Origin of the sequence: Vibrio sp. Vb2131, from assembly GCF_033338535.1 — a bacterium.
Classification (GTDB): domain Bacteria; phylum Pseudomonadota; class Gammaproteobacteria; order Enterobacterales; family Vibrionaceae; genus Vibrio; species Vibrio alginolyticus.
Map to the genome: position 1 here is coordinate 57,672 of NZ_JAWOSW010000014.1, position 57,671 is coordinate 115,342.

Annotated in this window: 55 protein-coding genes and 1 tRNA gene (2 of these 56 cut by a window edge); 29 read left to right on the forward strand and 27 right to left on the reverse strand. The window is 45.1% G+C overall.

What is annotated here, in order from left to right:
- A protein-coding gene (sucD, locus tag R7E38_RS15470) for a succinate--CoA ligase subunit alpha (protein ID WP_005382181.1) crosses the window boundary here: on the forward strand, window positions 1-767 show its 3' portion. Its footprint begins 106 nt before the window's first position; the window shows 767 of its 873 coding nt (coding positions 107-873); its start codon lies beyond the left edge, outside the window; it ends in the stop codon at window positions 765-767.
- 118 nt (window positions 768-885) lie between these two features.
- On the opposite strand, the gene znuB is transcribed toward sucD, so the two are convergent.
- Entirely contained in the window at window positions 886-1,671 is a 786-nt protein-coding gene (gene znuB, locus R7E38_RS15475) for a zinc ABC transporter permease subunit ZnuB (protein ID WP_005382183.1), read from the reverse strand.
- On the reverse strand, window positions 1,664-2,452 hold the full coding sequence (gene znuC / locus R7E38_RS15480; RefSeq protein WP_005382185.1) for a zinc ABC transporter ATP-binding protein ZnuC: 789 nt from the start codon (window positions 2,450-2,452) through the stop codon (window positions 1,664-1,666). Before znuC ends, znuB begins: the two co-directional genes overlap by 8 nt.
- 78 nt (window positions 2,453-2,530) lie before the next feature.
- Here znuC and znuA point away from each other — a divergent pair, with 78 nt between their 5' ends.
- From znuA to R7E38_RS15505, 5 genes are all read left to right on the forward strand, one after another.
- A complete protein-coding gene (gene znuA / locus R7E38_RS15485) occupies window positions 2,531-3,418 on the forward strand; it encodes a zinc ABC transporter substrate-binding protein ZnuA (protein WP_033906913.1) in 888 nt (295 codons plus the stop codon).
- A gap of 202 nt (window positions 3,419-3,620) precedes the next feature.
- Entirely contained in the window at window positions 3,621-6,998 is a 3,378-nt protein-coding gene (locus R7E38_RS15490) for an AraC family transcriptional regulator (protein WP_064353711.1), read from the forward strand.
- 834 nt (window positions 6,999-7,832) lie between these two features.
- A complete protein-coding gene (locus R7E38_RS15495) occupies window positions 7,833-8,060 on the forward strand; it encodes a FeoA family protein (protein WP_005382190.1) in 228 nt (75 codons plus the stop codon).
- Entirely contained in the window at window positions 8,060-10,336 is a 2,277-nt protein-coding gene (gene feoB / locus R7E38_RS15500; protein ID WP_226083839.1) for a Fe(2+) transporter permease subunit FeoB, read from the forward strand. The genes R7E38_RS15495 and feoB overlap by 1 nt, the downstream gene beginning before the upstream one ends.
- Complete coding sequence (locus R7E38_RS15505; RefSeq protein ID WP_053303289.1) at window positions 10,333-10,563, forward strand: FeoC-like transcriptional regulator; 231 nt, start codon at window positions 10,333-10,335, stop codon at window positions 10,561-10,563. Before feoB ends, R7E38_RS15505 begins: the two co-directional genes overlap by 4 nt.
- A 108-nt stretch (window positions 10,564-10,671) precedes the next feature.
- Here the strand turns inward: R7E38_RS15505 and R7E38_RS15510 are convergent, their stop codons facing one another.
- The 3 genes from R7E38_RS15510 to argS form a co-directional block, all read right to left on the reverse strand.
- A complete protein-coding gene (locus tag R7E38_RS15510; RefSeq protein WP_213964194.1) occupies window positions 10,672-11,193 on the reverse strand; it encodes a YqhA family protein in 522 nt (173 codons plus the stop codon).
- Between the two features lie 150 nt (window positions 11,194-11,343).
- Window positions 11,344-11,772 carry an HIT family protein gene (locus R7E38_RS15515; protein ID WP_005382194.1) on the reverse strand — a complete coding sequence of 143 codons (429 nt, stop codon included), beginning with the start codon at window positions 11,770-11,772 and terminating at the stop codon, window positions 11,344-11,346.
- 124 nt (window positions 11,773-11,896) lie between these two features.
- Window positions 11,897-13,630, reverse strand: coding sequence for an arginine--tRNA ligase (gene argS / locus R7E38_RS15520; RefSeq protein WP_054576704.1), 1,734 nt, complete (start codon window positions 13,628-13,630; stop codon window positions 11,897-11,899).
- 220 nt (window positions 13,631-13,850) lie between these two features.
- Here argS and R7E38_RS15525 point away from each other — a divergent pair, with 220 nt between their 5' ends.
- Window positions 13,851-14,450 carry a VOC family protein gene (locus R7E38_RS15525; RefSeq protein WP_226083840.1) on the forward strand — a complete coding sequence of 200 codons (600 nt, stop codon included), beginning with the start codon at window positions 13,851-13,853 and terminating at the stop codon, window positions 14,448-14,450.
- 74 nt (window positions 14,451-14,524) lie between these two features.
- Here the strand turns inward: R7E38_RS15525 and purU are convergent, their stop codons facing one another.
- The gene (gene purU, locus R7E38_RS15530) at window positions 14,525-15,358 is read right to left on the reverse strand and encodes a formyltetrahydrofolate deformylase (RefSeq protein WP_226083841.1); all 834 of its coding nucleotides are present in this window, start codon (window positions 15,356-15,358) and stop codon (window positions 14,525-14,527) included.
- A gap of 218 nt (window positions 15,359-15,576) precedes the next feature.
- On the opposite strand from purU, the gene R7E38_RS15535 reads away from it, so the two are divergent.
- The 7 genes from R7E38_RS15535 to rnd all read left to right on the forward strand — a co-directional run bounded on the left by R7E38_RS15535 (window position 15,577) and on the right by rnd (window position 23,069).
- Entirely contained in the window at window positions 15,577-17,517 is a 1,941-nt protein-coding gene (locus tag R7E38_RS15535) for an ATP-dependent DNA helicase (RefSeq protein WP_005382210.1), read from the forward strand.
- Between the two features lie 29 nt (window positions 17,518-17,546).
- A complete protein-coding gene (tsaB, locus tag R7E38_RS15540) occupies window positions 17,547-18,248 on the forward strand; it encodes a tRNA (adenosine(37)-N6)-threonylcarbamoyltransferase complex dimerization subunit type 1 TsaB (protein ID WP_017819943.1) in 702 nt (233 codons plus the stop codon).
- 60 nt (window positions 18,249-18,308) lie between these two features.
- Complete coding sequence (locus tag R7E38_RS15545) at window positions 18,309-18,614, forward strand: hypothetical protein (RefSeq protein ID WP_017819942.1); 306 nt, start codon at window positions 18,309-18,311, stop codon at window positions 18,612-18,614.
- Window positions 18,615-18,655: 41 nt separating this feature from the next.
- A complete protein-coding gene (locus R7E38_RS15550) occupies window positions 18,656-19,213 on the forward strand; it encodes a Slp family lipoprotein (RefSeq protein WP_005382214.1) in 558 nt (185 codons plus the stop codon).
- A gap of 6 nt (window positions 19,214-19,219) precedes the next feature.
- On the forward strand, window positions 19,220-20,074 hold the full coding sequence (locus R7E38_RS15555) for an alpha/beta fold hydrolase (protein ID WP_005382215.1): 855 nt from the start codon (window positions 19,220-19,222) through the stop codon (window positions 20,072-20,074).
- Between the two features lie 106 nt (window positions 20,075-20,180).
- A complete protein-coding gene (gene fadD, locus R7E38_RS15560) occupies window positions 20,181-21,872 on the forward strand; it encodes a long-chain-fatty-acid--CoA ligase FadD (protein WP_226083842.1) in 1,692 nt (563 codons plus the stop codon).
- 78 nt (window positions 21,873-21,950) lie between these two features.
- Window positions 21,951-23,069, forward strand: coding sequence for a ribonuclease D (gene rnd, locus R7E38_RS15565; RefSeq protein ID WP_085569974.1), 1,119 nt, complete (start codon window positions 21,951-21,953; stop codon window positions 23,067-23,069).
- 77 nt (window positions 23,070-23,146) lie between these two features.
- On the opposite strand, the gene minE is transcribed toward rnd, so the two are convergent.
- Genes minE through minC form a run of 3 tightly spaced genes read right to left on the reverse strand, consistent with a single transcriptional unit; the run spans window position 23,147 to window position 24,905 of the window.
- Window positions 23,147-23,410 carry a cell division topological specificity factor MinE gene (gene minE, locus R7E38_RS15570; protein ID WP_005388332.1) on the reverse strand — a complete coding sequence of 88 codons (264 nt, stop codon included), beginning with the start codon at window positions 23,408-23,410 and terminating at the stop codon, window positions 23,147-23,149.
- 2 nt (window positions 23,411-23,412) lie between these two features.
- Window positions 23,413-24,225 carry a septum site-determining protein MinD gene (gene minD, locus R7E38_RS15575; protein WP_005388331.1) on the reverse strand — a complete coding sequence of 271 codons (813 nt, stop codon included), beginning with the start codon at window positions 24,223-24,225 and terminating at the stop codon, window positions 23,413-23,415.
- A 17-nt stretch (window positions 24,226-24,242) separates the two neighbouring features.
- Window positions 24,243-24,905: a septum site-determining protein MinC gene (gene minC, locus R7E38_RS15580; protein WP_005382304.1), complete on the reverse strand. Its 663-nt coding sequence runs from the start codon at window positions 24,903-24,905 to the stop codon at window positions 24,243-24,245.
- A gap of 197 nt (window positions 24,906-25,102) precedes the next feature.
- Here minC and R7E38_RS15585 point away from each other — a divergent pair, with 197 nt between their 5' ends.
- From R7E38_RS15585 to R7E38_RS15600, 4 genes are all read left to right on the forward strand, one after another.
- Window positions 25,103-25,384, forward strand: a complete 282-nt coding sequence (locus R7E38_RS15585) for a YcgL domain-containing protein (RefSeq protein ID WP_005382303.1) — start codon at window positions 25,103-25,105, stop codon at window positions 25,382-25,384.
- 48 nt (window positions 25,385-25,432) lie between these two features.
- Complete coding sequence (locus tag R7E38_RS15590; protein ID WP_005388330.1) at window positions 25,433-26,404, forward strand: lytic transglycosylase domain-containing protein; 972 nt, start codon at window positions 25,433-25,435, stop codon at window positions 26,402-26,404.
- An 87-nt stretch (window positions 26,405-26,491) separates the two neighbouring features.
- Window positions 26,492-27,436: a LysR family transcriptional regulator gene (locus R7E38_RS15595; RefSeq protein WP_017634801.1), complete on the forward strand. Its 945-nt coding sequence runs from the start codon at window positions 26,492-26,494 to the stop codon at window positions 27,434-27,436.
- Window positions 27,437-27,693: 257 nt separating this feature from the next.
- Complete coding sequence (locus tag R7E38_RS15600) at window positions 27,694-28,893, forward strand: NupC/NupG family nucleoside CNT transporter (RefSeq protein ID WP_005382298.1); 1,200 nt, start codon at window positions 27,694-27,696, stop codon at window positions 28,891-28,893.
- A gap of 68 nt (window positions 28,894-28,961) precedes the next feature.
- On the opposite strand, the gene folD is transcribed toward R7E38_RS15600, so the two are convergent.
- Entirely contained in the window at window positions 28,962-29,822 is an 861-nt protein-coding gene (gene folD / locus R7E38_RS15605) for a bifunctional methylenetetrahydrofolate dehydrogenase/methenyltetrahydrofolate cyclohydrolase FolD (RefSeq protein ID WP_005382297.1), read from the reverse strand.
- Window positions 29,823-30,025: 203 nt separating this feature from the next.
- On the opposite strand from folD, the gene R7E38_RS15610 reads away from it, so the two are divergent.
- Window positions 30,026-30,102: transfer RNA gene (locus tag R7E38_RS15610), tRNA-Arg, on the forward strand.
- A gap of 185 nt (window positions 30,103-30,287) precedes the next feature.
- On the opposite strand, the gene R7E38_RS15615 is transcribed toward R7E38_RS15610, so the two are convergent.
- From R7E38_RS15615 to R7E38_RS15695, 17 genes are read right to left on the reverse strand one after another with little or no spacing between them, the layout of a single operon-like run.
- Window positions 30,288-31,511 carry a beta-ketoacyl-ACP synthase gene (locus tag R7E38_RS15615; protein ID WP_226083858.1) on the reverse strand — a complete coding sequence of 408 codons (1,224 nt, stop codon included), beginning with the start codon at window positions 31,509-31,511 and terminating at the stop codon, window positions 30,288-30,290.
- Window positions 31,508-32,233 (reverse strand): 3-oxoacyl-ACP reductase FabG, encoded by a 726-nt coding sequence (fabG, locus tag R7E38_RS15620; RefSeq protein WP_005388326.1) that lies wholly within the window; start codon window positions 32,231-32,233, stop codon window positions 31,508-31,510. The genes R7E38_RS15615 and fabG overlap by 4 nt, the downstream gene beginning before the upstream one ends.
- Window positions 32,230-32,694, reverse strand: a complete 465-nt coding sequence (locus R7E38_RS15625) for a hotdog family protein (protein ID WP_017634799.1) — start codon at window positions 32,692-32,694, stop codon at window positions 32,230-32,232. Before R7E38_RS15625 ends, fabG begins: the two co-directional genes overlap by 4 nt.
- On the reverse strand, window positions 32,687-33,874 hold the full coding sequence (locus R7E38_RS15630) for a beta-ketoacyl-[acyl-carrier-protein] synthase family protein (protein ID WP_226083859.1): 1,188 nt from the start codon (window positions 33,872-33,874) through the stop codon (window positions 32,687-32,689). The genes R7E38_RS15625 and R7E38_RS15630 overlap by 8 nt, the downstream gene beginning before the upstream one ends.
- A 20-nt stretch (window positions 33,875-33,894) precedes the next feature.
- Window positions 33,895-34,506 carry a DUF3261 domain-containing protein gene (locus tag R7E38_RS15635; protein ID WP_005382290.1) on the reverse strand — a complete coding sequence of 204 codons (612 nt, stop codon included), beginning with the start codon at window positions 34,504-34,506 and terminating at the stop codon, window positions 33,895-33,897.
- A complete protein-coding gene (locus tag R7E38_RS15640; protein WP_226083860.1) occupies window positions 34,503-36,845 on the reverse strand; it encodes an MMPL family transporter in 2,343 nt (780 codons plus the stop codon). The genes R7E38_RS15635 and R7E38_RS15640 overlap by 4 nt, the downstream gene beginning before the upstream one ends.
- A complete protein-coding gene (locus R7E38_RS15645) occupies window positions 36,817-37,437 on the reverse strand; it encodes a LolA family protein (RefSeq protein WP_017634795.1) in 621 nt (206 codons plus the stop codon). Before R7E38_RS15645 ends, R7E38_RS15640 begins: the two co-directional genes overlap by 29 nt.
- The gene (locus R7E38_RS15650) at window positions 37,437-37,883 is read right to left on the reverse strand and encodes an acyl-CoA thioesterase (protein ID WP_213905400.1); all 447 of its coding nucleotides are present in this window, start codon (window positions 37,881-37,883) and stop codon (window positions 37,437-37,439) included. The genes R7E38_RS15645 and R7E38_RS15650 overlap by 1 nt, the downstream gene beginning before the upstream one ends.
- Window positions 37,883-39,436, reverse strand: coding sequence for an HAL/PAL/TAL family ammonia-lyase (gene hutH / locus R7E38_RS15655; RefSeq protein ID WP_169628622.1), 1,554 nt, complete (start codon window positions 39,434-39,436; stop codon window positions 37,883-37,885). Before hutH ends, R7E38_RS15650 begins: the two co-directional genes overlap by 1 nt.
- On the reverse strand, window positions 39,420-41,126 hold the full coding sequence (locus tag R7E38_RS15660; protein WP_161441403.1) for a glycosyltransferase family 2 protein: 1,707 nt from the start codon (window positions 41,124-41,126) through the stop codon (window positions 39,420-39,422). The genes hutH and R7E38_RS15660 overlap by 17 nt, the downstream gene beginning before the upstream one ends.
- Window positions 41,119-41,487, reverse strand: coding sequence for a (3R)-hydroxymyristoyl-ACP dehydratase (locus R7E38_RS15665; protein ID WP_005396010.1), 369 nt, complete (start codon window positions 41,485-41,487; stop codon window positions 41,119-41,121). Before R7E38_RS15665 ends, R7E38_RS15660 begins: the two co-directional genes overlap by 8 nt.
- A 10-nt stretch (window positions 41,488-41,497) precedes the next feature.
- Window positions 41,498-42,898 carry an AMP-binding protein gene (locus R7E38_RS15670; protein ID WP_226083861.1) on the reverse strand — a complete coding sequence of 467 codons (1,401 nt, stop codon included), beginning with the start codon at window positions 42,896-42,898 and terminating at the stop codon, window positions 41,498-41,500.
- 4 nt (window positions 42,899-42,902) lie between these two features.
- The gene (locus tag R7E38_RS15675) at window positions 42,903-43,463 is read right to left on the reverse strand and encodes a hypothetical protein (RefSeq protein ID WP_151514614.1); all 561 of its coding nucleotides are present in this window, start codon (window positions 43,461-43,463) and stop codon (window positions 42,903-42,905) included.
- Complete coding sequence (locus R7E38_RS15680) at window positions 43,463-43,720, reverse strand: acyl carrier protein (RefSeq protein ID WP_005382279.1); 258 nt, start codon at window positions 43,718-43,720, stop codon at window positions 43,463-43,465. Before R7E38_RS15680 ends, R7E38_RS15675 begins: the two co-directional genes overlap by 1 nt.
- Window positions 43,721-43,735: 15 nt before the next feature.
- The gene (locus tag R7E38_RS15685; protein WP_005382278.1) at window positions 43,736-43,996 is read right to left on the reverse strand and encodes a phosphopantetheine-binding protein; all 261 of its coding nucleotides are present in this window, start codon (window positions 43,994-43,996) and stop codon (window positions 43,736-43,738) included.
- A 13-nt stretch (window positions 43,997-44,009) separates the two neighbouring features.
- Complete coding sequence (locus R7E38_RS15690) at window positions 44,010-44,777, reverse strand: lysophospholipid acyltransferase family protein (protein WP_005388305.1); 768 nt, start codon at window positions 44,775-44,777, stop codon at window positions 44,010-44,012.
- Window positions 44,774-45,502, reverse strand: a complete 729-nt coding sequence (locus R7E38_RS15695) for a beta-ketoacyl synthase chain length factor (RefSeq protein WP_017819930.1) — start codon at window positions 45,500-45,502, stop codon at window positions 44,774-44,776. The genes R7E38_RS15690 and R7E38_RS15695 overlap by 4 nt, the downstream gene beginning before the upstream one ends.
- Window positions 45,503-45,578: 76 nt before the next feature.
- Here R7E38_RS15695 and R7E38_RS15700 point away from each other — a divergent pair, with 76 nt between their 5' ends.
- From R7E38_RS15700 to R7E38_RS15745, 10 genes are all read left to right on the forward strand, one after another.
- The gene (locus R7E38_RS15700; RefSeq protein WP_205390764.1) at window positions 45,579-45,977 is read left to right on the forward strand and encodes a hypothetical protein; all 399 of its coding nucleotides are present in this window, start codon (window positions 45,579-45,581) and stop codon (window positions 45,975-45,977) included.
- Between the two features lie 27 nt (window positions 45,978-46,004).
- Window positions 46,005-47,072, forward strand: coding sequence for a class I SAM-dependent methyltransferase (locus tag R7E38_RS15705; protein WP_053307501.1), 1,068 nt, complete (start codon window positions 46,005-46,007; stop codon window positions 47,070-47,072).
- Window positions 47,073-47,079: 7 nt separating this feature from the next.
- Window positions 47,080-48,324, forward strand: coding sequence for an NAD(P)/FAD-dependent oxidoreductase (locus R7E38_RS15710; RefSeq protein WP_206970930.1), 1,245 nt, complete (start codon window positions 47,080-47,082; stop codon window positions 48,322-48,324).
- 210 nt (window positions 48,325-48,534) lie between these two features.
- On the forward strand, window positions 48,535-49,275 hold the full coding sequence (locus R7E38_RS15715) for a transglycosylase SLT domain-containing protein (RefSeq protein WP_085569947.1): 741 nt from the start codon (window positions 48,535-48,537) through the stop codon (window positions 49,273-49,275).
- A gap of 99 nt (window positions 49,276-49,374) precedes the next feature.
- On the forward strand, window positions 49,375-50,583 hold the full coding sequence (locus R7E38_RS15720) for a DEAD/DEAH box helicase (protein WP_005382264.1): 1,209 nt from the start codon (window positions 49,375-49,377) through the stop codon (window positions 50,581-50,583).
- Between the two features lie 250 nt (window positions 50,584-50,833).
- Window positions 50,834-51,496, forward strand: a complete 663-nt coding sequence (locus R7E38_RS15725; protein WP_005388291.1) for a potassium channel family protein — start codon at window positions 50,834-50,836, stop codon at window positions 51,494-51,496.
- Window positions 51,493-52,860, forward strand: a complete 1,368-nt coding sequence (locus R7E38_RS15730; protein WP_025766961.1) for a TrkH family potassium uptake protein — start codon at window positions 51,493-51,495, stop codon at window positions 52,858-52,860. The genes R7E38_RS15725 and R7E38_RS15730 overlap by 4 nt, the downstream gene beginning before the upstream one ends.
- Before the next feature lie 360 nt (window positions 52,861-53,220).
- On the forward strand, window positions 53,221-56,205 hold the full coding sequence (locus R7E38_RS15735) for a M6 family metalloprotease domain-containing protein (protein ID WP_226083863.1): 2,985 nt from the start codon (window positions 53,221-53,223) through the stop codon (window positions 56,203-56,205).
- A 172-nt stretch (window positions 56,206-56,377) separates the two neighbouring features.
- Complete coding sequence (locus R7E38_RS15740; RefSeq protein ID WP_033906890.1) at window positions 56,378-57,190, forward strand: hypothetical protein; 813 nt, start codon at window positions 56,378-56,380, stop codon at window positions 57,188-57,190.
- 176 nt (window positions 57,191-57,366) lie between these two features.
- Window positions 57,367-57,671, forward strand: the start of a protein-coding gene (locus R7E38_RS15745) for a protein adenylyltransferase SelO (protein ID WP_053303268.1). 1,165 nt of this gene lie beyond the right edge of the window; only the first 305 of its 1,470 coding nucleotides appear in the window; the start codon lies at window positions 57,367-57,369; its stop codon lies beyond the right edge, outside the window.

Sequence of the window (57,671 nt, forward strand, 5' to 3'; positions counted from 1 at the left end):
TTGGCGGTGTGTCTCCAGGTAAAGGTGGCCAAACTCACCTAGGTCTTCCTGTATTCAACACAGTTCGTGAAGCAGTAGAAGCGACTGGCGCAACAGCGACAGTCATCTACGTACCAGCACCTTTCTGTAAAGATGCAATCCTAGAAGCGATTGACGCGGGTATCGAGCTAATCGTAACGATTACTGAAGGTATCCCTACTACAGATATGATCGACGTAAAAGTGAAGCTAGAAGAAACTGGCGTTCGCATGATTGGTCCTAACTGTCCGGGCGTTATCACTCCTGATGAGTGTAAGATCGGTATCATGCCTGGTCACATCCACAAGAAAGGCAAAGTAGGTATTGTATCTCGTAGCGGTACTCTAACTTACGAAGCAGTTAAACAAACCACTGACGAAGGTTTCGGCCAGTCTACTTGTGTTGGTATCGGTGGTGACCCAATCCCGGGTTCAAACTTCATTGATATCCTAAAACTGTTCCAAGAAGACCCTGAGACAGAAGCGATCGTTATGATCGGTGAGATCGGTGGTACTGCAGAAGAAGAAGCAGCAGCATACATTAAAGAAAATGTAACGAAGCCAGTGGTTTCTTACATTGCTGGTGTAACTGCGCCTCCTGGTAAGCGTATGGGCCATGCTGGTGCGATTATCTCTGGTGGTAAAGGTACTGCTGAAGACAAGTTCGCTGCACTAGAAGCGGCTGGCGTTAAAACTGTGAAATCTCTAGCAGAGATTGGCCAAGGTCTACGTGAAGTGACGGGTTGGTAATCGACCACACTACTTAATAAGTATTAAAAAGCCTGCGACTTCGCAGGCTTTCTTTTTCCGTTTCCGTGGGTTTATGTTTGTTGTTAGCAAGGTCTTTCGCGTTTAATGCTCAATGCGATTATGCTTTGCTTTTAATCAGCTGGCTCAGCATAAATAAGGATGTTGCGCTGATCACTACAGAAGGGCCGGCCGGTGTATCGAAGTGCCATGATAGGCTAAGCCCCATCAGTACTGCCACTGAGCCAATAATGGATGCGAACAATGCCATTTGCTCTGGTGATGAAGAGACTTTACGTGCTGTTGCGGCTGGGATAATTAGGAGCGAAGTCATGATCAACGCGCCAACGAACTTCATACCTACTGCGATTACTACACCCACCATTAGCATTAACACCAATCTAACTAAGTCTGTATTCACGCCCTCAACAGCGGCAAGTTCTTCACTAACAGTGCTAGAAAGCAGTGGGCGCCAGAAGACGTACAAACACGCACTTACCGCAACAACACCAGCGTAAATAAACATCAGGTCTTGTGGAGAGACGGCAAGTAAGTCCCCAAATAGGTAGCTCATTAAATCGACGCGCACGTTTTCCAAAAAGCTAACCGATACTAAACCGATAGAGAGTGCACTGTGTGCCAAGATACCTAACAACGTGTCTGTAGCCACAAGTTGTTGCTTTTGCAGAGTGACAAGCAAAACGGCCAGAGCTAAACAGCAGACGAGTAGCGCAAGGTAGAGATTTACGTTGAGCAAGAAGCCCAGCGCTAAGCCCATTAACGATGCATGAGCTAGGGTATCTCCGAAGTAAGCCATTTTACGCCAAACGACAAATGACCCAAGTGGACCGGCAATGATCGCGATACCAATACCAGCAAGAATAGAAGGTAGGAGAAACTCAATCATGATGGTGATGTCCGTGTTTATGGTGGGAGCATGATGTCGCATCACCGCTTACTGGCGTTCCGGATAAATCGTGATGATGGTGCTCATGGTCGTGATGATAAAACGCGAGAGACTCTCTCGCTGCATTGCCAAATAGTGCGATGTAAGAAGGGTGCTGAGTAATAGTGGCAGGTGAACCTGAGCAGCAAACATGGTGATGCAGACAAATAACATCGTCCGTTTTCGCCATCACTAAATGTAAGTCATGCGATACCATAAATACGCCACAATCAAAGCGGTGACGAATGCTCTCAATTAAGTCATAGAGATCGATTTGACCTTGGATATCCACCCCCTGAGCTGGTTCGTCTAATACTAATAGCTGAGGACGCTGAAGCAGAGCGCGCGCCAGTAACACTCGTTGGTTTTCACCACCGGATAAGCGATGCATATTACTATTAAGTAAATGTTCAGCGCCAACAAGCCTTAATGCATCAATGCACTCCTGCTTACTGTATTTTCCTGCTAAATTTAGGAAGCGGGTTACATTCAATGGAAGGGAGTCATTGAGCTTCAACTTTTGAGGAACGTAACCAATTTTCAGTTTTCTTTGTCGGTTCAACTTGCCGCTAGTTGGCTTTTGAAGACCTAAGATAACTTTGACTAACGTTGATTTTCCCGCTCCATTGGGACCAATTAGGGTAGTTATTTTGCCCTTTTCTAATTCCATACTAATGTTATCGAGAACTCTGCGGCCATCGAACTCGACGCATAACTGCTCAAGATGGACTAAGGAAGACATGAATGAAACTCATTTGCAAATCAATAATGTTATAATGTAACATTATCTCACTTTCCACGCCATATCCCAAGTAAAACTATGAAAAGAGCATTAATTCTTGCTGCCTCAGCAATGTTAACACTTCCAGCACAGGCAGTAACGGTACTGACGAGTATCAAACCTATTCAGTTGTTAGTAACAGAGCTTACTCAAGGAGTAACTTCACCAGACGTGCTATTGCAGTCTAACACATCACCCCATGACTATGCTTTGCGTCCATCGGATGTTAAAAAGGTCGCTTCGGCTGATTTGGTTATTTGGTACGGACATGATCTTGAACCGTTTCTAGAGAAAGTTGTTTCGGATAGATCGAATACTTTGACTATTAGTCAAATTCCAAATCTAGAATTGCGTGAATTTGATAGTGAGCACAACCATGACCATGATGGGCACGATCATGGCTCACATGATCCGCACTTTTGGCTAGGTGTAAGCCAAGCACAACAAGTGGCCAAGGCTGTTGTGAATCAACTTGTATCACTTGATCCGGAAAATGCAGCTCAATATCAAGCGAACCTCAAAAAGTTTGAACTCGAGCTAAAAGACACTGACCAACAGATAAAGCAGAAGCTGGCACCAGTAAAAAACAAAGGTTACTTTGTATTCCATGATGCTTACGGTTATTTCGAAGATCGTTATGAACTAAATCAAATGGGGCATTTTACTGTGAGCCCAGAACGAAAGCCAGGAGCGAAGACCTTAATTCAAATTCGTCAAAAGCTAAGTGGTGGAGATGTGGCTTGTGTATTTTCTGAACCTCAGTTTACCCCGGCTGTCGTTCAGAGCGTAATGAGAGGCAGTGACGTCGCTAAAGGCGAGCTTGACCCGTTAGGGAGTACAATTGAAGCAAAACCTGGCAGTTACTTTACTTTTCTCAACAATATGGCGAATAGTTTTGAGCAATGCTTGAACAAAAAGTCAGATTAAGTGCTGTCGTAATGTAGGAGTAGTCTTTTTAACGTGATCCAGTAGTAAGAATTACAACCTTTGGTAAGGCGAGCCTTTTCTCAGAAAGTAATTGAGATATCATTACCAATAATTATCAGCTCAAAATAACCGTATCAATCCATGCTTTACAAACGATGAACGGTCACTTTCCGAGCACAAATTGATACAAAAGGTTTTCGTCTTGCTACGCCAATTAGCCCTTGCTCTGTTGGGCTTTGTCTTATCCTACCAAGCATTTGCGCTTCATAATGCAAATGCAATCTTTTACCCTTTGCCAACTCAGGCAAAGGGTACTTTTATCGCGGCTAAAAAGTTGTTCTTGGGTGAAAAGGGCGGTTTGTGGATTCATGACGTACACGGACGAGTCCTGTTTTACGATGGTCAAACTATATTACCTAAATCAGGTAGCTTCCTACAAACGTCGGCTAAGCAGTTGGCTTATCATAAAGGTGCTTTTTGGACCTTTATTGAAAATGAGGTCTATCGAACCTATCCAAATCAGGAACGACGTTTAGTCTTTAGTTTAAATCCAGGCTCACAAATAAGAAAAATAGGGTCTTCAAAGAACTATATTTGGGTGAGTGATGGCGCGCATTTCTATACCTACAATATCGACACTAGCGAATTAAACTCTTTCTCTCTATTGCAGCTCTATCAACATAGTAATAATAGCTACGTTTACATTAATGATGCGGTGCTAGTTGAAACGAAGTGGGCACTAGCAACGACTTCCGGCTTCTATCTTTCTGAAGGTGATAAGTTTGACCATGTCGCTGCCTCAGGTCAAAACTACATTGAGAAAGTCTATTATTCACACACGCGAAGAGAAATTTTGATAGGTACATTGCGTGGCGCTTTAATTTTCAACATTTACCAGCCTGATAAAGAAGTGATTAGAATTGGCGGCTCACATGTTTTGACATTCGCAGAGACAAATCAAGAGTATTGGGTGGGGACAGAGCATGGCCTTTATTTGTACTCATTTTTTTCAGGTGAGGTCACCGAAGTCGCGCCTGCAAGTTTTCTTGAGTTAGAGTTAGACAACACGAAGATTTATTCGTTGTTGAGCGACAATATAGGAGGGATGTGGATTGCGACTAACCAAGGTATTCGTTATTACTCGCTATTTAGTAAAAAATTTGAACGAGTGACCTTTAGTAGTTATGACTCACACACCCTATCAGGACGAATTCGGCAAACTATTGAAGGTCCTGATGGTGCGCTTTGGTTTGCTGATGACCGAAAGATTTATCGTTCAGGAAAGAGTGGGATTAACCAAGTCTTAGAGTTGGAGTCGCAGATCAATGAATTTGCGTTTCAAAACGGCATGCTTTGGCTTGCAACCTCAAAAGGGCTGGAAATATTTGATCTAAATGGTCTCAACAAGATTACATTTCCTTATTTACAGGTTATGGCCGGACATGCCGTAGAGCATGTGACCGTTGATGGTGATGACCGTCTTTGGGTATCAAGCGGATACCATCTTTACAATGTTGATACTGCTGCACAAAGCGTACGAAACTTTGGAAGTGAGTGGCTAGTAAGTCAGTATTTGCCTGCTAAGGTTACGCGCCTATATGATATTGAAGATGCCCTATTAATAGGCACCGATCATGGCGTATACCAATACAGTAATGACAACATCCAGTTTATCCGTTTTTCAGAAAAGTTTGGTGAATCATTAGACATGACCACGGCGGTTGATGGCAGCCAGTGGTTTGCTTCATCTTATGGTGTGTTTAAAACTGATACACGAAGCGATGAAAAACGTGTTGTTGAAATGAGTGAACCCAACGCCAGACCTGCTTGCTTGATCAGAGACAGGCAAGGTGTATGGTTAGCTTCCTCTGTCGGTTTAAGCTATTACCACCTTTCGGGTGAGTTAGTGAAACATTACTCATCGTCATCAGGCTTAATGAACAATGAGTTCCTCCCTGGTATTTGTAGCGTTATACAGCAGACAGAAATTGGTGAGCGAGAGCTTGTTCTGGGGTCGAAGTACGGACTCGTAAAAGCAGAAGCATCCAAGCTGCTTGTATCTAATCCCCCAGAGTCTAAGTTTATTGTTAGCCAAGTTGTGCTTGAAAATGAAGTTCTGCAAGTTGGTAGTGCCGATCTGAATGGGCTCACACTGCCATATGGATCTTCGCTGAGTTTTTTATTCGGTGTGATGCCAAAACCAGACAGTCAAAATTTGTACTATCGATTGAACAACGATGACCCATGGCAAACGTTAGAGGGGGGCCAACTGACACTCGAGCACCTTAGTTCCGGTGAATATCACTTGCAGGTCAGTAATGCGTCTCAAGTTGCCGCTGGAGTCGTTGGTTTAGAATCTCACTTTATCGTCCTTCATCCTTGGTATCTATCGCGATTTGCTATTTTAGGCTTTGTCGTAGCTAGTATTGCGGTCGTTGCAGTACTCGTATTCTGGCGCTCGCGCTACGTTGTACAGGCTAACCGTGATCTAGCAGCTCAAGTGACCCTCAAAACGAATCAGTTAAGACATCAAAGTAGAGTGTTGCTTACGAGCAACCAGCAATTACGTAAACAGATTCAAGTTAGAAACCTACTCGTAGACCATGTAGCTCTATCCATAAAATCAAGCGTCGACTTTATTGTGGCGAAACTACCTATGCCTCTCGATACTGCGACAGAGGATCATTTGGCTAAAACGAATTGGCAGTTAAATGAACTCAAAAGTGTTCCAAGTGATGTAAGTGGTGGGAGTCAGAACTACAACTTGAGTCAGATAACTCAGTCAGTGGTTGATGTATGGCAAGATGACTTTGCAAAAGCGGGTATTTTGGTAGAGCTAGAAGATGAGAGCAAGCAGAGCCGGGTTGCTCTGGAAAGTTTTAATCTTGATGTTATTTTCAATAGCATTTTTGCCAATATCATCAAGCGCTCTTTCCGGGGTCAAACGGTTAGAATTATGCTAGAAAAGGGGCATGATATTGTGTCATTGAGCTTTCTTGATTACGGGACGCAATTACCTAATAAAGTCGCGACTGGGCTTCCATCTAACTTAAATCACTCTGAGTTGAGTATTGACCACCTTGCCCAACTAGTGACAACGAGTGGTGGTTATTTGGCTGTCTTCTCTTCTGATGCTCAAAACAAAGTCGAGATTACATGGCCATCTGCGAAGGAAAGGAGTTATCTGGATGAACCGCAGCAAGAACTCAATCCTGTAACTATTGCAGAAGATCAAGTCACACCAGAGAAAGAGTGGTTGCAAAAAGTCTATCAATTAGTGGCAGAGCATTACCATGATCCTGAATTTGGCACTGCGTCAGCCGCTAAAATGCTGTATATGTCTGAACGCTCTTTGCAGAGGCGTTTTAAATCTGCCTCGTCAAGAACGTTAAAAGACTATGTCACAGAGGTTCGTTTAGAAACGGCGTGTGAACAGTTATTGGCGGGTGAGAAAATCAGTGAAGTCGCCTTTAACTGTGGCTTTAATGATCCATCTTACTTTAGCCAAAAGTTTAAGCTGCATTTTGGTTTGCCCCCTTCCAAGTTTGCTTTGACTCAAGAAAGCCAAGAAATTAACTAGAAAACCTTCATTATACGCTCCCTAGTTAATAGTTAAGATGCTGGGGAGCTGCATACAGTGCTCTATTATTGCTGCAGTTGCTAACGCAGTAAGTTTCATTGTTTCTTCATCACATCTAGCCTACAAATCCATTCTCAACACGTAAGCACGATCACGTTCTATCTGTTAGTCGCGATGTTCATAGCAATAAGCATAAATGGCTTCAAGAGAATGATTTACTGATAGTTGCAACAAATAAATGACAGTTGTATTGCTGTATCAAAAGAGCGTGGTTCATTTGGGGGAGTGATGGCATGCGACATTCGTGAAAACGAAAACTGTGTTGAAAAGATGAATAAGGTAAAGAAGTTTTGAAAGAGGTGAAAAAAAATATCGTGGTATAGCCGGGGGGACTATACCACGGGTGTCAAGGACACCTTCGCTTGCTGCCGGAGTGACATGTTGCCATGCCACCTCTGGAATTTATTAGAGAGGTTGCCCTCTCGATGGAGTAACTATACGAGAGGTTACTTATTTTTCTTATAAAAATAACGCCATGTTTATATGAGAAAAGCGACAACGTTTGGCTTTTTGCTTAAGCCATTGTTTTAATTTGAATTTTTTTGTTTTCTGTCTTGGTTTGTGACATTTTTGTTTCGTTAGGTGTCATTTGTAATTGTTAATTTTGACGTAAATAACGAGAGGAAATTTACGAAGTTAACGTTTGAAAGCGTGAAAACATTTACGGAATCTTTGATTTCACACAAGGATTGAAGGGGTATAGGGGAGTAATATTGGCAACCTAAACTTATTAAATAATAATATTTCTCATTAGCAATACTCTTAAGGGCCACTATGAAGTTATCAGAGATTAATCCTGGCGATACGGTGACGATTCGGTTGTTAGATGGTCTTTCATCAGATATCAGAAAGAAACTCATGGTAATGGGGCTGCTTCCCAATACAGAAGTCAAAGTGATTCGACGTGCGCCAATGGGCGATCCTTTACAAGTCGAAGTCCGTGGTGTGTCTGTCGCATTGCGAGAAACAATTGCTCAGAAAATTGAAGTGGAGCGAGTGTAATGCAATATCAAGTGCTAACCGTAGGTAACCCTAATAGTGGTAAAACGACGCTATTTAATGGTTTAACTGGCGCAAAACAGCAAGTTGGTAACTGGGCAGGCGTCACGGTTGAAAAGAAAACGGGACAATTCAAGCATGCTGGGGATGAGTTTTTGCTCACTGACCTTCCGGGTATTTACTCATTAGACAGTGGTAATGATAGTAATAGTATTGATGAATCCATCGCATCGCGTGCGGTTCTAACTCATCCTGCTGATCTCATTATTAACGTGGTGGATGCTACAAGTTTAGAGCGCAGCTTATACATGACGCTGCAACTTCGCGAACTTGGTCGCCCTATGATTGTTGTCCTCAACAAGATGGATGCGCTAAAGCGTGAACGTCAGATGATTAACGTTGCAGAGCTTGAGAAAACGTTAGGTTGTCCGGTTGTCAGTTTATCTGCAACCAATAAAACTCAAGTGGCAGAGTTTAAAGAAAAGCTTCATAAATCCATCGTTCAAGGAGTGCCACTTAAGGAATTGTCTTTGCATTACGGTGAGAAGATGGAGTCGGCAATTCAAACGGTTTCCGCACTTTTTAACGACCAAACCGTCGCTCATCGTGCACTAGCGATTCGTGCGCTTGAAAAAGACACAATGGTGCTCAATAGTCTTTCTGATATTGATAGAAGCAAAGTATTGGAAGTCATTACGACGTTAGATTTGGATATCGATTTGCATGTCGCGGATACTAAGTACACGCATCTGCATGAACAGTGTAAAAAAGTTCGCCGAAGCGAAGGCAAGTTAAGTCGTAGTGTGACTGAAAGACTCGACCAGTTTATTTTGAACAAGTGGATTGGAATTCCTTTCTTCTTTGTTGTTATGTACCTGATGTTTATGTTCTCGATTAACATCGGTAGTGCATTTATCGACTTTTTTGACATTGGTGTGGGCGCATTGTTGGTTGATGGTGGGCATCACTTGTTAGACGGTCATTTGCCTGTGTGGTTAGTGACGGTTCTTGCTGATGGTATCGGTGGAGGTATCCAGACGGTTGCAACCTTCATTCCGGTTATCGCGTGTTTGTACCTCTTCCTAGCGGTACTTGAGAGCTCAGGTTACATGGCTCGTGCAGCATTCGTACTAGATAAAGTGATGCAGAAGATCGGCCTACCGGGCAAAGCATTTGTACCGTTGGTTCTTGGTTTTGGCTGTAACGTACCGTCAATCATGGCAACTCGTACTCTAGACCAAGAACGTGAGCGTAAACTGGCTGCCTCTATGGCACCATTTATGTCATGTGGTGCTCGTCTGCCTGTATACGCGCTATTCGCTGCGGCATTCTTCCCAGGTTCTGGCCAGAACATTGTATTCGCACTTTACCTACTTGGTATTGTGGCAGCGATCTTCACAGGTCTTTTCCTTAAGCACACGCTTTACCCAGGTAGCAGCGATAGCCTATTGATGGAAATGCCAGATTACGAGCTTCCGACGCTACAAAACGTGGTGATCAAAACTTGGCAAAAGCTAAAGCGCTTTGTACTTGGTGCAGGTAAAACCATCGTTATCGTTGTTGCTATTCTGAGTTTCTTCAACTCATTGGGGACTGATGGCAGTTTTGGTAACGAAGACAGCGAAAACTCTGTGCTTTCTAAAGCAGCGCAAGTTGTGACTCCAGTATTCTCACCAATCGGTGTTCAAGAAGACAACTGGCCAGCGACCGTAGGTATCATTACTGGTATCTTCGCAAAAGAGGCGGTAGTTGGTACGCTGAACAGTCTATACACTACGCCAAGCGACGGTGAAGACGCAGAATTTGATCTAATGGGCAGCCTAGAAGAGGCAGTAATGAGTATCCCTGAAAACCTAGCCGGTTTGAGCTACTCAGATCCACTAGGTATTGAAGTGGGTGACTTAACTGACTCAAATGCCGTTGCAGAAGAGCAAGAAGTCGATGCTTCTATCTTCGGTAACATCAAATCGCAGTTTGCTTCTGGTAATGCCGCATTTGCTTACCTAATCTTTATCCTACTGTACACACCTTGTGTGGCGGCGATGGGTGCTTACGTACGTGAGTTTGGTCATAAGTTCGCACGCTTTATCGCGGTTTGGACAATGGGTTTGGCTTACCTATGTGCGACGTTCTACAACCAATTGACGCATTTCGCAGATAGCCCAGTAACAAGTGGTATTTGGATGGCTGTGATCGTAGCTATCTTCTTTGGCACATACCGTGTGTTCAAACAAGTTGGTAAGAAACAAAACGGTGCATTAGAGGCGCAAATAGCATGATTTTAAAAGAGCTTTATCAATACATTGCAGACAAAGGAACCGTCTCCCAGTCAGATCTGGCTAAACAGTTTGGGATGAGTGAAGATGGCGCCGACGCGATGTTAAGCGTGTGGATTAAGAAGGGTAAAGTTAGCCGCTTAGTTGACACTAATAAAGCTCATGACGTGACTCGAGTTCGCTACTCAGTGACTAAACAAGATGGTTTGTCTCTGACAGTCACCATGTAGCGACTATCAAAATTAGTCACCTAAAAATTATCACGTAAAAACGACAAAGCCGCATCAGCAATGATGCGGCTTTTATTTTGCTGGTTATTGTTTGTGAATACAGCGAAATTAATGCTCTTCAGAGTGTTTAGTCGCGCCTAACCCTAGGAACTTCAAACCAAGACTTAAAACTAAAATCGAAATAGGTAATGTTAAGATCGTCCAATCTAAGCTGTCGAAGTTAATCAGCACGAGCTCTAAGAATTTCACAAACAAGATCACGATGATGACTTCAGCCAAAATGTTTTTTAGATGGCCGATGTTTGGGGTTCTGATCCAATGCAAAACCGACTGCTCTTGTGTTTTCGCTTTAGCTTTGTTGGAAATAAATAGTGTGTAGATGCCGTGAGCAAAGATGAACAAAACTAGTGCGACAAGAAATGTATCCAGTGACTTGATCAAATAAGCGATCGCGATGTCTGCTTTATCTAAATGTGCGAGTGTTTCTGGAGGTGTTTGATTAAGAATGAAGACCGCAAATGCTGAATAGGTTTTTGCTGCACCCATAAGAAAAAGCAAGAATGAAGCAGCCATAGAACAGATGATGGCGATCCAGCTGACGTATCGGAATGTGTTGAAGACTTGTTTCATGATGACCCTCTCTAACTGAGCTGGTAGTCTAAACAAGTTTTATTTTAGTGATAATCCCAGAAAAATGAGAAAGATTGTTACAAATACGTATTAATCTTTCTCTGTCTATTTCAGCCGTATTCAAAGGCGAATTATTTTCGCTTACAGTGCTTATGCTTTTTGGAAAATAGAGCTCAGTGATAACACGTTCTTAATACGACCAAGCAATTCGTTTTGCTCTTCTTCTGTACGGAATTCACCTTTGGTGTTCCCCCAAACCGGTCCCGGCCATGCTACGTCATCTTTGAAGCGAGCAATATGGTGAATGTGCAGCTGTGGCACCATATTACCTAGCGCACCAAGGTTTAGCTTGTCTGGACGGAATGTTGCTTCCAGTGCTTGGCTTACCGCTTGAGACTCTAGCAAAAACTGTTGCTGTTCTTGCATTGGCAAGTGGTGAAGCTCTTTTAGGTTTGCACGTTTAGGGACCAAGATAACCCATGGCACGGCGTTATCTTTATGCAGAAGCGCCACACACAGTGGGAAGTGGCCGATAACGGTGGTGTCTTTTGCCAGTTGAGGGTGCAGTTCAAAACTCATTATGTTGTCCGATTTGAATTGAATGACATCAGTATACGCCAGATAAAACAAAAGGTTGACGCTTTCACGTCAACCTTTGTCATCATTTAGCTTGTGCTACTTAAGCTACCTACGTAAAAGCGGATTACATACGCTCTAGAGTATCAATACCTAGTAGAGACAGACCTTGCTTGATGGTCTTCGCTGTTAGCGCTGCTAGTTTCAGACGGCTTTGTTTCACAGCTTCGTCTTCAGCAACTAGGATAGGGCATGCTTCGTAGAAACTAGAGAACTGACCTGCTAGTTCGAATAGGTAGCTACACATGATGTGCGGTTGGCCTTCGCGAGCGACAGATTGAACCGCTTCTTCGAACTGCATAAGTTTAGCAATAAGTGCTTTCTCTTTCTCATCAGTGATTTTGATGTCACCTTGGAGAGCGTCCATAGCAACACCAGCTTTAGCGAAAATAGAAGCTACGCGAGTGTATGCATACTGCATGTATGGTGCTGTGTTACCTTCAAACGCTAACATGTTGTCCCAATCGAACACGTAGTCAGTCGTACGGTGTTTAGATAAGTCAGAGTATTTAACCGCTGCCATTGCAACTGTTTTAGAGATCTTCTCTTTTTCTTCCGCATCTAGTTCAGGGTTTTTAGATTCGATCAGTTGTGCTGCACGAACTTCTGCTTCATCTAGAAGGTCGGCAAGACGAACGGTACCACCCGCACGAGTTTTGAATGGCTTACCATCTTTACCAAGCATCATGCCGAACGCGTGGTGCTCAAGAGATACTGACTCAGGTACGTAGCCTGCCTTACGAACAATTGTCCAAGCTTGCATTAGGTGCTGGTGTTGACGTGAGTCGATGAAGTAAAGCACACGGTCTGCGCTTAGCTCTTCATAACGATATTTTGCACATGCGATGTCTGTTGTTGTGTATAGGAAACCGCCATCGCGTTTTTGAACGATAACGCCCATTGGTTCGCCATCTTTGTTCTTGTATTCATCTAGGAATACAACTTGCGCGCCATCATCTTCAACGGCAAGACCTTGTTCTTTTAGGTCTGCAACGATCTTAGGAAGCATGTCGTTGTACATGCTCTCGCCCATCACGTCGTCACGAGTCAGTGACACGTTTAGACGGTCGTAGTTGCGCTGGTTTTGGATCATGGTTACATCAACGAGTTTTTTCCACATTTCTGCACAGTACTCGTCACCGCTTTGCAGTTTCACAACGTAGTTTCGCGCCTTTACTGCGAAGTCTTCATCTTCATCGTACAGCTTTTTCGATTCGCGGTAGAAGCCTTCAAGGTCCGCAAGTTCCATAGAAACTTCGCCAGACTCTTGTTGTACACGCTCAAGATTTGCGATGAGCATACCGAACTGAGTACCCCAGTCGCCGATGTGGTTCGCACGGATCACTTTGTGACCTAGGAACTCAAGAGTACGTACTACCGCATCACCGATGATGGTTGAACGTAGGTGACCAACGTGCATTTCTTTAGCAACGTTTGGTGCAGAGTAGTCAGCAACGATAGTTTGAGCTTCGTCTTCTGCAACGCCAAGACGTGAGTCAGCCAGTGCTGCTTCCGCTTGTTTTGCTAGGAACTCTTCGCTTAGGAAAATGTTGATGAAACCAGGGCCAGCGATTTCTGTCTTGCTCGCAATACCATCTAGGTCTAGAACATCCAGTACTTTCTGTGCAAATTCTCGTGGGTTAGTACCCAGTTTTTTAGCAACGCCCATTACGCCGTTTGCTTGGTAGTCACCAAATTGTGGCTTTGCTGATTGGCGTACTGCCGCAGGACTGCCTGCAGGTGCGCCAGCGGCTTCTAGAGCCTGAGATACTTTGTCATTAATAAGTGCTTGGATATTCACACGCGTTTCCTTCAATTCAAGGACGAAGAACTCGGCGAAGTAAGTGCCGAGTTCTGTTGGAGTTCACAAAAATGGGGCTAATGATAACAACTTTATTGCTTTTCATACAGAGAGGAATTGGGGAAATTTATACTTTTTCGATTGAATGGAAATGTGGTTTGGTTTGCGTTTACTATTGCGCTCAGAGTAATGAGATAAATCGCCCCAAAAGAGAACCACAATGACGACTCAACTAGTTGAAAAACGCCTAGCGCCTAAATTGATGATCCAAGATCTGGATGCATTTATGGCGAAGATTGAAGAGCTTGCATCCCTGTTAAAACTGGATCTGAGCTTTGCTCAAGCTGACCATATTGCGCTGCGAATTAATGATACTGAAACAGCAAAAGCCGCGCATGAAGCATGGAATCAATACGGTAAGGTGATTTCACAAGCGAAAATCAACGGTCGTCCAATCATCGTTATCGAATTCGACAAAGCGTTGGAAAACCGTGGTTGGAAGATTGAGTGTCTGGAACTGCCATACCCTGCGGAAGGCAAAATCTACCCAAATGAAAGCTGGGAACATGTGGAGTTTGTGATTCCGTCTCATGCCGAAACTGCAGACGAGTTTCTTGCTGACTTGAAACACACTTACCCAGCGTTTGGGGCGCGTTTTAATGAGTTGGAAGAGCTGGGTGTGAAGATCAAACTGTCGAGCCCGAAAGGGGATGGCGAACGCTTGAATAACCCAACAGTGGCGTTTAAGTACCAAGGCATTTGTATCAAACTGCACCCGCATTCACTTAAGCGTATTGTGGAGTCTGAGCAGGCTGAATAAGCAAGTTTTGAACGACTAGAAAGAAGAAAGGTTTGCAAATGAGCAACCCTTTCTTTCATTCAAAAGCGATGAACTTAAAGGATCACTGTCTTATTTCCATAAACAAAGACGTGGTCATTGATCACTTTATTCAAAGCCTTACTCAATACGTTCTTCTCTACATCGCGTCCCGCTTGCGCCATATCTTGGGCATTGAATGTATGGTCGACAGGAATTACGTCTTGCTTGATGATCGGCCCTTCATCTAAATCATTAGTCACGAAGTGTGCTGTTGCACCGATGATTTTCACACCGCGATCGTAAGCTTGTTGATATGGCTTCGCGCCAATAAAAGCAGGTAAGAAGCTGTGATGAATATTAATGATTTTGTGGTGATATTTCTCAACAAACGTCGGCGTTAATACTCGCATGTATTTAGCTAGCACCAAAAAGTCAGCATCGTATTGATCGATCACTTCTAGCATCTTCTGCTCGTGTTCTTCACGGCTAAGGTTTTCATGGGTCACGTGGTGGTAAGGAATGTCGAAGCGCTCAGTGAGAGTTTGCAGTTTGTCGTAATTCCCCACCACAGCGGCGATCTCAACATCTAGGCTACCATCGTAGGTTTTCATCAGAATATCGCCTAAACAATGCGCTTCTTTTGTGACGAGAATGACGATGCGCTTACGGCGAGAGCCAACCAATTTACGCTTAGCACCTTGCGGGAGAGCTTGCTCCAAGTCGGCAAGAAACGTTTGATCGTTGAAGTATCCCTCCAGCTCCGTTCTCATGAAAAAGTGGCCACTGGTATTATCAACAAATTCGTTATTGTGAACGATGTTGAGTTGGTGCTTGTAACAGATATTAGTAATTTTCGAGATGAGACCCGGGGCGTCAGAACAGTGGGTCAACAGTGTTTTCTTTTCCATAAATCAGGTACTTCCATGCATTAATATTTTAGAGTACGGATTTGTTATTATTCCCTAGCGGGTGTAACTGTACTGCCATGTTTCACCATAAATAATCTATTCTTACGTTGGTTTCAACAAAATATCCGCGTGTCGCCGCAAGCTGGTCAGATTGTGGGCTGATGTCACTCCTATTCCTCTGATATACTCTCGATAATTTTTCAAACTCAATACCAAGCATGATCGCAAAAACTTTTTCCTCTGATGGCGCGTTAGGTAAGGCCATTCCTGGCTTTCAAGCTCGTCAGCCACAAATCGATATGGCGGAAGCCGTCAGCAGTGCGATCAAAGATCAAACCCAGTTGGTGGTGGAGGCAGGAACCGGAACCGGTAAGACCTTCGCCTACTTAGTCCCTGCGCTGTTAAGCGGTAAAAAAGTGATCATCAGTACAGGCTCGAAAAACTTGCAAGAGCAGTTGTACCATCGTGACTTACCGCTCATGGTCAATGCGCTTGGTTTTTATGGCCAAGTGGCGTTATTAAAAGGGCGTTCTAATTATCTGTGTTTGGATCGTTTGAGCCGCCAAATGGTCGAAAGCCACACTAATGAATCTGACCCGACGTTATTAACTCAACTGGTTAAAGTGCGTGCTTGGTCATCAGAAACCAAAACAGGTGACCTTGGGGATTGTGATGATCTGCCAGAAGACAGCATGATCATTCCGACCATCACCTCAACCAATGATAACTGTTTAGGTAAAGAGTGTCCGAGCTACACCGATTGCTTTGTATTGAAAGCGCGTAAGCGAGCCATGGATTCCGACATTGTTGTGGTGAACCATCACTTATTTCTTGCTGATTTAGCGATCAAAGAGACAGGATTTGGTGAACTGATTCCAGAAGCCGATGTGTTTATTTTTGATGAAGCTCATCAGTTGCCAGATATTGCGAGCGAATATTTCGGCCAGTCAGTTTCAAGCCGCCAAATTCACGATCTTGCCAAAGACATTGAAATAGCCTATCGCACCGAAGCCAAAGATATGCGTCAATTGCAAAAAGTGGGCGACAAACTCATGCAAAGCGCAATGGACATGCGGATTGTATTGGGTGAGCCAGGCTTTCGTGGCAACTGGCGTGAGGCGTTGCAATCAGGTTCTATTAAGCGAGAATTATTGCGCTTAACTGACAGCCTCGAATTGGCGATTGATGTACTCAAAATAGCTTTAGGGCGCAGTCAATTACTGGATACCGCTTTTGAACGAGCCAATTTGATCAAAGGCCGCATCGACCGCGTCTGTGATGTCGATATTACCGGTTACTCATACTGGTACGATACCTCGCCTCGTCATTTCGCTCTGCACATTACGCCTCTTTCTGTCGCGGACAAGTTCCATGAGCAAATAGAGATTAAACAAGGCGCGTGGATTTTCACGTCAGCAACCCTAGCCGTATCGGGCGACTTCAAGCACTTTACTGAGCGCCTTGGCCTCAAGCCTACAAAGCAATTTTCTCTGCCGTCCCCCTTTGATTATCAAAAACAAGCGCGCCTTTGTGTGCCAAGGTATTTGCCAGAGCCAAACAGTAACGGCTTAGCGGATAAGTTAGTCCGAATGCTTGCTCCGGTGATTGAAGAAAATGATGGTCGCTGCTTCTTTTTATGTACCTCGCACAGCATGATGCGTGAACTAGGTGAGAAGTTCCGAGAAGTACTTGAGCTGCCTGTGTTAATGCAAGGGGAGATGAGTAAGCAGAAAACCTTGGCGGAGTTTATGGAACTGGGTAACGCTTTACTCGTGGCGACGGGCGCTTTCTGGGAAGGGATTGATGTTAGAGGTGATGCGCTGAGCTGTGTTATTATCGACAAATTACCGTTTACCGCCCCTGACGATCCGTTACTCAAAGCCCGTATCGAGGATTGTCGATTACGTGGCGGTGAACCATTTGCTGAAGTACAAATCCCGGATGCAGTGATTACGTTAAAGCAGGGAGTCGGGCGATTAATTCGAGATCAGAAGGATCACGGTGCGTTGATCATTTGTGATAATCGCCTCGTCACGCGAGACTATGGTGGTATTTTCCTCGGAAGCCTACCACCTATCCCAAGGACGCGAGACTTAGATGGAATCAAAGCATTCCTGAAAGCAGAACAATCTGTCACAGACGCAAGTGCTGAGGCATAACCCAATAAATGAAAGTTGTAGAGAGTTAAATGAGCGCAAAAATTCTTGCTATCGATACAGCGACTGAAAACTGTTCAGTTGCGTTGTTGGCTAATGATCAAGTGATTTCACGTAGCGCGGTTGCACCACGCGATCACACCAAAAAAGTACTGCCAATGGTTGATGAAGTACTCAAAGAAGCTGGCCTGACTCTACAAGAGCTGGATGCGTTAGCGTTTGGACGTGGTCCAGGTAGCTTTACTGGCGTTCGTATCGGTATTGGTATCGCACAAGGTTTGGCGTTCGGTGCTGACTTACCTATGATCGGCGTTTCAACGCTGGCTGCAATGGCTCAAGGTAGCTATCGCTTACATGGTGTGACCGATGTCGCTGTGGCTATTGACGCACGTATGGGTGAAGTTTACTGGGCACGTTACACTCGCCAAGCAAACGGTGAGTGGGCAGAGATGGATGCAGAGTGCGTAATTCCACCAGCACGTCTCGTTGAAGAAGCACAAGCAGACGACAAAACGTGGACGACAGCAGGTACTGGTTGGGATGCTTACCAAGAAGTATTAGCAGACCTACCGTTTAATTTGACGCATAGTGACGTTCTGTACCCTGATTCACAAGACATCGTGATTCTTGCTGAACAAGAATTTAAAAAGGGTAATACCGTGCCGGTCGAAGATTCGAGCCCTGTTTATTTACGTGATAATGTGACATGGAAAAAACTTCCTGGTCGCGAATAGTCCGTTTTTCATTAACCTGACAAAAAGCAGGGCGTTTGCCCTGTATTTTTATGGAGTGCTATGGCGTCGATTAATGGCTTGCCTCCTTCTTTGATTCCCGGTGCAAATCGCACTCATAAAGCCAGTCAAAAGAAGCAGGTAAATAAATCACAAACAAAGCAGCCTGTAGGTCAGCCTTCAAAGGTTGCTAACGCCGTGGCGCACTCCATAAAACACGTGGATGAGTCCCAAATTCACCGAGCTCAAGTGCAATATGACCTTCCTGAAGGGGGCGCACGTAAAGCAATGGAGCAGTACATGGATGTCATGAATCGAGCTAAAAAAGAGGAACTGGCTCAATTACTTGGTGTCGATATTTACGTGTGAGATCTCCCCAGCTTGGGGTTACTAATATTGAAAGGTGGTTTATGAAGGTTTTTGGACGGTTTTTTCTCGCATTATTTGCTACGGTTGGTTTGTCTGCGTGTAGCTCTTTGCCAGAGGAGCTAAATGCAAGCACAGAATTGGTCGTTACAGACTATAAAGCGTTTGCTGAGTCTCAGGGGCAAGTGAGTGAAGATGTTCGCCTTGGTGGAATCATCGCTAAAGTGGATAACTTTAAAGATAAAACGCGTCTAGAGATTGTAAACCTTCCTATCAGTAAGTCTGGTAAACCTGATATTGATGAAGAGCCTACGGGGCGTTTTGTCGCCTATTTTGATGGCTATTTAGAGCCTGTCGCCTTTAGTGAAGGCCGTTTGGTGACGGTTGTAGGCAAAGGAGCAGGGGAAGAAGAAGGAAAGATCGGTGAGCACGGTTACATCTTCCCAGTAATTAAGGGGGAAGGGTACCGTTTATGGAAAATTGAAGAACGTGTACGCATGTATGACTCGCCAACCTACTTTTACCCATGTTACTCGATTAACTGCCGCATGTGGCGTAATGATTTCCCGCAAGACGGTAAAGTGATAAAACAGGTCAAATAATCTGCGATGCATGAGCGTCAATTCGAGCTTCCTGCCGGCAAAATGGCAGCCCTTGAGATAGGGAACGAGAAAACGGCTGACTTGTCAGTCGTTTTTCTTCATGGGTGGTTAGATAATGCGGGCAGCTTTAAAGCGCTCATGGAGCAGTTGAATCAACTTAATCCTCACTTACACCTCCTCGCCATCGATCATTTTGGTCACGGTTTATCGAGTCATAAATCTCACGATAATTATTACCCCTTTCACGACTATATTGCCGATTTGTATCAGTTTTTGGACGAATTATCACCAAACAGACTGATATTAGTAGGGCATTCACTTGGTGCTTTAATCGCAAGTTGCTATAGTGCAGCGTTTCCAGAGCAGGTCGAAGCTCTTGTGCAAATTGAGGGAGCAGGACCTCTTCATGAGGATCCTACTAACAGTTTGCCTCGTCTTCGCGATGGCGTTTTAAGTCGAATAAGACAGCAAAACAAGCCAGAGCGAGCCATTGCCTCCTTCGATCTGGCGTTAAAATTACGCATGCAAGCCAACCAATTAACCGCTGAGCAACTTCTACCGATAGTCGAGCGTGGAACAGAGCAGCGAGGAGATAAATGGTATTGGCGGCATGACGCCAAGTTAAAATGTGCGTCGCTTTACCGAATGGCGCAAGCGCATGCTAACTCGATTACCAGCCAAATACGTTGTCCTCATTTGATTGTATTAGGCGATCAAGGATTTCAGAATTTACCATCTAACCAAGCTGATTGGGGAGAGAACCCACCGCAAGTGGTTTCTGTCAAGGGTGGTCATCACTGTCATTTAGAGCAAATACTCGAGGTCGCAACGCGAATTCTTGGTGTAGTTAACAAAATTTAAACAAGTGTTTGAGAGTTGCGTGCTCAAGCACGTTCGCTGTGCTGTAATAGCTTTCAAAATAAAAAGGACGCTATTTTTTAGCCAGTTATAAACGAGGAGTAACATCGTGGATAAACCATGGCTTTCACGTTATCCAAGTGACGTACCTGAAACCATTAATCCAGAGCAATATGAGTCTTTGGTAGAAATGTTTGAACAGTCTGTACAAAAATATGCAGACCAACCAGCATTCATGAACATGGGCTCGGTTATGACCTTCCGTAAATTGGAAGAGCGTAGTCGCGCATTCGCAGCGTATCTGCAAAACGAGTTAAAACTGCAAAAGGGTGACCGCGTTGCTCTGATGATGCCAAACTTACTGCAATACCCAGTAGCATTATTTGGTATTTTGCGTGCAGGTTGTATCGCCGTAAACGTTAACCCACTTTACACTCCTCGTGAACTTGAACACCAATTGAATGACTCAGGTGCGACGACGATTGTGATTGTGTCTAACTTTGCGAATACGCTAGAACAAATCGTCGATAAAACACCAGTCAAACACGTAGTGTTAACCAGTCTTGGTCAAATGCTGCCACGAGCGAAAGGTACGATTGTCGATTTTGTCGTGAAGTACGTTAAGGGCATGGTGCCTAAGTACGATTTACCTGGTGCAATCTCAATGCGTCAGGCTCTACGTAAAGGTCGTCGTCTACAATACGTTAAACCGTTTATGTCTGGGGATGACATTGCATTCCTGCAATATACGGGGGGGACGACAGGTGTCGCGAAAGGCGCGATTCTGACTCACCGCAACATGATTGCGAACGTTCTACAGGCAAAAGGCGCGTACGGACCGGTTTTATCTCCGGGGCGTGAATTAGTCGTGACAGCATTACCGCTGTATCACGTATTTGCTCTTACCGTAAACTGTCTGCTATTTGTTGAAATGGGTGGTCGTAACTTACTTATTACGAACCCTAGAGATATTCCAGGGTTCGTGAAAGAGCTACAAAAGCATCCGTTTACTGCGATTACGGGCGTGAATACCTTATTTAATGCATTGGTCAATAATGAAGATTTCCACGAGTTGGATTTCAGTAATCTACGTTTAGCCGTTGGCGGCGGCATGGCAGTGCAGCGCTCAGTGGCAGAAAGATGGCAAAAGACCACGGGTTGCTATTTGCTCGAAGGTTACGGTCTAACAGAGTGTTCTCCGTTGGTGGCGGCATATCCGCATGATCTTGTTAAATACAATGGCTCTATTGGTCTGCCGGTACCATCAACAGAAGTTCGTATCGTGGACGAAGAAGGTAACGCTCTTGCGAATACTGAAACTGGCGAACTTCAAGTTCGTGGTCCTCAGGTTATGCAAGGTTACTGGCAACGACCTGAAGCAACGAAAGATACGATTAACGAAGACGGCTGGCTATCAACCGGCGATATCGTTAAGTTCGATGACGAAGGCTTCCTGCATATCGTTGACCGTAAGAAAGACATGATCTTAGTATCAGGCTTTAATGTTTACCCGAACGAAATCGAAGACGTTGTAGCACTTCACGGCAAAGTACTTGAAGTTGCTGCTATTGGTCAGCCGCATGAAGTGTCTGGTGAATTAGTGAAGATTTATGTCGTGAAACGCGATCCGAGCTTGACCAAAGACGAAGTGATCGCGCATTGTCGAGAACACTTAACTGGCTACAAAGTTCCGAAGTTGGTTGAGTTCCGCGAAGACTTACCTAAAACCAATGTCGGTAAGATCTTGCGTCGTGTTTTACGCGAAGAGAATGACGCTGAACTTGCGAAGAAAAGCGCATAAGCCGATTTCGTCGAGTCGAGAGATTTAAAAAATGATAGAATGCCAGCGTTTTGCTGGCATTTTTATAGCGAGAAGTATGTGAACTATCAAATTATTACTAAAAACAAAGACCTAGAAGAGGTTTGCACTCATGCCCGAGAGGCAGACGTAGTGATGCTGGATACCGAATTCGTTCGTATTCGCACTTTCTACCCGCAGTTAGGTCTGATTCAGCTTTTCGATGGTAATCGCCTCTCGCTGATTGATCCGACTGAATTAACGGATATGACGCCGTTTGTAGCGCTATTAAAAGATACTTCTGTGCTAAAAGTGCTGCACGCATGTGGTGAAGATTTAGAAGTTTTCCAAAACGCTTTTGGTTGTACACCATTCCCTATGGTGGATACGCAGCTGATGGCCGCTTTTCTCGGTCACGGCCTATCGACAGGCTTCGCATCGCTGGTGGAAGAATATTTAAGCGTAGAGCTCGACAAAAGTGAATCACGTACCGACTGGATGGCTCGTCCACTGACACAAAAGCAATTAGATTATGCTGCCGCAGATGTTCATTACTTGTTACCGTTATACGAAAAGCTGTTCGATAAGGTGACGCAAGCAGGTTGGTGGGAAGCTGTACAGCAAGAAAGTGATTTACTCGTTTCGAAACGTATTCGCGTAACCAATGAAGAGAATGCCTACCTTGATATTAAGGGCGCTTGGCAATTAAAACCTTCTGAGCTGGCGATTTTAAAGCCATTGGCGACGTGGCGTTATCGTGAAGCAATCAAACGAGATTTAGCGCTGAACTTTATCTTCAAAGAAGGTGATCTATTAACGGTCGCTCGTCTTGGTTTAACGAACTTTAAGAAGATGGAAGCAGAAGATATTGATATCCGAGCGATTAACCGCCATGGCGCGAAGATTGCCGCGATTGTTAAACAAGCGAAGCAAACACCTTCTGAAGAGTATCCTGCGAAAATTGAGCGTTTAATGGACTATCCGGGTTACAAGCAGGTCTTCAAAAATATGAAAGACTTGGTGAAATCGGCTTCGCAGAAGTCAGGTTTAGCCACGGAGTTCCTTGCCTCTAAAAAGCAGATCAATCAGTTGATCAGTTGGGTTTGGAAAAAAGATCGTGACCCAGAAGTATTGCCTGATTTGATGCAAGGGTGGCGTTTGGATTTACTCGGCGACAAGATGAACAAAGCATTAAAGTAATGAAAGATGAAAAAGGTTGGCCTCGATGCCAACCTTTTTCGTTCTAATTAGAGCATTCGTCTTGCGAGAGAAACTGATTACTTTTCTTCGTCTGGTAGCTTCACATTCAGCTCAAGAACTGAGATATCGTCGTCTTTGTGCTCAAATGTTAAGTCAACCATATTTGGATCAATTGCCACGTACTTGCTGATCACCTTCAAGATGTCTTCTTTTAATTGAGGCAAGTAAGACGGCGCAGGATCATTTTGGCTGCGGCGCTCTGCGACAATGATTTGCAAACGCTCTTTAGCTAGATTCGCAGAAGTTTTCTTCTGTGGACGGAAAAATTCTAATAATGACATGTCTAGCCTCCAAAGAGTCGTTTAAAGAGTCCTTTCTTCTCCTCAGTAAGGAAACGAAATTCAACCTGATTGCCTAATAAGCGATCAACGGTGTCAGAATAAGCCATACCCGCATCGGTGTTATCGTCAAAAGTGACTGGCACACCTTTGTTTGACGCGTTAAGCACGGCTTGGCTTTCTGGAATCACGCCCAGTAGTGGAATATGTAAGATCTCCTCTACGTCTTCAACGCTTAGCATTTCGCCTTGAGTGACGCGAGATGGGTTGTAGCGAGTCAGTAACAGATGCTGTTTTACTGGCTCTAGCCCTTGTTCTGCACGCAGTGACTTAGAATCTAAAATACCGAGAATGCGGTCAGAGTCACGTACAGAAGAGACTTCTGGGTTCGTTGTGACAATGGCTTCATCGGCATAGTACAAGGCCATTAACGCGCCTTGCTCGATACCTGCTGGTGAATCACAAATAATGAAATCAAAGCCCATTTCATCAAGTTCGCCGAATACGCGCTGAACACCATCTTTTGTCAGTGCGTCTTTATCACGAGTTTGAGAAGCAGGAAGAATAAATAGGTTGTCCGTGCGCTTATCTTTGATCAGCGCTTGGTTTAATGTCGCTTCACCGTTAATGACGTTCACAAAGTCATACACGACGCGGCGCTCACAGCCCATGATTAGATCGAGGTTACGCAAACCGATGTCAAAATCGATCACCGCGGTCTTTTTTCCCTTAAGAGCTAGACCAGAGGCGATGGCTGCGCTTGAAGTGGTTTTACCAACGCCACCTTTACCAGACGTTACTACAATAATGCGTGCCATTTTTTTTCCTTTTTAGATTAAATCGCGAGAACTTCTAAATGTAATGATTCATCGGCTTTACTGATCATTACTTTCTTTTGCCAGTACTCGCTTTCAATTTGATCGCTTAACCAGTAGTCACCCGCAATGGATACCAGTTCTGCTTGTAAATCGTGGCAAATAATACGCGCTTCCTGCTGACCACTTGCTCCTGCAATCGCACGACCTCGAAGTGTGCCATGGATATGAATAGAGCCGTCAGCAATGACTTCAGCACCTGCACTTACGTGCGCTAGCACCACCAAATCACCATCTTTTGCGTAGATCTGTTGTCCTGAGCGGACAGGCGTACGAACTACTTTCGTTGGTGCCATTTTGGCAGGTGCTTGGCTTGGCGATTTGCTCGCCGACATAATGGCGAAGCCAGCTTCGGAAGCAAGGTTTTGTACACGCTTGTCTTTACAGCCCGTTACACCGACCGGAATAAAACCGGCATCTGAGATGCCTTGTTTAAGCTTAGGGAAATCAATGTCGCCTTGTACTTTTGCTATATTGATTACCAAAGGCGCGGATGCAAAAAAAGAAGGTGCTTGAGAAACTTTTTCTTGCAAAAATTCGACAGTCTTTGCGATCTCATTGTCAGAAAGGTGTAAAACTGACAATGTAAAACTGCTACCTTTAAGGTCTGGTGAATGGGTCATCGTGGACTTCTTGCCTTTATTGAAAGAGCGTTGCCTTAAACTAGGTATGTCATGTTATATTTCATCCTTTGACGCAGCAAGTTCTCTCGTGGGCAAATAGGTGAATTAATCTCAAATTTGCTATTAAGTTTGCGAGAATTTGACGTTTTCAACCTAATCCGCACTCAACGCGGCTAAATCAGCATAAAAGGCGTGTCATGCTTTGTTCTATTTATAAAAGCTCGAAAAAAGAAGGTACTTATCTCTATATTCCGAAAAAGGATGATTTTTCACAGGTTCCTGACACCTTAATGCAGATGTTCGGTAAGCCTATCGCTGTCATGACGATTAAACTTGATGGCCGTAAATTGGCACAAGTTGATATCGAAAAAGTGAAGGCTTCATTACAAAATGATGGCTTCTTTCTTCAGGTTCCACCGCCGCCGGAGAACCTATTAGAAAAGTACAAAGAACAAAAAGCCCAGCAGAAAGGCGAATAACGTCATCGTTTTTCATCTGGGATTTCTGCCTTGCTCAAGGAGGGCAATATGAAAAAGATACTGGCTACCATGCTTAGCGTTGGTATGTGTACCTCGGCTTTTGCAAGTAGCGAGGGTTTTGATGAATACTTGAATAAGCTGCGTGCTGAAGCTCGTGATAAAGGTATCTCAGAGCAGGTCATTAGTGCTGCTTTTGCTAATGTTGAGTACAAGCCCCGAGCAGTAAAAGCGGACCGAAACCAACCAGAAAAGAAACTGACATTGGATGAGTACATTCCTCGCGCGGTGCCTGAATGGAAGGTGAAGCAAGCCAGACAACTCTACAAAGAGCATTACACTGAGCTAAAGCGTATAGGCGATGAGTACGGTGTCCACCCGCGCTTTATTGTGGCACTTTGGGGAGTTGAAAGTAACTTTGGTAAGTTTACCGGCAACTTTAAAGTGATTGATGCACTATCCACAATGGCATTTGAAGGCCGTCGTGAAGAGTTTTTCCGTAAAGAGACCATGTCGGCACTGCAGATCCTCGATCAAGGCCATATTGAGCTAGAGAACTTTAAAGGCTCATGGGCTGGTGCGATGGGTCAATGCCAGTTTATGCCAAGCTCTTTCCTTCGTTTTGCTGCTGACGGCAACGGTGATGGTAAAAAAGACATATGGCAATCTGAAGCGGACGTGTTTGCATCAACCGCTAACTATTTGAGCAAGTCTGGTTGGGATGATAAATATACTTGGGGTCGCCAAGTTAAGGTTCCTAAAAATATTGATCGCAGCCTGGAAGGGCGCACGGCTGAAAAAGGCAAATACCTTCAAGAGTGGAGCCAATTAGGTATCACAAAATATGACGGTAGCCCGTTGCCAAAACTGGATGAAGACATCAAAGCATGGTTGATCATGCCGGACGACGAGAATGGTCGTACGTATCTGGTTTACAATAACTACAACGTATTGATGAAGTGGAACCGCTCTTACTACTTCGCACTTGCTGTGAGCCACTTGGCTGACCGCATTAAATACTGATCTGCCACAAACAATTCGGCATCCAGTCTTCAATACAAGGGCTCTTCGGAGCCCTTTGTTTTTTCTATAACCAAATCGAGGTAAAGCGTGTTATCTGAACGTGCCGCACAAATGGTGATTTTCTCCGCTCTTCTTAAACATAAAAGCTTCACAGCTGCTGCAAAGAGCTTAGGCGTGTCGGTGTCTCATGTGAGTAAACAGTTGAGTCAGTTAGAAGCGTCTCTTGGTATCAAGCTTGTTCAACGCACTACGCGAAGCTTTACGCCGACTGAGGCAGGGAAAACCTTTTTTCATCACTGTGAGCAAGTGGTACAAGCGGTGAGCAGCGCCACATTAGAGATGGAAACCCAGCGGGATGAAGTAGCAGGTTTGGTACGTCTTGGGTTGTCACAATCATTTGGTACCTTACACATTATTCCAGCGATTCAAGAGTTACGCGAACTGTATCCTCAACTTCAAGTGGAAGTACATCTGTTTGACTATAAGGTCGATATGTTAGCCGAAGGGCTCGATTTATGGGTAACCAACAACGAGCATTTGCCTGAAGGTTACATTGCGCAGCGTTTGACGGATTGCCAGTTTGTTGTTGCGGCATCGCCAGATTACTTATTGAAACATGACACGCCAACAGAACCGGATGACCTATCTGCTCACAACTGCCTCATATACAGAAGCTGGGAGCGTGACTATACGGGGTGGGCGTTTACCAAAGATCAGCAAGAATTGAACGTAAAAGTTTCGGGTAACTATTCAGTGGATCTGGCAGAAGCCGTTCGGGATGCGGCTATTGCAGGTTGGGGTATTGCCTACCTTGCCACTTACTTGCTGGGGGATGAGTTTAGAACGGGTAAGTTAATACAGCTGTTACCTGACTGGAAAGCCAGCCAGTCGATGCCGTTTTATGCGGTATACCCAAGCCGCCAGCATATGCCAAAAAAAATATCCGCGGTGATTAACTTTATCAAACAGAAGATCGGCAACCCTTGTCATTGGGACCAACGTTTGGCGCCTTACATCTCTATTCCTAAGTAACAGGATCAATGACGTTGTAGAACGACACATAAAGTGATTCACTTCACAAAAATTTTTCCTGAACCAGAAACATATTTTCCATATGGAAATAATTAAAATAAGCAAACGTTTATCTTCAATAAATTCAAGTGGTTATTTTATTGGTCAGTTATTGGTCGCTTAAACTTTTCACACTGTTAACATCCTCAACTTGCAGCATTTTGAGTCCGCTATACAATCCGGTGCCTTCCATATCCCCCTTCCGTCGGATTCATTTTATGAACTCAATTATTGGTATCGTAGCCATACTATTCCTAGCATGGCTACTTTCTACAAATAGAAAAAATATAAAGCTGAGAACGGTGTCGTTTGCGTTTGCTTTGCAGGTACTGTTTGCGTTGTTGGTTTTATATGTACCAGCAGGAAGAGATGCGCTGAATTCAGTGAGCAGTGTTGTGTCGAATTTGATCAACTATGGTCAAGAGGGCATTGCGTTTTTATTCGGTAATTTGGCGACAGGGGGCTTCACCTTTGCGATCAATGTTCTGGGTATCATCGTTTTCTTCTCCTCTCTTATCTCAGGTCTTTATCACATTGGTGTGATGCCAAAAATCATTAACTTTATCGGTGGAGGTATTCAAAAGCTGCTGGGTATCGGTCGTGCGGAGTCTTTGTCTGCAACAGCAAACATTTTTGTCGGTACCATTGAAGCACCATTGATGGTAAAGCCTTACCTAAAACACATGACTGACTCGCAGTTCTTTGCAGTTATGACAGGTGGTTTAGCGTCAGTTGCTGGCGGAACGTTGGTCGGTTACGCATCACTGGGTGTCGACCTCAACTATCTTATTGCTGCTGCATTTATGTCGGCACCTGCCGGCTTGTTGATGGCAAAAATTTTAATGCCAGAAGATACGGATAAAGCAGCAGATATCGACATTAGCCAAGTTGAAATTCCACGTGCAACCAACGTAGTAGAAGCATTAGCCGATGGTGCCATGGCGGGTGTACGCATTGCTGTATCGGTCGGTGGTACGTTACTGGCGTTTATTAGTGTCATTGCAATGCTAAACGGCATGTTAGGCTGGATAGGTGATCTTATTGGGACCCCCTTAAGTTTTGAGCTAATCCTAGGTTTTGTGTTTGCGCCAGTCGCTTGGTTGTTGGGTATACCATGGCAAGAAGCAACCACAGCAGGATCGCTGATTGGTAACAAGATTGTGGTGAATGAGTTCGTCGCTTTCATCCAGCTTGCAGAAGTGAAGTCTCAACTTAGTGAACACTCACAAGCAATCGTGACGTTTGCTTTGTGTGGCTTTGCAAACATCTCAAGCATGGCGATGCTGATTGGTGGGTTGGGCTCTTTGGTACCAGAAAAGCGTGCATTTGTTTCTAAGCATGGTTTCCGTGCGATTATCGCTGGTGTCATGGCGAACTTAATGAGCGCTTCTATTGCGGGCGTGATTTTAAGTCTGTAATTGAAATAGATATCAACAATTAGCAAAAAGGCTCCTTGCGGAGCCTTTTTCGTATCTGAAGTTTTACGTTATTTGTCTGTGTGGAACTGTTCGCAAGCGAGCATCGTGTTCTCAATTAAACTTGCGACGGTCATTGGGCCAACGCCACCAGGAACAGGAGTAATAAAGCTCGCACTTTCACGTGCTTTGTCGTATTCCACGTCGCCAACTAGTTTGCCTGAATCAAGACGGTTAATACCGACATCGACCACCACTGCGCCTTTTTTAATCCATTCACCAGGGATGAAGTTAGGCTTACCAACCGCAACCACGACAACGTCAGCTTGACGCACATGACTCTCTAGGTCTTTGGTAAAACGGTGACATGTTGTTGTTGTGCAGCCCGCAAGCAGCAGCTCAAGTGTCATTGGACGACCAACAATGTTTGATGCGCCAACCACAACCGCATGTTTACCACGTAGCTCAATGTTGTAACGGTCGAGTAGGGTAATTATGCCCTTTGGCGTGCAAGAGCGAAGCTTTGGAATACGCTGCGCAAGACGACCAACGTTGTAAGGATGGAAGCCATCCACGTCCTTCTCTGGGTGAATGCGCTCTAAAACATGTGTTGTGTCTATGCCCGCAGGAAGGGGTAATTGCACTAGAATGCCGTCAATTTCATCATCGTTGTTTAATTCATCAATCAGAGCTAGTAACTCTTCTTCTGAGCTAGACGCAGGAAGGTCAAAAGACTTAGAAACAAACCCAACTTCTTCACATGCGCGGCGTTTGCTACCGACATAAACCTGAGAAGCAGGATCTTCACCAACTAGAACCACTGCTAAACCAGGAGCACGTAGCCCAGCTTCAACACGTGCTTTAACACGTGCAGCCACTTCGGATCGAACAGTTTGGGAAATGAGAGTTCCGTCTATATTTTGAGCAGTCATGACTTTCCTTATAAATTAAGAAGGCAGATTATCTGCGGCGCATTGTCGCAGAATTTCTTATTAACATCCATACGCAAACGTTTGCTTTGTGGTGTTTTTGAACATTAAGCGTTTTAATGGACTTTTTTTAGGCATTCAGATCAGAATGTTATGAAAACCCGTTGATTTACCCGTTTGAACTCGTATAATCCTGTCCCTGTAGCGCGCCCTTAGCTCAGCTGGATAGAGCACGTCCCTTCTAAGGATGTGGTCATTGGTTCGAATCCAATAGGGCGTGCCATTTATTCAAAAGCCTCGATAACTCTTTGAGTTGTCGGGGCTTTGTCGTTTTTAGGTTTTTGGCTGTAATTGCCACTCTATCTACAACTTTTGAATGGCATTCTAGCCATTGCAATTTCTAGCAATCTGGATAGCCACCAACAAAAAAGCGCTGGTTAACCAGCGCTTTTGCATTTATTAAGGGAATTACATCTTTTTAAAGATGATGGAGGTGTTGATGCCGCCAAAGGCGAAGTTGTTACTCATCAAATATTTCACGTCCAGCTCTCGACCTTGTCCAGCGATGTAGTCTAAATCGCCACATTGCTCGTCGAGGTTTTCTAGGTTGAGCGTTGGGTTAAACCAACCTGTGTGCATCATTTCTAAACCTAGCCACGCTTCAATCGCGCCACAGGCGCCTAGTGTGTGGCCAAAGTAGCTCTTGAGTGAACTGATTGGCACTTTGCCCAGAGCATTCGCTGTTGCGTTGCTTTCCGCAATATCGCCGCGGTCGGTGGCAGTGCCGTGAGCAGATACATAGTCGATCTTCTCAGAAGGAATGCCCGCGTTTTGCAAAGCCATTTCCATACAGATTTGCATGGTTTCCATCTGTGGTTGAGTGACGTGTGCGGCATCACAGTTGCTGGCAAAACCGATGATTTCTGCATAGATTTTCGCGCCACGAGCGACGGCGTGTTCGTACTCTTCCAGAACCAGTGTTCCCGCACCTTCACCAATCACCAAACCATCGCGATCGGAGTCATAAGGTCTTGGTGTGCTTTTCGGGTCTTCATTCTTCAGACTGGTGGCAAAAAGGGTATCGAAGACAGCAGATTCCGTTGGGCACAATTCTTCAGCGCCACCAGCAACCATCACCGTTTGGTAGCCGTGTTTGATCGCTTCGTAGGCATAGCCGATTGCTTGGCTGCCAGAAGTACATGCACTGCTGGTTGGGATCACTCGGCCTTTCAAACCGAAAAATAGACCAACGTTCACTGCCGTAGTATGCGGCATCATCTGCACGTAAGTCGTTGCGGTGATCGCTTTAGTGGTTTTCTCATTCAGCATGACACCAAATGCGCCGATTGCGTCAGTACTGCCTGTTGATGAGCCGTATGCGATACCCGTTTGACCATTGGTGAGTACGCCGTTACCAATCAAACCTGCTTGGCTCAGTGCGTTTTCTGTTGCGACGGTCGCTAATTTGGAAACACGCCCCATGCCGCGTACTTGTTTGCGCTTGTAGTGCTTTGGCAGTTCAAAATCTAAAATGGGTGCCGCGAGCTTGGTATTCAAACCTTCATACTGTTCGTAAGAAGGCATGTATTGCGTCGCGTTCTGGCAGTCACGCAGTTTTGGTTCGACAGATTGCCAATCGTTACCAAACGCAGTCACGCCTGACATTCCGGTTACAACAACTCGACGGCTCATACTAGGCCCCCGTTTACCGAAATGACTTGGCGAGTTACATAGCCTGCGATGTCAGACATAAGGTAACTGACTAAACCAGCAACTTCTTCTGGCTCTCCCATGCGGCGCAGAGGAATTTGCGGCATCGCGTGTTCTTTCACGTGTTCGTCTACCATGCCTGTGTCGATAAGCCCTGGAGCAACGCAGTTGACGGTGATTTTGCGTTTTGCCAGTTCAAGCGCGAGTGATTTTGTTGCACCAATTACGCCCGCTTTCGCTGCGCTGTAGTTAGTTTGACCACGATTCCCCATTAGGCCAGAGACTGATGCAAGCGTAACAATTCGGCCGCCTTTGCGCTTTTGCACCATTGGCATAACACAAGGGTGAAGAACGTTGTAGAAGCTATCTAAGTTGGTATGAATCACACCATCCCATTCTTCTTCGGTCATCGCAGGGAAAGCGGTATCTTTTGTGATGCCAGCGTTGTTTACGACGCCATAGTAAGCGCCGTGTTCGGCGATATCGGCTTCTAGCTTCTCACGACAATCTGCACGGTCACTGATGTCGAATTGGATAAGACGACCGCTACCACCATGCTGTTCGATGGTGTTTAGGGTGTCTTGCGCGCCTTGTTGATCGCCCATGTAATGGACAATGACTTGGAAACCATCTTTGGCTAATTGAACGGCAATGGCTTTGCCGATGCCTTTGCTGGCACCTGTAACGAGGACTTGTCGGGTCATTGTTGACTCCTGATTTTCATTTCTTGTAATTTTTCTTCTGATGGAACGTAAACGTTCAATTGGCAAGTCGCTACAACAGTTCCTTGTAGCTCAATACGGGCTGAAAAAACCGCCATACCGTTATCTTCCATAACTTTTTCAGCATACACATCGAGCACCTGTCCGCGAGAAAACGTATCGCATTCAGACGTGTATCGACGGCTACCAAGCAAAAAGCCAATCGGTGGCGCTTGTTCTTTCATTAATGCGTGGTAACCAGACCACGCCGCGACAGATTGCGCCATAAACTCAATGCCAACGTAAGCTGGCACAGTTTGAGAGGCCGAGTCGAAGAACGGATTGTGTTCTGCGATATCAACCTGACAGTGAATCGTATCTTGTTGAACATCCAAAGCACGATCAACCAAGATCATTGGTTTGTCGTGTGGCAAAAGTTGTTCGATGGGAGGAAGTTTAGTCATGAGCGTAACCAAAAATAAGACTAATATTATTGCCACCAAAAGCAAAAGAGTTGCTGAGAATCGCTTTGTTACCCAGTTTGGTTGGCGTCTCAACTAACGATATATGGATATCGTCTGCTTTGGTTTCGCAGTGTTGTATTGGCAAATCAAGGTTGTACTTGAGAATATGCCAAGCGATCGCGGCTTCCGTTGCACTTGCTGCGCCTAATGTGTGTCCGGTAAGTGGCTTTGTCGAGCTTACGGGAACGGAGTCACCAAAGCAGCGATGAATGGCTTTGCTTTCCATCGCATCGTTTAACGGCGTTGCTGTGCCATGCGCGTTGATGTAACCAATGTCTTGCGCTGTAAGTCCTGCATTGGCCAACGCTTTTTTCATCGCTTCTTCTGCGCCTAACCCTTCTGGATGTGGTGCGGAAATATGGTGTGCGTCTGAGCTGTCGCCAGCTCCGAGAAGAGCAACGGGCGCAGGTGTTTTGCTTAGCAACATTAATGCTGCGGCTTCGCCGATATTGATGCCGTTGCGATGTTGATCAAACGGCTTACAAAGGCTATCGGATAGAGCTTCTAAACCGTTAAAGCCGTTTAGTGTGAGGCGACAAATGGTATCCACACCACCCACAATAACCGCATCAACAATGCCAGAGCGAATCATGCGTTGCGCGGTTAAAAAGACACGGCCACTAGAAGAACAGGCGGTTGAAACTGAGTAATGTGGGCCGCTCAAATCAAAGTAGGCGGCAATAAAATCGCTGCAGTTGCCAAGCTCTTGTTCGGTGTAATGGTAGTCGGCAGGAAAATTACCTTTTGCCAGCTTTTCACCAAATGCGATTTCGCCATCTGAAATGCCAGATGTGCTGGTGCCGATCACGACTGCGATACGGTCACGACCATATTTAGCCATGGCGTCACGCACGTCGCCTTCGATTTGCTGCAAAGCCGAAAGTGCGAGGCGGTTGTTTCTCGTATCAAACTGGCTGAGTGCGGTCGGTAATTGCGGTAACGTCTGTGCAATTCGACCGATTACTGTTTGGCGGCCTGAATTTAAAATATCTCGGTCAACCACCATGTTGGATGGCTTCGCTCCCGATAAACACTGGTGGATGAGCGCATCATCTTGTCCCATGGCAGAGTGAAAGCCACAGGCCTGAATATACAAAGGTTGAGAAGAGCGAATAGGCATATTGTTATTCTAAATTGTTCTTAATTAATCTGATGTTGCAGTGTTTGAATAGAAATTGAAAACTGATGTTTGAGGTGATGAAAATCAATCTTACCCTCTAACTTGTTAGAAGAGCTGTATTGAATCTCAATGATCTTTTCACCGTCGCTATCAAAGATGGCGCGAGAATTATTTTTATCAATAATTCGCCACCTTACCTCATTTAACGATCCTTCCCAAGCGGAACTCGGCCAGAGCGTGATCATCAGGTTAAATAATACCTGTTCTGGCTGCGGTAGCGAACCTTGTAAACCGTTGAGCACTTCGGTTTGAATTTGTTCTCCATCGTAAGACAGTGAGAGTACTCTTGTCCCCCAGGATGAGAAGCCTGCCAGCACCACTTCGTTGTTGGTCACTTGCAGTTGTACCGGAAGTTGCTCAGATGTGGTTTTACCATCTATTGCCCAAGAAGCCGTAATTAACTGACTGGCAGACAACTGATAGCCCAAGCTTGCGGGAGTGGGTAAGCTAACTTGGGTGTGCTCGTCAATGTCGACCTGAGGCGTCGATTGGTGAGGGACCAAGCTGCATGCACTTAAAAACAGGCTCAGTGCGAATAACGTCGCGCAGCGAAAGGCGTGATTGAAAATCATGACGTCGTTTCCTCTGTTTTAATTGCAATCGGAGAGAGCAGCCAAGCGACAAAAATACCACTTAACACCGTAATGCCAAAACTGTGAATCGCGTGAGTTTGGCTTAGTGACAGCAACCCAAATGACAACACAGTGGTGATTGCCGAAAGGGTGATCGCCAATAGTGTGCTCACGCTGCGCGCTTTCTCGGCAAAGAACAGAGTGTAATCGATCCCGATACCAAGAATGAGCACCAAGCCAAGCAAGTTGAACAGGTTTAATGTTGTCCCCATCGCGACAGCCGTTGCCAGACCGCAGGCGCAAGCAATCAATGATGGCAGTAAAACTCGCCAACTGTGTTGCAGACCGTACCGCTTGATTAATACCAGAAAGATCACAGCACTGGCGGCTGCCAACAGCTCCATGATTTTGATTCGGTATTCACCAAATAGGGCGGAAATTTCTTCTGCTTTGTTTAGGTAGACAACGTCAGGCTGCGATTTGGCAAAAGACTTAACAACGGCGGAGTCTTGCAATTGGTTTAACACCACTACCGTTGCCGATTTTCCTTTAATTTTACCCAAATGGAGAAAACGCACAGGCGCTGATACTGGGTTTTGCAAGTACTGATCAACCGTGACAGGGATAAAGTCGGCGTCCATTTTCGGCTTTTTATTTAAGCCCAGTCCGGATGCAAGTGGGCTGGATTGTGTCGCGTAAAGGTCGTGAATCAATTGATAGTCGTGTTGCTGACGTTCAACTGAGCTCAAGTAGCGGCTCAGACTCTGGTAGCTTTCGATGGTGCTGTCCGCTTTCCACGCTTCTAATGTTGGCGTCAAAGACTCCAGTTTTTTCATTAGGTTTTCGTCATCGTCGGCGGTAACGACCAACATTTGCTGCGAAGATTGCATGCCACTGAGCGTCGTAATCAAGGTTTCTTGCTGCTTGAGATCGTTCGGCATCGTTTGCAGCAGACGAATGTCGTCATCGTAGTTCAATTGCAGCAAGAAAAAGCCACTCGCAACCACACATAACATCGGTAATCCGACTTTAATTCGAGGTTGATTCCAAAGCGTTAACCATTTCGCCAACAGTGATTGTCCCGGTAAATTCGAAATGGAGCGCGATGGGTTACGAGCCAGTATCGGATACCAAGCCACCACTGTGATGTAAGCGGCAATCAGACCAATGGATGAAAACAGCGCAAGCTGCTGCAAACCAGGAAACGGTGCCACTAACATGCCCAAATAGCCGATCAAACTGGTGATTAAGCCCAGTGTGATAGCGATGAAAATATGCTTTAACCCTTGCTCGCTATCCCATTCATTTCCCGCCGCAAGACGTTCCGTTAGGTAGTGGAATGCGTAGTCGATAGACACACCGATTAAACTTGCGCCAAACACTAAGCTGAACAGATGGACTTTTCCAAAAATCCACGTCGTAACGGACAGCGCAACGAGCAAACCAATGGTGATGGAAAGCAGTGCCAGAGACAGTGGCATCACACTACGAAAGACCAACACGAGCAATGCAATGATACCGAGCAGAGAGAACACACCGATGGTACTGATCTCCGATTTGGCACTTTGCGTACCAAAGTCGGCGTAAAATAGAACGCCAGTATGTGCCACTTTAGCGCCATATTTCTGCGCGACGCTTTGCTCTAGCGCTTGAATGTCAGGGACGGCAAGCTGCCCAGTTAGGCTATAAGGCGAGTCTTTTAGCTCAGCAGTAATAAGCAAGTATTGAGCACCGTCTTTTTCGACGGACAGATAGCCGTTATCCAATCGGAAAGAGGACGATTGCTGGGTAACTTGGCTTAAATAATCACGAAATAGCAAGAAAGGATCATTTTGTAACTCTTGCCCAGTCACTCCAGAAAACGGGTTGTACAGCGACTGAATCACATGCTGCACTTGCTGTTCTGGATTTTGGCTTAAACGCTCTCGTTGTTGAGGCGTCAGCAATTGGAAGCGGTGCTTAAAGTAGTAACTCGCCCAAGCTTGCTGTTCTTGAGGTGAGATTTTTCCCACCACATCGCGAAAATGATTACTTTGGCGTAACCCTCTATCAAATTCAGCGGCCGCTGCAAAAAGGGCATTTTTGTCCGGCGCTGTGATCACGAAAATGACTTTGTCGCTCATACTTGCCGAGACCGACTCAAAGGCTTGCTCAGCCACCGGGTTTTGTTGGTTCTTCGGCAACAGTTTTAAAATGTTGGTCTCAATCGGAGATTCTGCACTCCAAACCCATTGTTTGAGTAGCAACGCGCCCGCTAAAACAACGAGATTGAGCCAAACCAGAGCAAAGGTGTGAGTGCCGAGACTGAGTTTAGAAACGGAATTGAGCGTCTTCGGCATCCGTGAGTTCCTGAGGTAGAGAGGTCTGGTTCGTAAACGTGATTTCGGTCTTATCGCCACGCAGCTCTTGTAGGGTTAGGCGATCAATGTGCGTTTTACCGGAAAGAGTGATGGATTGAAACACCGCATTTAATGGCGACTGTTTTGGCACTAAAACGAGCTGCCATTGATTGTTCTCAACTGAAAAATCGAGTGTGAATTGTTCTTGCAGTGCAGAAGTATCCCCGTGGAACACGGATAAAAACACATGGCTAAAGTAGAACGCCATTGGGTTTTCTTCAGCAGAAATCGTTTTCGGAGCTTGGTCGGCAAAAGTCTGACGAAGTTTGTTTTCCGTCAATACCAAATTGACTGCGAAAGGTTCAGTTTGTTGCCACAACAAGCCATGTGTTTTGCTCAGTGTGAACTGACCTTTAGAGGTTAAAGGTTGACTAAACATTTCCAGATGACGCTGCTGCGTAAAATCTCCGCGTACGATTTCATGCTGAGACAACTGCTGTTGAAGCGATGCCAAATCCGTTACGTTTGCTGTCGGTGTGGCCAGTGCTGGAACAGAAAATATCAACAAAAAAGAGAGTAACCACTTTTGCATTAGTCCAGACTCCCATGGTTGTGCCATTTCTCTACTTTATCTAAAAAGATTGCTGGAGAAACAAAGCACATCTCTTGCTTTTCAATGGATACGGCGACTTGCGTTGTATGCGCTTTGCACATACGTTGATTCGTTTCGGCGTCGTAAATCACGTAATCCACACGTAAGCGGTTTTCCCACTCAGTGAGTTGCGCGGTAATACGAATGGTGTGATTAAACGGAACCGCCTTCACGTATTTAACGCGCGTGTCGATGATCGGCCACATGTACCCAGAGTCTTGCATATCGCGATAGCTGTATTGGATCTTCTCCATCAGCACACGACGCGCTTCTTCAAAATATCGAAAGAAGTTGCCGTGATAAATCACGCCCATTGGGTCAGCATCTTGAAAAGAGGTGACCATAGTCACCTCCGCTTCTAATGGGTAGAGAACCTGCTCTTGCATTATACCTCCGCGTAGAGTGGCCAATGACGTTGCTGAATGCGTTCAATGAAATGGCGCAAATCTTGTTCCAATGGGCGATCTTCAATCACAAATTCAAACTCGCTCAGTACGGCGTCACGAATTACTCGCAAACTCTGACTCATGTGGTGTTCGTCCAATTCGTTATGACGGCGACGAATCTCAACCGATTGAACGCTTGCTAGGAGTGAAGCCGCAGCAACTTGCTCTGTTAACTCAAGTACGCGTAAGCAATCACGAGCCGCAATGGTGCCCATGCTCACTTTGTCTTGGTTGTGACATTCGGTTGAGCGAGAAAAAACGCTTGCTGGCATGGTGTTTTTCAACGCCTCTGCCGTCCAAGCTGAGATACCAATCTGAACCGCTTTAAAGCCGTGGTTGATCGGTTTACGCTCGCCTTCTGCACCGGTTAAGTTAAACGGCAGGCCGTTATTGAACTTGTAATCCATCAGTTGCGCCATCTGACGGTCCAGCAAATCAGCTAAGTTGGCAATGTTCACTTTCAACGTATCCATCGCCATTGCGATATGACCACCGTAGAAGTGACCGCCGTGCAGAACGCGCTCATTGTCGCCATCGATGATTGGATTGTCGTTGGCACTATTTAGTTCATTCTCAATCAATTGACGTAGCCAAGGCAGTGAGTCTTGCACCATGCCAATCACGTGTGGCGCACAACGCAGCGAGTAACGATCTTGCAGTCGGTCGCTATTGCGTGGCGGACGTTCAGCATTGAGATCATCACGCAGCCAAGCCGCAACTTGCTGTTGACCAGGGTGAGGTTTTACCGCAAACAACGCTTCATCAAAGTGGAAATCGTTACCTTGCATACCCACAGAGACCATTGCCGTAATCTTGGTGCAAAGCTGCGCTAGGTATTCTGCGCGTTTGTAGGCAAGACAGGCGAGGGCAGTCATCACGGATGTACCGTTCATTAACGCCAAACCTTCTTTTGGTTTTAGGCGAATTGGCTCAATGCCCAGCTCTGCAAACACTTCTTGTGTTGGTCGCACATCACCTTTGTAAAGCACTTCACGTTCGCCAATTAAGGTCGCCGCTAGGTAAGACAGAGGCGTTAAATCGCCACTTGCGCCCACCGAGCCCTCTTGTGGAATACGCGGCGCAATGTCGTGGTTGATAAGCGTAACGATTTGGTTTAACAGATCGTGAGACACGCCAGATACGCCTTGCGACAATGAACATAAACGTGTTGCCAGCACCGCACGAGCTTGCTCATGAGAAAGGATTTGACCTAAGCCACAACCATGGAAGCGTGTAAGGTGCAACGGAAGTTCATCCACAAGAGCGGGTGGAATCGCCACAGTACATGAATCGCCGTAACCCGTGGTCACGCCGTAAATAACACCTTCTTCCTTCAGTAATCGTTCCAGAAACGCCACGCCACGATCAATTTTCGCGGTAAATTCTGGCGAGGTGTTCATGTGTGCCTTTGCACCTTGAGCAATGGCAACGACATCTTCGATGGTTAAAGATTGGGCACCAAAAGTGATGTTGTGATTATTGTTGTTTGTCATGTGGCTGATTACTTAAAGTCCAGAAGTTAAAAAAGTTGTACCACTGTAACGGCGCTTGCAGTGTGTGGTGTTCTAATCTTTGTGCGTACTGTTGAACAACGCGTTCTAGTGCCTGCTGACGCTCCTTGCGTGGTAGCGTGACTTGGTCACTAAAGTGTTCAAAGTACACATTAAAATGCGGAGTGTTCGCTTCATCGTCGCGTAGGCCGAAGAGTAAGTAAACCGGCGCTTTTAATACCGAGGCTAGCATGAATGGGCCTTGCGGGAATGGTGCAGGTTTACCAAGAAAATCTGCCCAAACGACACGATTTTCTTTGCTGGTGGAAGTGCGATCGCCAACGATCACCACCCATTCGCCTTGCTCGATTTTTTGTTGAAGCAGAATCGCGGTGTCTGGTCCCATTGAGCTGACTTGAATCAGATTCAGTTCCGAATTTGGGTTTACCGCCTTCATTACCGCATTAAATTGTTCAGCGTGTTGGGTAAATACCAAGGCATTGATTTTGACATGAGAGTGTCGACGACCAAGCGCACGGCAGAGTTCGATATTGCCAAGGTGCGAGCCTAAAATGAGCACGCCTTGTTTTTTCTGCGCCATCTCTTCGAAATGATGCTGGCCGTGAATGGTTAGGTTATCGACGTTAAAGTCACCTTGCCATGCTGCCAGTTTGTCGAGCATGGTTCGCCCAAAAGAAAGCAGATGATGATAGCTGTCCAACTGTTTTGGTAGTGCGATGCTCTGCTGCGTTGCGTAGTACTGCAAGTTTTGCAGGTAAATCTCAGACGCTTCACGGGCAGATTTACCCGTGAAGTGGTAGTAGCGCATGACTAATTTTAAAATCAGGTCAAACGCTTTTCTGCCGAACAAGCGGTAAACCGCGAGTAAGGTTTTGATGCCTAAAATCGTGCCTTGTTCTTTTCGTTTCGACCAGTGGGCATTACTGTCATCTGTGTTTTGGCGCTTTCTGGCGAGTAGCGAAGGAATGCGCGGCAACATGCCAAAAAATAGGCGAGTGTGCATCCAGCTTATCTTGACGTTATCCCACAATGCGTCGAAGTGGGAAATGCCACCTTCAGGGTAGATCACGCGCGTTGGAACAAAATCAATGTCGACGCCTTCCCAGTACATTCGCACTAGAATTTCGATATCAAAATCCATGCGTTTGCCGATACTGTACTTGTTCAACACGGCGACCGTTTTCGCCACTGGGTAGGCGCGAAAACCGCACATGCTGTCTTTGATAGACAGTGACAAGGTTTCTATCCACACCCACACGTGCGTAGCATAGCGACCATACAAACGGGATTTAGGTACGCTCTCGTCGTATATCGGTTGGCCCGAAATCAGGTTATCTGGTTTTGTTTCGCTGGCGCTGAGCAATTTCGGCAATGCTTCTAGGTCGTGTTGACCGTCTGCGTCGATTTGAATGGTGTGCGTAAAACCAAGTTGGTGAGCTTGATGTAGGCCTGCCATCACCGCGCCACCTTTGCCTTGGTTTTCACTCAAACTAATCAGTTTTATCAGCCCTTGTTCACTCAAAGCAGAAAGCGCTTGTTTGGTGTCTTCATTGCTGCCGTCGTCCACGACCAGCACTGGCAAAGCGAAAGAGGATAACGATGCCACCACGTCTGCAATTGTGCTGCCGTGGTTGTAGCAAGGAATTAAAAAGCAGGGGCGATAATCACTCACGTGACTCACCCAGTTTCATTTTGCCTGAAGAGTGAGTCACCAAGGTTTCACCGTTTTTCGATGTGTACTTAAAGGTCAATTTCTCGCGCTCATTGTCCCAAGAGAGTGAGAGACAAACGTCGGCGTTTGGCAGAATCGGCTCTTGAAATTTGATGACTTCCATTCCTTTAAATACCTTGGGAGTGTTCAAATATTGAACGGCGTAGAACAACGCCCAATCAATTTGAGTGACGCCGGGTAAAAGAGGGAAGTGATTGAAATGACCTTGGAAATCTAAGATGTCAGCATCCACTCGCAGCGACAGCTCCGCGGTATGGTCACTCACTTCAATATTCTGAATAGTTGGTTTTCTTTTATCCATGTTACTAGCTTTATTGGAATAGTTTTTCAATTTCAGCAACTTGGCGTTTGCCTTGGCTGTTCAATGGAATTTCGTCGACCACTCGGAATTTTCTCGGGATAGCGATCGGTTCTAACCAATTGCGCAGTGCCTTGCGAAGTTCAAGCCAAAACTTGCCTTTACCAAGTTCATCAAGCACATCACCGCCTTTATCGTTAAGTACGATGATTGAGACTAACGTGAGGCGACCAGATTCTTCCATTGGGATCACCACGCTTTCTTGAACCCACGGCAATTGCTCTAAACGTTTTTCCACTTCGACAAGGGAAATACGCTTTTCTTCGACTTTGACGATTCGGTCAGTGCGTCCACGCAATTCAAAAGAAATACTATCATGGAAATAGCATTCATCCGCAGTTTGGTACCAAGTGTTTTCATCAATGTGTGGCGAGCGGAGCTTTAAACAATTTTCATGGTTAAGCTCGGCTTCAACACCAGGGAATAACGTCCAGGGAGTGCTAGCTACGTGCTGCTGACGGTAAGCGATGCCGCCGGTTTCTGTGCTGCCAAAAACTTCAATAGGAAGTGACCCAAACAACAACTGGCTGTGCTGCGCGGCTTGGTTTGGCAAGGGACCACCAGAAGAAAATACGCACCGAATCGCAACCGGATTGTGCTCTTCACTGAGTCGTTTTAGTAACGCAGGGCTGCTTACTAGCGTGGTGTCAGCATCAGCGTGATGGACAATTTGCTCTGGGAACTCAAGGTTGTGTGCTGAAAATGGACGTGCAGAGCACAAAGGCCACAATACGCGGAACAGCAAGCCGTAAATGTGTTGATGAGAAACGGTGCTTTCAATGCGTGTGCTGGCAACCGTGTCGCCCCATAGGTTATCTAGAATAGAAACTTCGATATCGAGCTGTTTCAGCGTTTTTGCAATGGCTTTTGGTGTGCCGCTTGAACCCGAAGTGAATAGCGTTACCGGTATTTCCGCCAGGTTTAATTCACGCCAAAAATAAGGTTGTTTGGCCTCTGGCTCGTTAATCACGGTGGTTTCTAGCAATGATTGAGCTTCGATCAAAAGCGAGCTCACGAGTTCTGGAGCCGAGACATCGGCATCATGCAGCAACAAATCGTAGTGCTCACTGAGCTCTTTGAGTGCTTCTGGTTGGTAATTACCAGGTAATACAATGGATTTTCCTGCATAACAACAAGCAAAAAAGCCAACGGCAAACAGGTAGCTGTCGCCAAAACACAACGCAATGTTTTGCGTTGGTTGGGTTTCTAACTGCTGAGCAAGTGTTGCGACGTGCTGCTGGAAATCACCCCACGTGATAACCGTGTCGCGATCGTAAGAGACTGGGGATTGCTCAGACCTCTCTGCGATGAACAAGGTCGCTAGGGAGGTAAAGCTCGAATACGTTGTATTCATACGATTAGTGTTCCTTTCGAACAAATTGACGCACGATCCATTCTCCAGCGAACAAGCCACCAGCAAGTAAGTAGCTGATGAGGCCGTTATAAAGCGTCCATATTTTTACTGGTAGGAAACAGGTATAGAGTGCAACGGCAGCGTTGAGCGTAAAAAAGGCGCACCAAACCATCGTCACTTTGCGAGTGTAAGCAACGCCACTAGCCGGAAGGTCGGGTTCTTGCAAGCGAGCAAGCCTCTCTATGATCGATTGCGGCTGTTTTAAGCTCAGTCCAAATATACACAGCATACATACATTGACAACGACAGGGTAAAACTGAAGCCACCCATGTTGTTTAAACACCATGCCAAGCGTAATGAGAACAATGCCAACAGCGCCCGTAACGAGCGCCAAGAACTTAAACTCTTTTAGTGGGGTCTTATTTGCGACGAAAACACGCAAAAGTAACGCAGCAATTAACAAGCCCCCAACTAAGTTCAAGCCAAATTTATCTATACCGAAATAGACGGCGAAGGGGTAGGCAAACAGTACAATTGCAGACAGACCAGTCAGCAATTGGCGCATTAACTTTCCTTCAATAACTCAGTGACAGCGTTAACCACATCGTCAACGGTTCTTACAGCACTAAACTCTGCTGGCTTGATTTTTTTGCCAGTGACATTCTGTAGGTGTACGACCAAATCAACGGCGTCAATGCTATCAAGATCGAGATCTTGGTATAAGTGCGCATCTGATTGAATGTCGGCTGCGTCAATTTCGAACAGCTCAACAAGCGCATCTTTAACTTGTTCAAATACTTGATCTTTATTTACATCAGTCATGAATATACCTACAACTTATTCATTAGTTTGAGAAGAAACGTATTTCGCTAGATTTGCTACAGACGCAAAGTGTTCGCGCGTATTTGAGTCGTCGGCATCAATAACGATGTTGTATTGTTTTTTTATTGCGAGTCCAAGCTCAAGCGCGTCGATAGAATCTAAGCCAAGTCCATCACCAAAAAGTGGTGCATCCGTTTCAATATCATCTACGGTTAAATCTTCAAGGTTTAAAGCATCAATAATAAGTTGCTTAATGTCGTTGTGTAACTGTTCCACTGGGACCTGCTTATTAATAAAAGTTTTCTGGAAAAATGTTTTCAGCTAGGTGCTGTTGTAAGCGTCGCGCCGCTATTGTCGGCGACGTAGTTTGCTTTATAAAGGGGGTAATCTCAACTTTATCCTTAACTTCAACCCTGAAAAAGGGCTTTGTTGCCGGTACTTGATACCATTTTTTCTCTTTTGTGAGGAAACTTGGTGTTACCGTAATATGGACCACCCTTAAATCTCGCTCTGTTCTTACCGCAATTTGTGCTGCACCACGTTGTAATTTCGGTTCTACACCTGGCGTTGTTCTTGTTCCTTCAGGGAATATAAGCAACACGTTGCCTTTGTTAAATCGTTCATCACAAAGTGCTAATAAATCATCCGGTGCTTCATTGGGAATATATCCGGCTGCTTTTACGATGTGCTTCATAAAAGGATTCGACCATATTGCCGATTTTACTAAACAGTCGCAGCGATTTAATTGTGAAGCAATGAGAACGTAATCGATTAAACTAGGGTGGTTGGCAACAATTAAACAATTACGATCTTGTTGAAGAATATCGGCACCAATAATTTGATAATCGATTGCGCCACTTAGCTTCATCAATTTACAAAATGTGTTGAATGAATATCGAATCGCACCCTGAACTTTATATTCGCGTTCCGTTTGGTCTGAAACAAAAATACGAATGGTCGGAATAACAATGAAACTCAGTACTAAACCACCTAACCCAAATACTGAAAAACAAAAGCCTGTTGCTAGCACACGCCAATACTGATTTAAGCGAGTCATTTTTTGTGCCATTCCCAAGCTTGTTGCGGAGCGAAAATAGTCCACTGGCTTTTATCTAACAAGTATTGTTGCAAAAATACTAAACCTTGAGGAAGAGGATGACCGGAACGTTCTGCGTTTATGGAGCTTTGTATCGCGAACTTGTCTCCATGAGAAAGTATTAAGCCAAGTCCAAACCCTTGGTATTGTTGGTTTTCATATTCTAAATAAGAGTCAGGCATAGGCTCATCAAAATCAACAAGCAGTACTTTTTTGTCAGGATTGTCGGACAAAAACAGCCATGCTTCTAATATTGCGCTTTGGAATGTGTTTTCTGCCGCAGCGATAGAAGTTAGGGGAATGGGTTGTTTAGTTGCGATAGTGGCAAGCCCTGCGGCGGTATTGTGCACCGATTGAGAAAAAGCCATCGGAGACGCCTCTTCTCCATTAATTATATCTTCAACTAGTGCGACGCTGCGATGCAGTTCACCATGACGGCTTGAAAATACAAGGTAATCAACTTGATGTTGATTAAGCATTTCGATTGCAGTTTGTACCGCCAGTTTACTGAGTGGGCTCATTCTTCTGCGCATCATCGCAGGAATATTTGCAACATTGATTTTGCCATCTTCTGGCCATTTTATCTCTGTTGCCCATTGTTTCCATTCATTGGATTCGGATAAACCGAATGAATTCGCTGTCCACGCATCAATATTGAACGAAATGTTGATCTTCGAGTTTGGCATATTGGGTTAAATTGTTTATTTTACAGCTCGATACAAATTGGGGTTGACCCAAATTCACAATAAAAAGGAAATTATCATGTCGCGTTTTAAGCTGTATGTCTCGTTATTATTAACTTTGCTTCTTGTTGGTTGTGGACGAGTACAACCTGTAATGAATGTGGAGGATACTCCAGTTGCTTATGATCTTCAAAATAAACAAGTAAAAATGGCCATAGTGCAATCAGCAACTAACCGAGGCTGGACGATCGAAGAAGTAAGCCCTGGTGTTCTTATTGCAAAAATCCACGTTCGTAACCACTCTGCAGAAGTAAAAATCCCATACAATAATAAATATTACTCAATTATTTATCTCAACTCAGTAAATCTCAAAGCAAGTGATGGCAAAATCCACCGCAATTACAATCGTTGGGTAAACAACTTGAATGTTGATATTCAGCGAGCTATTGCATTGTTGGGCAATCAATCTCAACAATAAAACTATTAATTGCAGTTAGGTTTTTCCGTGTTAAATCAAAATAATGACCCTTTTAATGCTTTTGAAGCGAAGACAGAAGCTCAGAAGTTATCTTTTGCACCAATCGTGTTCCAGACCGCCAAAACGCTTCGAGATTTAGGTATTTTAGCCGCTTTAGACAGCGCTGGCGCTCAAGGCATGAGTGCCACAGATATTGCCGAGAAAACGGGAGTATCAGAATATGGTGTTAAAGTACTGTTGGATATGGCGATTAGTGCGCATATTGTTTTATGGGAACGACCTAACTATTCGCTTGCAAACCTTGGTTTTTACCTTCTTCATGATGGTATGACGAATGCAAACATGGATTTTACGGCAGATGTTTGTTACGCCGCGATGATGCATTTGACGGAAGCAATTCAAGAAGGTAAACCGTCAGGTTTGAAAGAGTTGGGCAATTGGGAGACCATTTATCAAGGTCTATCGACGTTACCAGAACAAGCCAAACAGAGCTGGTTTAAGTTCGATCATTTCTATTCGGATCGCTCGTTCCCACTTCTGCTTAAAGAAGTATTTGCAAGCAAGCCAAAGCATCTTGTGGATATTGGCGGAAATACGGGAAAATGGGCGATTCAGTGTTGTAAACATGACCCTGACGTTCAAGTGACGATTGTTGATTTACCACAGCAATTAGAAGTAGCGATGAAGAATGTTTCAGAAAACCAGTTCGTCGAGCGTGTACGTCCATACCCTGCAAACATGCTTGATAAAGCACAAACATTGCCGGAGCATGCTGACGTTTGGTGGATGAGCCAGTTCTTGGATTGCTTTTCCCCAATTGAGATCCTCAATATCCTTAAAAAAGTTAAAGCCCAGTTAACGAAGGGAGATACTATTTACGTATTGGAGCTGTTTTGGGATGCTCAAAAATACGCGGGAGCTTCCTATAGCCTTAATGCCACTTCTCTTTATTTTACCTGTTTAGCTAACGGTAATAGTCGCTTTTATCGCAGTGATGATTTCTTAGAAATTGTCGAAGCGGCAGGTTTATCTGTCGTTGAAAGAACCGACAATATTGGCCTTGGTCATACCTTATTAAAACTACAAGCAAACTAAATTCAGAATGAAAACAGAGCTCAAGCAAGTTGTTGTCGTAGGAGCGGGGCCATCAGGTTCAACCGTTTCTGCGTTATTAAAATCGCGTGGCATAGATGTTGTTGTCTTAGAAAAAGCGACTTTTCCACGTTTTTCCATAGGAGAAAGCCTACTCCCTGCATGTATGGAAGTTGTTGAACAAGCAGGAATGACTCATGCAGTAAAGCAGTTTGGTTTCCAGTATAAAGATGGTGCTGCATTTCGTCGTAATGGCGTATACACCCAGTTCGACTTTACAAACAAATACACACCAGGACCGGGCACGACGTTTCAGGTTCAACGTGCCAACTTTGATAAAGTATTGGCAGATAGCGCTGAAGAGCAAGGCGTAGAGATTCGTTATCAGCATGAGCTGCTCAACCTAGTGTTTGAAGGGAAAAAGTCTCGATTAGAAGTGCTCGACTCAAATAAGAAGGCTTATCAAATCGAAGCAGATTTTGTGCTGGATGCAAGTGGCTTTGGGCGTGTTTTGCCACGCTTGTTGGAGCTAGAAGAACCTTCTTGTCTTCCGCCTAGAAAAGCGATCTTTACCCATATCGAAGATCATATCTCTCCCCAAGAGCCGGAATACGATCGCAACAAAATTTTAATTTCAGTTCATCCTGAAAATCACGACGTATGGTATTGGCTAATCCCATTCTCTAATGGTACCTGTTCGTTTGGTGTGGTGGGTGAGCCAGAATTTTTCGAACAATACCCAGAAGATAAGATTGCAGCGTTGCAGCAGTTAGCCAATGAAGAGCCGGGTTTGGCTGCTTTATTGCGAAACGCGAATTACCCGAATCCAGCAGGCGAGTTGGGTGGCTATTCTGCTAACGTCAAACGTTTAGCGACAGAGCACTACGCGTTGCTTGGTAATGCAGGTGAGTTTCTTGATCCTGTATTTTCATCGGGTGTCACTATCGCCATGAAATCGGCAGAGTTTGCAGCGGACTGCGTGGTTCGTCAGCTGAATGGTGAAAAGGTTGATTGGCAAGAAGAGTACTCGCAACGCTTAATGGTGGGAGTGAACACATTCCGCACTTATGTGGAAGGCTGGTACAACGGCATGTTGCAAGATGTGATTTTCTATCAAAACCCGAACCCACGTATTAAACAGATGATTAGTGCGATTTTGGCTGGATATGCTTGGGATACGAATAATCCTTACGTAAAACAAAGTGAGCAGCGTTTGTCGACGCTTGCAGAACTGGTTCGGGAAGCTGAACTGTAAGAATATACATTCGCTTATCCGAGAATCAGTAAACCTAGGTCTTACCAAAAAATTGGTAAGACCTTTTTAATGCCTCTTTACTTTTACTTCTAGCGTGTTGGAGACACATTGACCACTTACATCGGTGTGTATCGAATTTGAGAATTCTTATGGTGACATTGATCACATCTAGAATTCCTATTGCTGATATTTATATTAAATTTGTAGGAAATGGATTACATTCTGGGAGTGTTCCCTACATCCGGCTTCGTTGTGAAAACGGTTTATAAGCAACTGTATAAGTTAGTAAAGTTCCAAAAACTACACCAAAAAAAAGACAAGTTTCTTACCAAATCAATTCGCTTGGTGAGTTCGAGCCATCGACTACGCCAAACGCTTCCTCTACTTTCTAAAATTGTCGAAGAACATGACGCATCAACGGTCTCTTCGATTGCAGATCCCGAGAACGCGGTAGCGTGGGGAGGTAAAGTTTCTCCAGAGTTCAAATCTAAAGTCATCCGTATTAGTAAAGAGCTAAAGATCAATCCTAATCATCTTATGGCGTGCATGGCATTTGAAACTGCTGAAACTTTCAGTCCAAGCATCAAAAATGGTTCCGGAAGCGGGGCTACAGGGTTAATTCAATTTATGCCCTCTACCGCAGAGTCATTAGGAGTGAACACAAAGACTCTTGCGAGAATGGGCGCGCTTGAACAACTTGACTATGTGAAAGCGTACTATTGGCCCTATCGAAATAAAATTAATAGCTTAGAAGATGCTTACATGGCCATTCTCTACCCTGCTGCGATTGGTAAACCGCCGTCTTTCGTTTTGTTCAGACAAGGCTCAATTGCCTATCGACAGAATGCAGGTATCGACCGCCACAAAACGGGGAAAATCACGCTTAATGATGTTTCCTACAAAGTGAGGAAAAAATTAGAAAAAGGTTTGCAGCCCAATTTCCTGGGCTAAGATTGTATCATGTTCCTAGTTTTTCGCGCATGAATCCTTCTGTTACTTCACGGGGATTCTGATACACTACGCGCCCATTTCCTCTGTTGAGACCTTTCTATGCCATTTTCTAAACTTGGTTTAAGCGCATCGATTGCTGATGCAGTAAAAGCGCTAGGTTATGAAAAACCCACTTCTATCCAACAAAAAGCCATTCCAATCGTATTGCGTGGCCGCAATTTAATTGCAGCAGCGCAAACGGGCACAGGTAAAACGGCCAGTTTTGTTCTGCCAATCTTAGAAAAGCTTAGTCGAGGCGAAACGCAACGTAAAAAACGCGCTCGTGCGATTATCCTAACGCCAACACGCGAACTTGCGCTTCAGGTTCATCAAAGTATTGAAGCTTATGGTAAAAACTTACCATTACGCTCAATGGCGATGTTTGGTGGTGTGGATTATGCACCACAAAAACAAGCCTTGATCGAGGGTGTCGATATTGTGGTAAGCACGCCTGGGCGCTTGATTGATCTGTACGGTCAACGCGCGATTCACTTTGATGAAGTGGAAATGCTAGTGCTTGATGAAGCCGACAAAATGTTGGATATGGGATTCATCGATGCGATCGACAAAATCGTCGACTGTATGCCAGAACATGTGCAAAGTTTGCTGTTCTCAGCGACGTTATCTAACCCTGTTCGTGACTTGGCGAAAAATGCGATTATTGATCCTGAAGAGATCACGATTGCAAAGCACAGTGCCTCAAAATCAAATATTAAACAGTGGATCACGACCGTCGATAAAGACATGAAGTCGTCGCTGTTAAGTCACTTGCTTAAAGAAAATGACTGGTCGCAAGTACTGGTATTTATTGAAACTAAACACGGCGCAGCCAAACTGGTAAGCCAACTTGAGAAACGTGGCATTGTGGCAGAAGCATTCCACAGTGGCCGTAATCAGCGTGTTCGCCAGGAATTAATAGAAAAGTTTAAAGCGGGTGAAATCCAGTACTTAGTCGCAACCGGCGTTGCTGCGCGCGGTATTGATATTGATAATCTGCCAGTTGTCATCAACTACGATTTACCTTACCCGGCGGATGAGTATGTACATCGTATTGGTCGTACAGGTCGTGCTGGCGCGAAAGGTGAGGCGATATCACTGGTTTCAAAAGACGACTTTAAGAACCTCTGCATGATTGAAAGTCGTTTAGGGCACTTGCTAGAGCGAGTGGAAATTGAAGGTTTTGCGCCAAGAAAGCCAGTACCAATTTCAATTTTAAATTACGTGCCTAAGAATAAACGTAAACCGCACGATAAGCGCGAATCAAAATAGCCAGTTTATCCCATGATCTAAAAGCCGCATTCTTGCGGCTTTTTGCGTTTTAAGGCATCCAATTATGTAGCCATCGCGACGGTTTCTATTCGGTAATGAGGAAAAAAGTTAATCAGTGTCATACGCTTAACACGTAAAGTGAATCAAGGTGCGTTAAGCTTTTGTCAATTATCTGTCCGCAGGTTTGCACAAGGTAAGGAATGGGCGCAAACTTTTTTGCTTGCTAATGAATGCATAAGATGGGGCACAAATGAAAACAGGTGATAAGCAATTCGCCGTTATTGGTCTTGGCCGATTTGGTTTGGCAGTGTGTAAAGAGTTACAAGATTCAGGCGCTCAAGTTTTAGCCGTTGACATCAACGAAGACAGAGTTAAAGAAGCCGCCAGTTTTGTTAGTCAGGCGGTTGTGGCTAACTGTACTCACGAAGAGACGGTTGCTGAGCTCAAACTTGATGATTACGACATGGTGATGATTGCCATCGGAGCGGATGTCAATGCCAGTATTCTTGCGACATTGATTGCTAAAGAGGCGGGAGTAAAGTCAGTATGGGTTAAAGCCAACGACCGCTTCCAAGCTCGTGTTCTGCAAAAAATTGGCGCAGACCACATTATCATGCCTGAGCGTGACATGGGGATACGTGTCGCGCGTAAAATGCTCGATAAACGGGTTCTTGAGTTCCACCCATTAGGCAGTGGCTTAGCTATGACGGAGTTTGTGATTGGCTCTCGTTGGATGGGTAAGACACTAAGTGATTTGGCTCTGTGCAAAGTCGATGGCGTGCAAGTGCTAGGGTTTAAACGGGGCCCAGAAATTACCAAGGCACCTGACCTTAATACCACACTAGAAATTGGTGACCTAATTATTGTGGTCGGCCCTCAAGATGCGCTCGCAAATAAATTAAAATCGCTATGACGTATTTTCATCAGAAAGGTGTTTTTTACGCACCAGATGGTAAACAAGAGAAAGCGAAGGGCAACGAACCGCGTATTATATTGCTCAGTTTTCTCGGTGTTTTACTGCCTTCTGCGGTATTGCTAACCTTGCCAGTTTTTTCTGTTACGGGCCTGTCGATAACGGATGCTTTGTTTACTGCAACGTCCGCTATTAGTGTGACAGGGCTTGGTGTTGTCGATACTGGGCAACACTTTACGCTTGCGGGTAAAATCTTGCTGATGTTTTTAATGCAAATCGGTGGGTTGGGGCAGATGACGTTGTCGGCAGTCTTACTCTATATGTTCGGCGTGCGTTTGAGTTTGCGTCAACAAGCGCTGGCGAAAGAAGCATTAGGGCAAGATCGGCAAGTCAATCTAAACCGACTAGTAAAGCGGATTGTTGTTTTCGCGCTTGTTGCAGAAACGGTCGGGTTTATTTTTCTCTCTATCCGCTGGGTCCCTGAAATGGGCTGGCAGACTGGTATGTTTTACGCCTTGTTTCATGCAATTTCTGCATTTAACAACGCTGGGTTCGCGCTGTTTTCTGACAGTATGATGAGCTTTGTGAATGATCCGTTGGTTATCTTTACACTGGCGGGGCTATTCATTTTTGGCGGGCTTGGTTTTACTGTTGTGGGTGACATCTGGCTAAACTGGCGCAAAGGTTTCCACTTTTTGCATCTTCACACCAAAATCATGCTGATTGCGACACCGATATTGCTCTTAGTCGGAACGATGATGTTTTGGTTACTTGAGCGAAGCAACCCAAACACAATGGCGTCTTTACCTGCAACAGGGCAATGGTTGGCGGCATTCTTTCAATCTGCGAGTGCTCGAACGGCAGGGTTTAATAGTGTTGACTTGGCGTTGTTTACCCAGCCAGCCTTACTGGTCATGATTGTTCTGATGTTAATTGGAGCGGGTTCCACCTCAACGGGGGGCGGTATTAAAGTTTCCACATTTGCTGTTGCGTTTATGGCTACGTGGACCTTTTTACGCCAAAAGAAACATGTGGTTATGTTTAAGCGAACCATAAATTGGCAAACTGTGACTAAGTCATTGGCAATTATCGTTGTGAGCGGAGCCATCCTGACAAGCGCAATGTTTTTATTGATGCTTACCGAGAAGGCCAGCTTTGATAAGGTTATGTTTGAAACCATTTCCGCATTTGCCACAGTGGGGCTCACCGCCGGTTTGACTGCGGAACTTTCTGAACCTGGTAAATACATTATGATCGTGGTGATGATCATTGGTCGTATTGGGCCGCTCACGCTTGCCTACATGTTGGCACGTCCTGAACCTACCTTGGTCAAATACCCAGAAGACGCCGTTCTTACAGGTTAATATAGCGTTAAACAATGGCCGCGCGACCATTACGAGCATTGATTAATAGCAGTGCTCGTACATTTATAGAATATGTGGAATGTTGCCCAGTTTTACCTACAAATTCGTAGAAGTTCATTTCTTCTTCCTTTCGTTTCGATACTATTCATTCACTCAATTTATATTCTCAGAAGCTACGCTCATAACAGCGTTTTGGAATCCGACGCTTTTGTAGTGTGACACCAAACTACGTCGTGTTATCTGAGCGAATTGATACCAGCCTTCGTCAATAGTCACTCAGTCTTACTCTATGCCCATAGGGTTACTTTGTGTTTGTTGTGCTTGGTATGAATGAACGAATCGAAAAGATGGAGTCGTACTTTGAAATTCAACACACTCGCCATGGCTATGCTAACTGCGCTTCTTGCAGGGAAGAGCATGGCAACTACTCCGCCATCGCCGGTTTGGCATACTATTGCGTTGAGCGATGGTAGCTCCAGTGAGGCAATTCTACGTGGAACGGCAGATTTCCACTGGTTTGAAGATAAGCAGGGCAATGCCTTACTTCAGGAAGACGGCGTTTGGTTTTTCGCGCAGATTCAGCGCGAGTCAGACACGCCAATATTGATCTCGACAGGTGTGGTGAAAACGCAGTCGAGTGAGCCACCTGAGTCGGCGAAGTTTCGCCCGGATTTACAAGTTAAACCGCAATTATCTTCTCTAAAAACCATTGAGCCGATGGCACGAAAAAACCTACTGCGTTCGGCGCAAGGTTACCAGACGATGAGCAGTTCAACGGTGAAGCAGCAGCCCCTATTGGTTGTGCAAGTTTCGTTTGATGACCAAGCAATGGTGCATGATTTTGAGCAACGCGTATTTAATACCAATGGTCAAAGCGTTGTGGATTACTTTGATAAAAACTCTCAAGGTAAATTCAAAGTTGTTCCTGCACTTGAGAGTTACGGCACCGCCAATGACGGTGTGATAGATGTGACTGTGGCACAAAGCCACCCTAACTGTCACTCTAGTTCGACTGATAAGACATGCACCGCCAAGTTGAATGCGGTTTTCACCGAGGCTTATCAAAAACTGGATCCATACTTTAATCTTTCGGCCTACGACAGCAATCAAAATGGTACCGTAGAACCGTCAGAACTCTCTGTCATGTTTATTTTTGCGGGGGGTGATCGTTCAACAGGGGTTCTCAACCGTCCTGCGATTTGGCCGCACAAATTCTCTCACAATGATGTCACATTAGATGGTAAAAAGATCACAGACTATTGTGTGTTCGCTGACTATCAAGTTGATCATCAAGCGACGTTGGGCGTGATCGTACACGAGCTTGGTCACTTAATGCTTGGCTTACCGGATTTGTACGCAAGGAACAGTGATGCCTCGATTGGCTCTTGGGGCGTGATGGGTGGCGGTTCATGGGCGCAGAAACCGGGAGATTCATACGCTGGTGACACTCCGGTGAACATGAGTGCATGGAGCAAACACGCTGCTGGTTTTGTTGTACCAACGGTAACTCATGAAAGTCCAGCGCCTATTTCTGTGAACAACGACGATGTCAAGCTGGTGTATCTCGACCCGTACTTGAAAGAGTTTGGTCCACGTATTTACTTGGAAAATCGCACCTTTAGCGGTTACGACCGAGCATTGGCGGCTGAAGGTATTCTAGCGACGTCGGTTAATGTCCAGAACCGCTTTAATGATGTTGGCGCGATGCAGGTTCAAATCATGCAGGCTGATGGTCTGAATGAGTTAGAAAATGATGGTAGGAGTGACGCTGACGATTTATATCCTAATGGTGGCGATGTCATTTCAGATACATCGACCCCGGGTCTGAGAGCGATCACAGGGTTTGATACTGGGGTTCGTATTTCCAACATTGCCAGCAACACCAACGGTGGTAGCTTTTCTCTTGAGCATACAAACGAACCAAATAAATCAGCATGGCTGAACTCTCTTCATCAAGGTTATGTGTACGCGAGTGGGAGTAACACTCTGGCGGTGTCACTGGACTTGAATAGTGATACAGAGCTTGATGGCCTTCAACTTTATGCGCAAAGAGATAGCGCTCAAAGTGACATGACTTATCGAGTTTGGCGATTCCCATTTTCTGGAAACATTGGCTATCGATTAATATTGAATCAAAACAACGCTGAGCTTTTACAGCAAGGTAACTTCCAAAAGTCATCTCGAATTTTATTCCCCCAATCAAGCCAATTGAGTGCGGGTCAGCACTTATTGGTCGTTGAATTGGAAGGCGGTCAATTTGATGCAAACTTTGACTTCGGCCGCTTGCTAAAAACTGAAAAAGCCTCCCTACCTGTAATGTGGACTGGTGATTACAGTGAGATTGGCACGTTTGGTCTAGAAAAAGCCGGGTTCTCTTATATTCCGTTTGCAGCATTATTAAATGTGGATGCGAGCAACTTGGTTGAAGCGAAATCTGATTCGTTACAAACCAATAAAAATACGCCAATCAAACTGAACCTGATGGACAATGATTTCATGGCGGTAGGGTATCAGTTCAATGTGGACATTGTGCAGAAGCCTGAGCACGGCACCATCTCTGGCAACCAGTACCAACCTGAAGCTAACTTCGTTGGTCTGGACACTTTCCAATATCGTTTGTTGTCGGTTGATGGTGCGTACTCATCTTCAATCGTGAATGTGCAGGTGGAAGTGCTTGGCAGCAACGAAGCGCCAGTGGCCGTGATTGATGTTGATAATAAAGACATGACGGTTGGGCAGCGAGTCACGTTGTCTGCGTTAAATAGTACGGATGCTGATGGTGATGTGTTGAGTTATAAATGGGAGCAGTTGGCTGGCACTTCAGTTTCTCTTGGCAATGCAACCAGTGTTAGCACAAGCTTTACGGTGCCTCAAGGTGCAAAAGCGGGTGAGGTTCTGACATTCCGTTTAACCGTGACTGATCCTAGTAATGAAACGTCCAGTGCTACCGTCGATTTAACCATGAAAAACGCAGCGCCACTTACGCTTGCAGATACGGCGACCGTTGCCGTTGGTGAAAGTATTCTGATTGATGCAGCGAGCAATGATTCGGATGTGAACGGCGATAAACTGGTTGTAGAAAGCGTACAGAACGTAACGGGTGTGGGAAGTGCGAGTGTAGAGAATGGCAAAATCCGTTTTCAAGCACCGGATAGCCCTACTGACGGCATCAAGCTGCAATATACGGTTTCAGACGGTCATGGTGCCACTGCTACGGGGGAAGTTATCGTGACGGTTGTTGCTTCTTTGAAGACAACGACATTCAAGAACTCTGAAGGTAGCGGCAGTGTTTCTTATTGGGCTTTGATGTTACTTGCAACATTAGGCTGGCGACGTCGCGTCTAAAACGGTATTGAATTGCGGTATAAGCCACTCACATTGAGTGGCTTATTTTTTATCTGATCTATTTTGGTTTCGTTCTCATTGTCTTATGAGATGTGTTTCTCATTATTTTTAAAGCGATTTTTCTACTCTGCGGTTACCCTAGGGGCCGATTTTTATGAACTAAGGATGTTATATGTCTACCGAGGGCTTTTCTGTTTCGGAAATATGCCGAGAAGCGGCAGTGATGGTCAGAAGGAATCTACTCGCAATTGTTATTGCTTGTATTCCGTTGATTATCGTGCACTCAATTTTTGCTTTTATGTATCCTGAAATGACGGGGCAAGATCAAGCGAACGTTCAAGAAGGCAATGTCGCAGGATTTTATTTCGTCACAATTATTTTGTACCCACTTGTTGCCGCTATGGCGGCTGTGCGTGTGCATCGAATTTATTTAGCCGGCGATTACATGCACTCTGCGTTGGATGTATTTCGTTTGTCAGCTCGAGAATTCCGTTTCATAGGCTGGTGGATACTGTTTGGACTGATGATGATGCTCGTTATTGGTATCCCGATCTTTGTGTTGTCGTTTATCTACATTGCAGAAAGTGGTGAAGCCGACTTTGTTGCTATGGCTATTATCACAACGATTGCAAGCATTCCTGGCTATTGGGTAATGGCGCGATGGTCATTTGTGTTGCCAGCGACTGCAATGGATCATCAGCCGCGCAGTTTGCGTCGTTCGTGGAACCAGAGCAGACCATACAACAAACAAGTATTCATTTTGATGGGACTAATTCCATTGGGTGCGGGCTTGCTCAGTCAGCTGATCTTTAGCCACTTTACGAATCTCTTTATGTTGAGCCTCGTCGGTGTGGCCTATGGTATTTTTGGCGCGTACCAGCTGGCATTGTTATCGTTGAGCTATAAAACGGTAGTGGATATCGAACGCGCTCGTTTTGATACGCCATCACAGCCACCAAAAACGGGTGAAGAATTTTCCGCTTAACCCTTTGATCGTTTTTACATGCTACCTCCGTTTAGGAGACGGTCTGCGGCAGGTTGATACCTTCCTGCCGCCTTCGCGTTATTCACGCAAAATACCCATGCCCATTTCATGGCTGAATGACAGGGACATTCACACGTATACTCACAACAGTACTTCTTTTTATTAAGGAACCCTACATGTCCATTTGGCAACGGGTCAATTTCACCCATCGCTTTAGTCAATTACCGTCAGCGTTCTATACGTTGGTCGAGCCACAACCCTTGGACAACACTCGCTGGGTCGCTTGGAATGGTGAGTTTGCACAGCAGTTTGGTTTACCAGAAGAGCAAAACGATGAGTTATTGGCGGTTTTTTCTGGGCTAAGTGAATTCGAACAATTTCGTCCTCTTGCGATGAAATATGCAGGCCATCAGTTTGGCGTTTACAACCCAGATTTGGGCGATGGACGTGGATTACTGTTGGCAGAAATTGAGCATCAGGA

Excerpts from the sequence above, each read along its gene's own strand:
- znuB (WP_005382183.1), bottom strand. The coding sequence starts at position 1,671 with ATGATTGAGTTTCTCCTACCTTCTATTCTTGCTGGTATTGGTATCGCG.
- znuC (WP_005382185.1), bottom strand. The coding sequence starts at position 2,452 with ATGTCTTCCTTAGTCCATCTTGAGCAGTTATGCGTCGAGTTCGATGGC.
- znuA (WP_033906913.1), top strand. The coding sequence starts at position 2,531 with ATGAAAAGAGCATTAATTCTTGCTGCCTCAGCAATGTTAACACTTCCA.
- R7E38_RS15495 (WP_005382190.1), top strand. The coding sequence starts at position 7,833 with ATGAAGTTATCAGAGATTAATCCTGGCGATACGGTGACGATTCGGTTG.
- feoB (WP_226083839.1), top strand. The coding sequence starts at position 8,060 with ATGCAATATCAAGTGCTAACCGTAGGTAACCCTAATAGTGGTAAAACG.
- R7E38_RS15505 (WP_053303289.1), top strand. The coding sequence starts at position 10,333 with ATGATTTTAAAAGAGCTTTATCAATACATTGCAGACAAAGGAACCGTC.
- R7E38_RS15510 (WP_213964194.1), bottom strand. The coding sequence starts at position 11,193 with ATGAAACAAGTCTTCAACACATTCCGATACGTCAGCTGGATCGCCATC.
- R7E38_RS15515 (WP_005382194.1), bottom strand. The coding sequence starts at position 11,772 with ATGAGTTTTGAACTGCACCCTCAACTGGCAAAAGACACCACCGTTATC.
- R7E38_RS15525 (WP_226083840.1), top strand. The coding sequence starts at position 13,851 with ATGACGACTCAACTAGTTGAAAAACGCCTAGCGCCTAAATTGATGATC.
- purU (WP_226083841.1), bottom strand. The coding sequence starts at position 15,358 with ATGGAAAAGAAAACACTGTTGACCCACTGTTCTGACGCCCCGGGTCTC.
- R7E38_RS15535 (WP_005382210.1), top strand. The coding sequence starts at position 15,577 with ATGATCGCAAAAACTTTTTCCTCTGATGGCGCGTTAGGTAAGGCCATT.
- tsaB (WP_017819943.1), top strand. The coding sequence starts at position 17,547 with ATGAGCGCAAAAATTCTTGCTATCGATACAGCGACTGAAAACTGTTCA.
- R7E38_RS15545 (WP_017819942.1), top strand. The coding sequence starts at position 18,309 with ATGGCGTCGATTAATGGCTTGCCTCCTTCTTTGATTCCCGGTGCAAAT.
- R7E38_RS15550 (WP_005382214.1), top strand. The coding sequence starts at position 18,656 with ATGAAGGTTTTTGGACGGTTTTTTCTCGCATTATTTGCTACGGTTGGT.
- R7E38_RS15555 (WP_005382215.1), top strand. The coding sequence starts at position 19,220 with ATGCATGAGCGTCAATTCGAGCTTCCTGCCGGCAAAATGGCAGCCCTT.
- minE (WP_005388332.1), bottom strand. The coding sequence starts at position 23,410 with ATGTCATTATTAGAATTTTTCCGTCCACAGAAGAAAACTTCTGCGAAT.
- minD (WP_005388331.1), bottom strand. The coding sequence starts at position 24,225 with ATGGCACGCATTATTGTAGTAACGTCTGGTAAAGGTGGCGTTGGTAAA.
- minC (WP_005382304.1), bottom strand. The coding sequence starts at position 24,905 with ATGACCCATTCACCAGACCTTAAAGGTAGCAGTTTTACATTGTCAGTT.
- R7E38_RS15585 (WP_005382303.1), top strand. The coding sequence starts at position 25,103 with ATGCTTTGTTCTATTTATAAAAGCTCGAAAAAAGAAGGTACTTATCTC.
- R7E38_RS15590 (WP_005388330.1), top strand. The coding sequence starts at position 25,433 with ATGAAAAAGATACTGGCTACCATGCTTAGCGTTGGTATGTGTACCTCG.
- R7E38_RS15600 (WP_005382298.1), top strand. The coding sequence starts at position 27,694 with ATGAACTCAATTATTGGTATCGTAGCCATACTATTCCTAGCATGGCTA.
- folD (WP_005382297.1), bottom strand. The coding sequence starts at position 29,822 with ATGACTGCTCAAAATATAGACGGAACTCTCATTTCCCAAACTGTTCGA.
- R7E38_RS15615 (WP_226083858.1), bottom strand. The coding sequence starts at position 31,511 with ATGAGCCGTCGAGTTGTTGTAACCGGAATGTCAGGCGTGACTGCGTTT.
- fabG (WP_005388326.1), bottom strand. The coding sequence starts at position 32,233 with ATGACCCGACAAGTCCTCGTTACAGGTGCCAGCAAAGGCATCGGCAAA.
- R7E38_RS15625 (WP_017634799.1), bottom strand. The coding sequence starts at position 32,694 with ATGACTAAACTTCCTCCCATCGAACAACTTTTGCCACACGACAAACCA.
- R7E38_RS15630 (WP_226083859.1), bottom strand. The coding sequence starts at position 33,874 with ATGCCTATTCGCTCTTCTCAACCTTTGTATATTCAGGCCTGTGGCTTT.
- R7E38_RS15635 (WP_005382290.1), bottom strand. The coding sequence starts at position 34,506 with ATGATTTTCAATCACGCCTTTCGCTGCGCGACGTTATTCGCACTGAGC.
- R7E38_RS15640 (WP_226083860.1), bottom strand. The coding sequence starts at position 36,845 with ATGCCGAAGACGCTCAATTCCGTTTCTAAACTCAGTCTCGGCACTCAC.
- R7E38_RS15645 (WP_017634795.1), bottom strand. The coding sequence starts at position 37,437 with ATGCAAAAGTGGTTACTCTCTTTTTTGTTGATATTTTCTGTTCCAGCA.
- R7E38_RS15650 (WP_213905400.1), bottom strand. The coding sequence starts at position 37,883 with ATGCAAGAGCAGGTTCTCTACCCATTAGAAGCGGAGGTGACTATGGTC.
- hutH (WP_169628622.1), bottom strand. The coding sequence starts at position 39,436 with ATGACAAACAACAATAATCACAACATCACTTTTGGTGCCCAATCTTTA.
- R7E38_RS15665 (WP_005396010.1), bottom strand. The coding sequence starts at position 41,487 with ATGGATAAAAGAAAACCAACTATTCAGAATATTGAAGTGAGTGACCAT.
- R7E38_RS15670 (WP_226083861.1), bottom strand. The coding sequence starts at position 42,898 with ATGAATACAACGTATTCGAGCTTTACCTCCCTAGCGACCTTGTTCATC.
- R7E38_RS15675 (WP_151514614.1), bottom strand. The coding sequence starts at position 43,463 with ATGCGCCAATTGCTGACTGGTCTGTCTGCAATTGTACTGTTTGCCTAC.
- R7E38_RS15680 (WP_005382279.1), bottom strand. The coding sequence starts at position 43,720 with ATGACTGATGTAAATAAAGATCAAGTATTTGAACAAGTTAAAGATGCG.
- R7E38_RS15690 (WP_005388305.1), bottom strand. The coding sequence starts at position 44,777 with ATGACTCGCTTAAATCAGTATTGGCGTGTGCTAGCAACAGGCTTTTGT.
- R7E38_RS15695 (WP_017819930.1), bottom strand. The coding sequence starts at position 45,502 with ATGCCAAACTCGAAGATCAACATTTCGTTCAATATTGATGCGTGGACA.
- R7E38_RS15700 (WP_205390764.1), top strand. The coding sequence starts at position 45,579 with ATGTCGCGTTTTAAGCTGTATGTCTCGTTATTATTAACTTTGCTTCTT.
- R7E38_RS15710 (WP_206970930.1), top strand. The coding sequence starts at position 47,080 with ATGAAAACAGAGCTCAAGCAAGTTGTTGTCGTAGGAGCGGGGCCATCA.
- R7E38_RS15715 (WP_085569947.1), top strand. The coding sequence starts at position 48,535 with ATGGATTACATTCTGGGAGTGTTCCCTACATCCGGCTTCGTTGTGAAA.
- R7E38_RS15720 (WP_005382264.1), top strand. The coding sequence starts at position 49,375 with ATGCCATTTTCTAAACTTGGTTTAAGCGCATCGATTGCTGATGCAGTA.
- R7E38_RS15725 (WP_005388291.1), top strand. The coding sequence starts at position 50,834 with ATGAAAACAGGTGATAAGCAATTCGCCGTTATTGGTCTTGGCCGATTT.
- R7E38_RS15730 (WP_025766961.1), top strand. The coding sequence starts at position 51,493 with ATGACGTATTTTCATCAGAAAGGTGTTTTTTACGCACCAGATGGTAAA.
- R7E38_RS15740 (WP_033906890.1), top strand. The coding sequence starts at position 56,378 with ATGTCTACCGAGGGCTTTTCTGTTTCGGAAATATGCCGAGAAGCGGCA.